This window comes from Streptomyces sp. NPDC057697 (assembly GCF_042799335.1).
GTDB lineage: Bacteria > Actinomycetota > Actinomycetes > Streptomycetales > Streptomycetaceae > Streptomyces.
The window spans coordinates 56,542-114,212 of record NZ_JBHVJA010000015.1 but is presented as its reverse complement, the minus strand read 5'-3'; the positions used below and the strand labels follow the sequence as shown (position 1 = coordinate 114,212).

The window sequence follows — 57,671 nt, the reverse complement described above, 5'->3', positions numbered from 1 at the left end:
CTGTCGGCGCCCGCCAGTACGGCGTTGCGGCTGCCCTCGGCGGTCTGGCAGTGCACCGCCACCTTGCCGCCCACCGCGTGCACCGCCGTCACCACCGAGGTCAACAGCGCGAGCGGCAGGGCGGGTTCGTCGGCGGCCCAGTCACCGATGACCTTGCACCATCCCGACGACGCGAGCGCCTCCTCCACGGCCGCCCCCACCAGCTCGTCCTCGCTCACATCGCGTCCCGAGCCGGGGAAGAACCGGCCGGGGGTGGCGAGCCACCGCCCCGCCGACGTGACACGCGGCAGCTCCGGGTCCTTCGCCACCCACGCGGGCATCCGCCGCACGGTGCCGGGGGTGCGCACCGCGAGCACCCCGGCGTCCCGGTGCTCGGCCAACTGCCGCCGCAGCAAGGACTCGTCGAACGGCGAGCCCGGCTCCAGGGCGCCCGGATGCGTGTGCACATCGACGAGACCGGGCAGCAGCCAGCCGCCGTCGACGATCGTCTCCGCGTCCCGCCCGGCCGTCCCGCCTGGCGGGGGTCCCGCGCGGAGCACTTCGCCGTCGATCCAGAACGTACGCTCCTCGCGCTCGGGGAGCACGACACCTCGCATGCACAGCATCCGCAGACCGTATGCCACCCCCAAGACCCGCCGTCGGCCGACCGGGGCACGGGGCCGTGCCGGGATGCGCCGGACCGTCGCACACATCGGCATATTGCGGAAGGTTCCGCTCCACCCCCTTGTCGGCGACCCCCGCACCATGCGATACAGGTCTGGACCATTGCTGCCGGATGGAAGGCACGACCGTGCAACGCCCCCACGCAACCGCCGCGTCGGCCTGCTCCGCCGCCCTGCTCCTCGCCGCGCTCACCGCCTGCGACTCCGCTCCGGAGGCCGATACGCACAAGCCGTCCGTGCCGGGTCATGTGACGGCGCAGGCGAGCAGCGCCACGTCCGTGCACGTGATGTGGGAGCGGTCCACCGACGACCGGGCGGTCACCGGCTACGAGATCTACCGCCAGGGGAAGCGGGTCCGGTCCGTCCCGGCGGCCAAGGTGATGATCGACGTGAGCGGGCTGACCGCCTCCACCGCCTACAGCTTCACCGTCCGCGCCCGCGACGCGGCGGGCAACCTCTCCGCGCCGAGCGCCGCCGCGGACGTCACCACGCCCGCCCCGACCCCCGCCGACCACGAGGCCCCGACCCGCCCGGTGCGGCTGCGCGGCACGGTGGACGGCAGCCGGGCGGTGAACCTCTCCTGGGGCGGCTCGACGGACGACATCGGCGTCACGTCGTACGACATCTACCAGGAGGACTCCCGGATCCACAGCGTGCCCGGCACGCAGACCACGGCACATCTGACCGGACTGCGCCCGGGAACCGTCTACACCTTCACCGTCCGCGCCCGCGACGCGGCCGACACCTCCTCGCCGGACAGCAACGCCATCGATCTCACCACCCGCTCCGCGCCGGGCGCGCCGGCGAGCACCGCCCCCACCGATCTGCGGATCCGCAACCGGGCCCAGGGCAAGGAGTACGCCATCGACCTGGACTGGAAGCAGCCCGAGACGGGCGGCGAGATCCCCGCGTACCAGCTCTTCATCGGCGGCCGGCTGACCACCACGATCGTCTGGGGCGCCACCCCGCCCGCGGGCCGGGCGAGTTACCGCCTCACCGTCAGTGATCCGCGGGGCACCCGCTACTCGATGAAGATCCGCGCCAAGCTGCCCGACGGGAAGTGGGGCGACTTCTCGGCCCAGCGGACGGTCGTCCTCGGCGACTGACGGATCCGGCGGAGCGGGGCGGGGGCGACCCGGCGCCGGGCCGTCCGTGGGCGAGGAAGGGCGCGGGGCCGGGGCGGCAGACTTTGCGTGCGATTGGTCTGTACCTATTGACGAGTTGGTCCAGACCTCTTAGGTTCCCGTGTGCTCCATGGCACCACGGAATCCCGCTCCCCCTCAGGACCGCCTCACCGGTCCCTGCCCCAAGGGAGAAATCCATGTTCGAGCACATGACCTTCAGACGGAGAACGGCGACCGCGCTCCTCGCCGTTCTCGGGCTGCTCCTCGCACTGCTTTCCCTCCAGGCCGCGCCCGCCCACGCGGCGGGCAAGCTGACGGCCACCTTCACCTCGGCCGACAACGGGTCGTGGTGGAAGGGGACCTACGTCCTGCACAACGACACCGACACCGCCGTGACCGGCTGGAGCCTCGAATTCGACCTGCCGTCCGGGGTCGCGATCGACACCTCCTACAACGGCACGGTCACCACCCAGGGCAGTCACATCACGGCGGTGAACGCCCACTACAACGGGACCGTCGCCGCACACGCCACCAGCGAGCCGTACAGCTTCTGGTTCGTCGCGACCGGGCCCATCACGGCACCGACGGGCTGCCGGATCAACGGCGACAAGTGCGACGGCTCCGCGGACGCGCCCCCGGGCGTTCCCACCGGGCTGAAGCAGACCGACGTCACCGCCCGCACCGCGTCGCTGTCCTGGACGGCGGCCACGGCCGGCGACTTCCCCGTGGCGTCGTACGACATCCTGGCGGGCGGCAAGGTGGTGGGCTCGGCCACCGCCACGACCTCCGCCACCGTCACCGGCCTGACCCCGGCCACCGCCTACTCCTTCACGGTCCGGGCCAAGGACACCCGGGGCAACACCTCCGCCGAGAGCGCCCCGCTGGCCGTCACCACCGTCGACCCGGCCACCGACACCTCCCCGCCCACCGCGCCCGGCGCACTGCACGCCACGGCGACCGACTCCTCGTCCGTCACCCTGGCCTGGACCGCCGCCACGGACAACCAGCGCGTCGCCGCGTACGACATCTACCGGGACGGGGCGCTCGCCACCACGGTCTCGGGCACCACGACCACCGCCACCATCGGCGGCCTCTCGCCCTCGACCTCCTACACCTTCACCGTCAAGGCCCGTGACGCGGCGGACAACGCCTCCCCGGCCGGGAACGCGCTCACGGTGAAGACCGACGACATCGTCGGTGCGGGCAACTACGCCAAGGTCGGCTACTTCGTCCAGTGGGGCATCTACGGCCGCCAGTACTTCGTCAAGAACCTCCACGACTCGGGTGCCGCCGACAAGCTCGACATCGTCAACTACGCCTTCGCCAACATCGACCCCAACAACCTCACCTGCCTGAACGGTGTCACCAAGGGGACCACCGCCGACCCGGAGGACCCCGAGCAGGGCACCGGCGCCGGGGACGCGGACGCCGACTACGCGCGCCCCTTCAGCGCAGCCCAGTCCGTCGACGGGGTCGCGGACGACGGCTGGGGCACCCTGCGCGGAAACTTCAACCAGCTGAAGAAGCTCAAGAAGCTGCACCCGAACCTCAAGATCGTGGTCTCGCTCGGCGGCTGGACGTACTCGAAGTACTTCTCCGACGTGGCGGCCACCGACGCCTCCCGCAAGAAGTTCGTCTCCTCCTGCATCGACATGTACATCAAGGGCAACCTCCCCGCGTACAACGGCGCGGGCGGACCCGGCACGGCCGCCGGGATCTTCGACGGCTTCGACGTCGACTGGGAGTGGCCGGGCACGGGCACCGGGCACCCCGGCAACCACTACTCGCCCGACGACAAGGACAACCTGACCCTGCTGCTCGCCGAGTTCCGCAAGCAGATGGACGCCCTCGGCGGCGGCCACCGCCTCCTCACCGCCTTCACCCCCGCCGACCCGCAGAAGATCGGCGACGGCTGGGACCTGGCCAAGGTCTTCGACTCCCTCGACGTCGCGAACGTCCAGGGCTACGACTTCCACGGCTCCGGCAGCGACAACTCCTGGGAGCCGAACCGCACCGGCCACCAGGCCAACCTCTACACGGACGACCAGGACCCCTACGACTTCCACTTCAGCGCCGACACCGCCATCAAGGCGTACACCGACGCGGGCGTCGAGCCCCGCAAGCTGACCCTCGGCATCCCGTTCTACGGCCGCGGCTGGCAGAACGTCACGGACGGCGGGGCCGCCGGTGAATGGCAGAGCGCGGGCGGCGCCGCTCCCGGCCAGTTCGCCGAGGAGGCCGGGACCCGCGGCTACGCCAACCTCATCGGCGCGTACCCGACGATGACGGTCCACCACGACGAACAGTCGGTGTCGACGTACGGCTACACCGGCAACCAGTGGTGGTCCTTCGACGACACCTGGTCCATCGGCAAGAAGACCGCCTATGTGAAGTCCAAGGGGCTGCTGGGCGTCATGGTCTGGGAGATGTCCGGGGACACCCCGCAGGGGACCCTGCTCAACGCGCTCGACACCGGGCTGAAGTAGCCGGAGCCGTACCGCCGTACCACCGGTCCGCGCGCCCGCAGGGGCCGCGCGGACCGGCCACGGGGCATCCGGGGTCAGAACCCCCTCAGCGCGCCTTCCGCCGAGACCAGGCAGCGCTCCGCGAGCGCGGCGGGCCCTTCCGGTCCCGTCGCCGGGGCGTCGCCGGCCGCCCAGGTCTCGACCGCAGCCCGCACGGCCGCGCCGGCGACCCCGGCCAGCAGCCGGATCTCCAGCGAGCCCGCCCCGTCCGGGAGTCCGGCGCGCGCCGCGAGGACCACGGCCAGGGTGGCGTCCGCGTCGTGGCACGCGTCGTTCCACACCGACTGGAGGGCCGGGCTGTCCGCCGCCATCCTCAGCAGCGAGCGCACCCACTCCAGCGACTCCGAGGCCGCCGTGTCGCCCGGCTCCGGACCCAGCGCACGCGCCGCCGCGTGCCGCAGCGCCTCAGGCACCGGCAGGGCGGCCGGGGCGTCCCGGACCGCCTCCACCCACTGCCGCGCCCCCACGGAGAGCAGCGGGGTGATGGCCTCCTCCTTGGTCGCGAAGTAGCGGTAGAAGGTGCGCGGGGCGACGCCCGCGGCGCGCGCGATGTCCTCGGCGCGCGTGGTGCGCAGACCGTGTTCCACGAAGAGCGCCGCCGCGGTACGGGCGATATCCAGTCGGGTGGCGGCCTTGCGCCGCTCCGTCAACGAGCCACCTTGCATGCGGATCAGGTTATGCCCTGGAGTCGCCGCAGTCGGAAGGCAGTTATTGCCCATGTGGCAGAATCTGCCAGAAGTGCATGTGTTGGGCTAGCAAGAGGTGGCAAGAGCGGTGCGTCGGCGGCAATTCCTTCTTCAGACGGCCGGCCTCGCCGGCGCCACGGCCGCGCTGGGGCTCACCGGCTGCTCGACGGGCAAGGACGTGAAGCTCCACCTGCTCGTGGCCAGTTACGACAAGAGCATCGGCGCTTCGCTCGGCGACCAGTGGGACGATGTCGTCGCCGCTTTCGAGAAGCAGCACGCCGGGATCGGGATCGAGCTGGAGCGGGTCTCCTACACCAAGATCGACAAGGTGCTGGCCCAGCGGGTCGAGGAGGGCCGGGCGCCCGACATCGCGCAGTCGAACGTCTTCGCGCCCTACGCCGAGGACGGCCGTCTCCACGACATGAGCCAGCTGTTCGACATCGCCACCCAGGCCGACTTCATCCGCTCCTTCACCGACGCGGGCACGGTCGACGACGCCACCTACGGCATCCCTTTCCTGGCCAGTACGCCCCGGCTCTTCTACAACAAGGAGCTCTTCCGGCGGGCCCGCGTCAGCGGCGCCCCCACCTCGTGGGACGAACTGCGGTCCGCCGCGCGGGCGCTGAAGGCGATCGGTGTGAAGACGCCCTACGGCCTCCAGCTCGGCCCCGAGGCGGCCGAGGACGAGGCCCTGTCCTGGTTCCTCGCGGCCGGCGGCGGCTACACGGGGGAGCTCGGGCAGTACGACTTCATGAAGCCGGAGAATGCCGAGGCCCTGGCCTGGCTGCGGGACGAGCTGGTCGCCGGGGGGCTGGCCGGCGCCGACCCCGCCAAGCTCGACCGGACCGACGCGTACACCCAGTTCCTGCGGGGCGAGATCGGCATGATGATCGCCCACCCCATGCTGATGGGCGCGGCCGACCAGGCCAAACTCCCTTACGCGCACGCCGCGTTCCCCAAGAAGGACGGCGGGGCCGCCCCTCCGGTGGGGATCAGCGACTGGCTGATGGCGTTCCGGCGCAACGACCACCGCAAGGAGTGCGGCGCCTTCCTCTCGTTCCTCTACAGCGGGAAGTCCGCCCTGACCTACGGCGGCAGCCAGTCCGCGCTGCCGGTGACGTACTCCGCCTCCGACGCGGCGACCGGGAAACCCGCCGAACAGCCGCTCTCGCCCTTCATCGAGCAGTTGTCGAACGCCCAGTTCGCCCCGGTCAACATGCGTTCCTGGCCCGCCGTCCGGGGCACGATCCGCACCGACATGAGCCAGGCCGTGATGAAGAACGGCGACCCCCGGTCCGTGCTCACCTCGCTCGACGAGTCGGCCGTCAAGGCGGACATGGAGGCGGCGACCTCCTGAGGACCGCACGCCTCCGCCCCGGCGCTGTGCGGTGCCGGGGCGGAGGCGTGTCGGTTCCGGTGGTGCGGGGCTCAGCCCAGCCGCTCGTACGCCGGCAGCGTCAGGAAGTCCGCGTAGTCCTGGTCCAGGGAGACCTGGAGCAGGAGGTCGTGGGCCTGCTGCCACTTGCCCGCGGCGAAGGCCGCTTCGCCGGTCTCGGCGCGGATCGCGGCCAGTTCCTCGGCCGCGACCTCGCGGGCCAGCTCCGCCGTGGCGTGCTCGCCGTTCTCGAAGACCACGTCCGCGTTGATCCACTGCCAGATCTGCGAACGGGAGATCTCCGCGGTGGCCGCGTCCTCCATCAGGTTGAAGATGGCGACGGCGCCCATGCCGCGCAGCCAGGCCTCGATGTAGCGGATGCCGACCGCGACGGCGTTGCGCAGGCCCTCGTAGGTGGGCCTGGCGTCCAGGGTGTCGATGGCGATCAGGTCACCGGCGGCCACCGAGACGTCCTCGCGCAGCCGCTCCTTCTGGTTCGGCTTCTCGCCGAGGACCGCGTCGAAGGAGGCCATGGCGATCGGGACCAGGTCCGGGTGGGCGACCCAGGAGCCGTCGAAGCCGTCGTGCGCCTCGCGGTCCTTGTCGGCCTTGACCTTCTCGAAGGCGACCTTGTTGACCTCGGCGTCGCGGCGGGAGGGGATGAAGGCCGCCATGCCGCCGATGGCGTGCGCGCCGCGCTTGTGGCAGGTCCGGACGAGGAGTTCGGTGTACGCGCGCATGAACGGGGCGGTCATCGTCACCGCGTTGCGGTCCGGCAGCACGAACTTGGCGCCGCCGTCGCGGAAGTTCTTGACGATGGAGAAGAGGTAGTCCCAGCGTCCCGCGTTCAGCCCGGAGGCGTGGTCGCGGAGTTCGTAGAGGATCTCCTCCATCTCGTACGCCGCGGTGATCGTCTCGATCAGGACGGTCGCGCGGACCGTGCCCCGGGGGATGCCGACGTAGTCCTGGGCGAAGACGAAGATGTCGTTCCAGAGGCGGGCCTCCAGGTGCGACTCCGTCTTCGGGAGGTAGAAGTACGGGCCCTTGCCGAGATCGATGAGGCGCTGGGCGTTGTGGAAGAAGTAGAGGCCGAAGTCGACCAGCGCGCCGGGCACCGGGGTGCCGTCGAGCTGGAGGTGGCGCTCGTTCAGATGCCAGCCGCGCGGGCGGGTGACGACCGTGGCGAGCTGGTCGGCGGGCTTCAGGGCGTACGACTTGCCGGACGCCGGGTCGGTGAAGTCGATGGAGCGGGTGTACGCGTCGATCAGGTTGAGCTGGCCGAGGACGACGTTCTCCCAGGTGGGGGCGGAGGCGTCCTCGAAGTCGGCGAGCCAGACCCTGGCGCCCGAGTTCAGGGCGTTGATGGTCATCTTGCGGTCGGTCGGACCGGTGATCTCCACCCGGCGGTCGTTCAGCGCGGCCGGGGCCGGGGCGACCTTCCAGGAGTCGTCCGCGCGGATCGCCGCCGTCTCGGGCAGGAAGTCCAGCGTGGACGTACGGGCGATCTCGGCCCGGCGCTCGCCGCGGCGGGCGAGCAGCTCGTCGCGGCGGGGCGTGAACCGCCGGTGCAGCTCGGCCACGAACGCGAGGGCCGCGTCGGTCAGGACCTCCTCCTGCCGGGGCAGGGGCTCGGCATCGACGATGGCCAGCGGGGACGGCGCTGGTGCGGACATGAGCTGTCACTCCTTCAGCGGGCGGTGCGGGCGGCGTCTCACGGCCGCCGGGTCGCCTGAAATGGCACGGCGTGCCAGGGCTCCGGGATACGGGCGTGGAAGCCGTCCGAGGTGCAGAGGGCTTCTGACCAGTGGATAGTAGTTTCCTCATGGTGGAAGTTCAATGGTTTGTTGATGTCGAGATTCTCCGGGTCGACAGAAATGGGGCCGTGCCGGCGCGGCGTGCCGGCACGGTCACCCGAGGTGCTTCAGGTCCTCCACCGTGTCGATGTCGTACGCCTGAGCCACATCGGAACACTCGACGAGCGTGATCGCATCGCGGTGCGCCCGCAGATAGCCGCGGGCCCCCTGGTCGCCCACCGCCCCCGCCGCGATCTCCGCCCACAGACCGGCCCCGAACAGCACCGGGTGGCCGCGCTCCCCGCCGTACGCGGCGGCCGCGATCCCCGACCGGGAGCGGTACGCCGAACGCACCCGGGCCACCGCGTCCGCGCCGATGCCCGGCTGGTCGACCAGCAGGACGAGCGCCGCGTCCGCCCCGGTACCGGCCAGCGCCGCGAGCCCCGCGCGCAGCGAGGAGCCCATGCCCTCCGTCCACCCGGGGTTGACGGTCACCTCGCAGCCGCCGAGATCGGCGCGGGCCCGGACCTCGTCCGCGGCGGCGCCCAGGACGACGTGGACCGGATCGCAGCCGCCGTCCCGCAGGACCCGTACCGCGTGCTCGACCAGGGGCCGGCCGTGGTGTCCGAGCAGGGCCTTGGGGCGTCCGCCGAGCCGCCGTCCGCCGCCCGCGGCGAGCAGGAGTCCGGCGATCCGGGGGGCTGGTGTCATGGGAGTCATGCGGTCTGGATACCCCAACAGCCCCCGGCGGCGCACCCTTCGCGCATGCAAGCGCGGGCGGGCGCCGGCGGACGCCACGTCCACCGGACGACATGCGGATCACCCGTACGGGACCCCTCGAATTCCGTCCGCGGAGTGGCGCTCGGTACCTGTCATGGCGTTAACTTGCGCGCACGCCCGGATACTTGACCACGCTGTGGGGACCGGTCGGAACACTGGCACATGGATGTGCGAGGGGGAGTGCTTTGTTGCGAAGCGTGGGGCAGACGCGGGTGACCGGCAGCGGTGAGGATCCGCGGGTGACCGAACTGCGTACGGCGGTCTCCCGGCTCCGCCGTGAGCTGGCGGGGCATCCCGGCGAATTCCCGGACCGGGCAATCGCCGAGGACGAACTGGCCGCGCTGGACGCGATGGCGGTCGGTGGTGTGCCCGAGATTCCCCGGCTGCGCCGTTCGCTGCTGCTGATCGCCGGGGCCATCGGCTCGGTGAGCGCCCTGGCCTCCGCGCTCAGGGACGTACGGGTCGCCGTCGACCTCTTCGGTGAGCCGCCGCGCGGCTGACCGGCCGTGCGGCCGGGGCGTGCGGCGAAAGCCCCGTCCGCCCGGCGGAGCCCGGCAGGCGGGACTCTCTGTACACGCGCCGGATCAGCGGCGGATGAGCCTGCGGGCCGTCGCCGCCGCGACCGCCGAGGTGCGGGAGTCCACGCCCAGCTTGGCGTAGATGTGCACCAGATGGGACTTGACCGTCGCCTGGCTGAGGAAGAGCCGCTTGCTGATCTGCAGGTTCGACAGCCCCTCGCCCACCAGTTGCAGGACCTCCAGCTCGCGCTTGGTCAGCGCCTGGGCGGGCGTCCGCATGCGGTCCATCAGCCGGTGGGCCACGGCCGGGGCGAGCGCCGAGCGGCCCGCCGCGGCGGTGCGCACCGCCGCCGCCAGCTCCTCCGGCGGGGCGTCCTTGAGCAGATATCCGGCGGCGCCCGCCTCGACCGCCGCCAGGATGTCGGCGTCCGAGTCGTAGGTCGTGAGGATCAGCACGCGGGGCGCGTCCGGCCGGGCCGTGATCGCCGCGGTGGCCTGCGACCCGTGCATCCCCGCGCCGAACTGGAGGTCCATGAGGACCACGTCGAAGCCGCCCGCCGCGGCGAGTTCGACGGCCCGCTCGGCGGTGGCCGCCTCGGCGACCACCCGGAAGCCGGGCTCGGAGTCGAGGACGGCGCGCAGCCCGGCCCGTACCACCGGGTGGTCGTCGGCGAGCAGCAGCCTGATGGGAGCGGTGGGGGCGGTCATGCGGCGTCCTGTCCTGTCCGGCCGTCGGGGATCGGGAGCGGAAGGGTCAGCGCGACGGCGGTGCCCTGCCCGGGGGCCGACTCGACGCTGAGCGTGCCGCCCAGCGAACGGGCCCGCGCCCGCATCGCCGGCAGTCCGAAGCCCCCGCTGTCGCGGTCCGAGGCGAGCGGGCCGGGGCCCGGGACGAAGCCCCGGCCGTCGTCCACGACGTCCAGCGACACCGAGGTGTCCATGAAGCTGAGGGTGATCTCCGCGCGCCGGGCCCCGGCGTGCCGCACCGTGTTGGCCAGCGCCGACTGGGCGGTGCGCAGCAGCGCCACCTCGTACGGGGTGGGCAGCTCCACCGGTGTGCCGCTCACCGCGCACTGCACCGTGAGCCCGGGGCCGGTCGTGCGGGACGAGAGGCGTTCCAGCGCGGCCGCGAGGGAGCCGTTCTCCAGGTCGGGCGGCGACAGGGCGCGGACGAAGCGGCGGGCCTCGGCGAGATTGTCCTGGGCGGCCTCGCGGGCCCGGCGCACATGTGCGGTGGCGGGGTCGCCGGCGGGCAGGGTCCGTTCGGCGGCGCGCAGCAGCAGCTGGATGCTGGACAGGCCCTGGGCGAGGGTGTCGTGGATCTCCCGGGCCAGTCGCTCGCGTTCGGCGAGGGTGCCCGCGGTGCGTTCCGCCTCGGCCAGCTCCGCCCGGGTCGACATCAGCTCCTCGATGAGCTCGCGGCGCCGCTCGCTCTCCCGGAACAGCGCCTCGTATCCCAGGACCGTCGCGACCGCGACCGCCGCCCCGAGCAGCGGCCCGATGAAGGTGCCCGGATTGACGGCCTGGCCGTGCAGCACGAAACCGGCGATGGCGGCGAGAGCGGTGGCGGCGACGGCCGGCAGGGCCCAGCGCGTGGGCAGCAGATGGAGCTGGAGGAAGTAGAGCGGGAAGGCCACCCAGAGACTGTCCGGGGACAGGGCGAGCAGCGCCAGCCACACGGCCCCCAGCGCGGTCAGCCAGAGCGCGGCCGGGCGGGTGCGCGGCCGCACGGCGGGGGCGAGCGCGCCCGCCGCGTACAGGGCGGCCATCAGACCGGCGACCACCACGACGGCGGTCGCGTGCGGCGCGCCGTCGCCGACGGCCCGGACCGCCGTGAGGGCGAGCAGCCCGGTCAGCAGCGCGTGCAGACAGAGCCGCAGCGCGGTGGTGACCGGGGGGTGGGCGCGGGGATCCATGATTCGTCCAGCGTAGACGCGGGGCCCCGGAGGCCGGTCAATCGAAAGGTTGATGTCGGGCCCCACCGCCGAGCGATGTCTCCCGGCGCCCGCACGGCGAGGCTGGGGCCATGTTCGTCGCATGGAGAGATCTCCGGTTCGCCAAGGGCCGGTTCGCGCTCATGGGCACGGTCGTGGTGCTGATCACGCTGCTCGTGGGCCTGTTGTCCGGACTCACCGCCGGTCTGGCCCGGGAGAACACCTCGGCCGTCACCGGGCTGGACGCCGACCACCTGGCGTTCGCCGCCCCGCCCGACGGCCGCTCGGTGTCCTTCACCGACTCGTCCGTCGAGGAGGAGGCCTGGCGGAGCTGGGCGCGGCGGCCCGGGGTGAGCGGTGCGGAGCCGCTCGGCATCCGGACGCTCGAAGCCGAGGCCGTCCGGGGCGGGCGCACCGCCGCGGTCTCCGCGTTCGGGGTGGAACCGGACGGGGGCCTGGCGCCCGCCGATGGCGCGCGGGTCGGACCGGGCAGGGCGGTGCTCTCCGAGCAGGCCGCCGAGGAGCTGGCCGCCGGCGCCGGCGACCGGCTGAGGATCGGTGGCACCGAGGTCACCGTCGCGGCCGTCGCGGGGAACGCCTCCTACAGCCACACGCCCGTCGTGTGGACCTCGCTCGACGACTGGCAGCGGTTCGGGGGCGCGGGCGGGGACCGGGTCCGGCACGCCACGGTGATCGCCCTGACCACCACCGCCGGGGCCGATCTCGCCGCGGGCGACCGGGCGGCCGGGACCAGCACGCTCTCCCTCGACGGCTCCCTCACCGCCATCGGCTCCTACCAGGCCGAGAACGGCTCGCTCCAGCTGATGCGCGGTTTCCTCTTCGCCATCTCCGCCCTGGTCATCGGCGCCTTCTTCACCGTCTGGACGATCCAGCGCAGCGGCGACGTCGCCGTGCTGAAGGCACTGGGCGCCTCCACCCGCTATCTGCTGCGCGACGCGCTCGGGCAGGCCGTCGTGATGCTCGCCGCCGGTACGGGCCTGGGCACCGCGCTCGCCTCCGGGATCGGCGCCCTGATCAGCGGCGGGGCCGTGCCCTTCGTCCTCGACGCGGCGACCGTCCTGGTCCCCGCCGCCGTCATGATCGTCCTCGGTGCCCTCGGGGCGGCCCTGTCCATCCGGCGGATCACCGCCGTCGACCCGCTCACCGCACTCGGGAGTGCCCGATGACCCTCACCCTCGCCGATGTCACCCTCACCTACCCCGACGGCGACGGCCGCCTCACCGCCCTGGACCGGATCTCGCTGGACGTGCCCGCGGGGACCCTCACCGCGGTCGTGGGACCGTCCGGTTCCGGCAAGTCCAGCCTGCTCGCGGTGGCCGCGACGCTGGTCACCCCGGACGAGGGCCGGGTGGTCGTCGCCGGTACGCGGACCGAGGGCCTGAACCGCGCGGACCAGGCGAAGCTGCGCCGGGAGCGCATCGGCATCGTCTTCCAGCAGCCCAGTCTGCTGCCCTCGCTGACGGCGGCCGAGCAGCTCCAGGTGATGGCCCATCTCTCCGGCGGTGCGGTACGCGCGTCCCGCGGCCGGGCGCTGGAGCTCCTGGACGCGGTGGGCCTGGCGGACCGGGCCGGACACAGGCCGCACCAGCTGTCGGGCGGGCAGCGGCAGCGGATCAACATCGCGCGGGCCCTGATGAACGACCCGGCGGTGCTGCTGGTCGACGAGCCGACCAGCGCCCTCGACCACGAGCGGGGCGCGGCGGTGCTGGATCTGCTGATCGCGCTGACCCGGTCGAGGTCGACGGCGACGGTGCTGGTCACGCACGACCGGACCCATCTGGACCGGGCGGACCGCACGGTCCGGATGGACGACGGCCGTCTGACGGTGCCCGAACCGGTCTGAGGCGGGGGAGAGCGGGACGGGGAAGGCGGGAGGGGGCGGACGGCCGGTGCCGTCCGCCCCCTCCCGGTGCCGTCTCAGCCGGTGGAGCCGCTGCTCGCCAGCGCGTCGGAGAGCTCCTTCGCGGCCTGCTGGAGGATCGGTACGATCCGCTCCGTCGCGGCGTCCGTCACCCGGCCCGCCGGACCGGAGATCGAGATCGCGGCCGAGGTGGGGGAGTCCGGGACGGAGACCGCCAGGCAGCGGACCCCGATCTCCTGCTCGTTGTCGTCGACCGCGTAGCCGAGCCGGCGGACCTGTTCCAGCGCGTCGAGGAAGCCGTCGGGGGTGGTGATCGTCTTCTCGGTGGCGGCGGGCATCCCGGTACGGGCGAGCAGGGCGCGCACCTCGTCCGGCGGCGTGTGCGCCAGCAGCGCCTTGCCGACACCCGTGGAGTGCGGGAGCACCCGGCGGCCCACCTCGGTGAACATCCGCATCGAGTGCTTGGACGGCACCTGCGCCACGTACACGATCTCGTCGCCGTCGAGCAGCGCCATGTTCGCGGTCTCGCCGGTCTCCTCGACCAGACGGGCCAGATAGGGGCGGGCCCAGGTGCCCAGGAGCCGGGAGGCGGACTCGCCGAGCCGGATCAGCCGGGGGCCCAGCGCGTAGCGCCGGTTGGGCTGCTGGCGGACGTACCCGCAGAGCACCAGGGTGCGCATCAGGCGGTGGATGGTCGGCAGCGGGAGCCCGCTGCTCGCGGAGAGTTCGCTCAGTCCGACCTCGCCCCCCGCGTCCGCCATCCGCTCCAGCAGATCGAAGGCGCGCTCAAGGGACTGCACACCACCGCTGGAGGCGGCGGGCTTGGAGTCGGATGTGCTGGCGTGGGACGGCGGCACGTCAACGGTCCTTTCGAGGCGGAAGAGCGGGTGCCCCGCCCGGCGAGGCACCCCGCAGCCTACCGGGCGGTTCCCGATCGGCCCACTGCTCCGGGTGCGGCGTCCTGGCCGGTCAGAGCCCGTTTGTCCGGGTGTCGGCCTGGGGCGGGGCGGTTACGCGGGGCGGTACTGGTCCCATGTTACGTTCCGCTCTCCGAAATGTGACTTTTACTTTGTGGAATTCTCCAGTTGTGGGTGCGGGGCGGCCGACGGGCCGCGCGGCGAGGGGGCGGGGTCTTGACGGCCCGGGATCCCGAGTGAAGACTCCTTCAACAGTTCGTTGAATTCCTCAGCGTGCGAAGGTCCGAAGTGAGGAGCACGGGTGTCCGGTGCGGACGTGAAGCTGGTACTGCGCTCGACGCGTGTCGTCACCCCGGACGGGACGCGCCCCGCAGCGGTCGCCGTCGCCGACGGGAGCATCGACGCCGTCCTGCCGTACGACACCGGGGTGCCGCCCGGCGCCCGGCTGGAGGACTTCGGCGACGACGTCCTGCTGCCCGGACTCGTCGATACGCATGTCCATGTGAACGACCCGGGCCGCACCGAGTGGGAGGGCTTCTTCACCGCCACCCGCGCGGCGGCGGCGGGCGGCATCACCACCCTGCTCGACATGCCCCTCAACTCCCTCCCGCCGACCACCACCGTCGGCCATCTGCGCACCAAGCAGCGGGTGGCCGCCCCCAAGGCACACATCGACACCGGCTTCTGGGGCGGCGCGATCCCGTCCAACGTCAAGGACCTGCGACCGCTGCACGAGGCGGGGGTCTTCGGCTTCAAGTGCTTCCTGTCGCCCTCCGGCGTCGACGAGTTCCCGGAGCTCGACCAGGAGCAGCTGGCCCGGTCCATGGCGGAGATCGCCGGTTTCGGCGGTCTGCTGATCGTGCACGCCGAGGACCCGCGCCATCTGGCCGCCGCCCCGCAGCGCAGCGGGCCCGCCTACGCCGACTTCCTCGCCTCCCGGCCGCGCGACGCCGAGAACACCGCGATCGAGGGCCTGATCGCGCATGCCCGACGGCTCGACGCCCGCGTCCACGTGCTGCACCTGTCCTCCAGCGACGCACTGCCGATGATCGCCGCAGCCCGGCGCGACGGCGTGCGGATCACCGTCGAGTCCTGCCCGCACTTCCTCACCCTGACCGCCGAGGAGGTCCCGGACGGCGCCACGGAGTTCAAGTGCTGCCCGCCGATCCGTGAGGCCGCCAACCAGGACGCGCTCTGGGAGGGGCTGGCCGACGGCACGATCGACTGCATCGTCTCCGACCACTCCCCGTGCACCACCGAACTGAAGACCCCGGACTTCGCCTCCGCCTGGGGCGGCATCTCCTCCCTCCAGCTGGGACTGCCCGCCATCTGGACCGAGGCCCGCAGGCGCGGCCACTCGCTCGACGACGTCGCCCGCTGGATGTCGGCCGCCCCCGCCCGGCTGGCCGGGCTGAGCCGCAAGGGAGCCATCGAGGCCGGACGCGACGCGGACTTCGCGGTCCTCGCCCCCGACGAGACGTTCACCGTCGACCCCGCCGAGCTCTTCCACCGCAACCAGGTCACCGCGTACGCCGGCCGGACCCTGCACGGCGTCGTGAGGTCGACCTGGCTGCGCGGCGAACGCATCGCGGCCGACGGCGCCGTCGCCGGACCCACCGGACGGCTCCTCGAAAGGAACCACTGACCATGACCGAGCGCTTCACCGGTGACGCGAACCCTTACGGCGGTGGCGATCCGTACGCCGACTACCGCACCGCGGACTTCCCCTTCACCGCGCTCGTCGACCTCGCCGACCGCCGGCTCGGCGCGGGGGTGATCGCCGCCAACGACGAGTTCTTCGCCGAGCGCGAGAATCTGCTGCGGCCGGAGCCCGCCGAGTTCGACCCCGAGCGCTTCGGCCACAAGGGCAAGATCATGGACGGCTGGGAGACCCGGCGCCGGCGCGGCACGGGCGCGGACGATCCGCACCCGGCGGACGAGGACCACGACTGGGCGCTGGTACGGCTCGGCGCCCCCGGAATCGTGCACGGAATCGTCGTCGACACCGCCCACTTCCGCGGCAACCACCCGCAGGCGGTCTCCGTCGAGGCGGCCTGCGTGCCCGGCTCCCCCTCGCCCGGGGAACTCCTCGCCCCCGGGACCGAGTGGACGACCCTCGTCCCCCGCACGGCGGTCGGCGGGCACGCCGCCAACGGCTTCACGGTCGAGAACGGGCGGCGCTTCACCCATCTGCGGGTCAACCAGCACCCCGACGGCGGGATAGCCCGCCTCCGGGTGTACGGCGAGGTCGTTCCCGACCCCGGATGGCTGGCCGCCCTCGGCACCTTCGACCTGGTCGCCCTGGAGAACGGCGGCACGGTGGAGGACGCGTCCGACCGCTTCTACTCCCCGGCCACCCACACCATCCTGCCCGGCCGCTCCCGGAAGATGGACGACGGCTGGGAGACCCGGCGCCGGCGCGACAAGGGCAACGACTGGATCCGCTACCGGCTCGTCGAGCAGGCGGAGATCCGCGCCGTCGGGATCGACACCGCCTGCCTCAAGGGCAACTCGGCGGGCTGGGCGAGCCTCGCTGCCCGCGACGGCCGGAGCGGCGAGTGGACCGAGGTGCTGCCCCGGACCCGGTTGCAGCCCGACACCGACCACCGCTTCGTCCTGCCGGAGCCGGTCCGGGCCACGCACATCCGGATCGACATCTTCCCGGACGGGGGGATCTCCCGGCTCCGGCTCTTCGGCTCACCGACGGAGGAGGGCGCCGCCCGGCTGGCGGCCCGCCACCGCGAGCTGGGCGGCTGAGAACCCGGACCGCACGCGCCCGCACGCCGGCCCCGGCCCGCACGCCGGCCCCGGCCCGGACGTCTCGTCCGGGCCGGGGCCGACGTCATCGGGGTGTGCCCGATGAATCCGCATCCAGGGGCATATGGGACCCTGATCGCATGATCTTCATCGCCGTCAAGTTCACCGTACGCAGCGAAGAGCGCGACAACTGGCTCCCGGCCGTCGAACCCTTCACCCTCGCCACCCGGCAGGAGCCGGGCAACGTCTTCTTCGAGTGGTCGTACAGCGTCGAGAACCCGGACCAGTTCGTCCTGCTGGAGGCCTTCGCCTCCCCCGAGGCCGGTGCGGCCCACGTGAAGTCCGAGCACTTCGCCTCGGCCATGGACCTGATGGCGGACCTCGTCGCCGAGACCCCGGAGATCATCAACGTCGAGGTACCGGGCGAGGGCTGGTCCCGGATGGCGGAGGTCACCCCGCGCTCGCGGTGACCCGCACTCCGCCGGGGCCGGGCGGAGGCGGGCGGGGCCGGTCCGGTCAGGCCGCGTGGCCGCCGTCCACCGTCACCTCCGTACCGGTGATGAACGCCGCCTCGGCACCGGCCAGGTAGGCGATCAGCGAGGCCACTTCGTCCGCCGTGCCGAACCGGTCCAGGGCGGTCGCCGAGCGCTGACCGGCGGCGAACGGGCCGTCGGCCGGGTTGAGGTCCGTGTCGACCGGTCCTGGCTGCACCAGGTTGACCGTGATGCCGCGCGGCCCGAGTTCCCGGGCGAGCGGCTTGGTGAGACCGGCCAGCGCGGACTTGCTCATCGCGTAGAGCGTGGAACCGGTACCGCCCGTGTACCGGCTCAGGGCCGTACCGACACAGACGATCCGGCCACCGTCCTCCAGCACCTCCGCCGCCGCCCGGCAGGCCAGGAACACCGCCCGCACATTGACCGCGAGCACCCGGTCCACCTCCGCGGGGGTGAGGGCGCCGATGGGCCCGAGCACCCCGATGCCCGCGTTGTTGACGAGGATGTCCAGCCGGCCGAGCGCGTCCGCGGCGCCGCTCACGGCCGCCGGTGCCGCCTCGGGGTCGGCGGCGTCCACGCGCAGGGCGATCCCGCGCCGTCCGTAGGAGCGGATCTCCTCGACGACCGCCTTCGCGGCCGCCTCGTCCCGGACATACGTCAGGGCGACATCGACACCCTCCCGGGCGAGCCGCAGCGCGGTCGCGGCGCCGATGCCACGGCTGCCTCCGGTCACGAGCGCGGTCCGGACCTCGGCGGCGGTGATGCTGGTCATCATTGATTCCTTGCAGGTCGCAGGTGGTGTGTCCGTCGTTGTTCGACACGGACAAGGAAAGTCCTTCCGCCCCGCCGGTACCGGCGGGAATCGGACGTGGACGGGGTGCTTGGCGTGGGGTGGCGCCTGGTGCGGTGCGCGTTCCCGCGGGTGGGCCTCCGGGTTTCTCCGCGTCGTTCCGACGGCGGAGGGCCGGGGGAACCGGTCGGGCGTCCCGCCCCACCGCGCCCACGCCCGCCCTGCCGCGCCCGGCCGACCGGCCTGCCTGCCGCGCCCACCGCGCCCACGCCTGCCCTGCCGCGCCCGGCCGACCGGCCTGCTCTGCCGCGCCCGGCCCACCGGCCCGCCTGCCGCGCCCGGGGCCTACCGGCCTGCTCCGCGCGCCCGGCCCATCGGCCTGCCCTGCCGCGCCCGGGGCCTACCGGCCTGCTCCGCGCGCCCGGCTCACCGGCCTGCCCTGCCGCGCCCGGCTCACCGGCCTGCCTGCCGCGCCCGGGGCCCACCGGCCTGCCTGCCGCGCCCGGGGCCCACCGGCCTGCTCCGGCGCGCCCGGCTCACCGGCCCGCCCTGCCGCGCCCGGCCCACCGGCTCGACCGTGGCCCGGCGGACACCGGCCCCGCCCCCGTCCGAAAGTCTCGTGTTCCGCGACTTTGGTCGCTCGACGCGTACCGGCGCCCCCGTCCGCCCGTCTGACCTGGGTAGTTTTGGGGCATGACGCGTACGGAGTACCGCTGGCTGCTGCCCTCGGCGATGGCCGACCCCGAGCTGCCCGGCGACCGGCGCGGCCGCTCCCGGCGCACGGTGCGGGACTGGGTCGTCGACCTGACCGCCTTCCTCTGCGCGGCCGGGATCGGCATGCTCGCGGCCGCCGCGATCGAAGCCGACCGCTCCACCCCCGAAGGCGTCCTGGTCGCCGACATCGTGATCGGCACGCTGGCCTGCTGCGCCCTGTGGGCGCGGCGGCGGTGGCCGGTCGGCGTCGCGGTGGCCCTGGTCCTGGTCGCCGCGGTCGAGCCGGTCTCGGCGGGGGCCATGCTCGTCGCGCTGTTCGGCGTCGCCGTGCACCGGCCGTTCCGGCCCGTGGCGGCGGTCGGGGCGCTCGCCCTGGCCACGGCCCCCGTCCAGCCGTATCTGCGCCCCGACCCGGACACCTCGTTCACCGGCGCCACGATCATGGGAGTGCTGCTGCCGCTCCTGGTGATCAGCTGGGGCATGGTCGTACGGTCCAGACGCCAGCTCGTCGTCACCCTGCGCGAGCGCGCCCGCCGGGCCGAGACCGAGGCGGCGCTCCGCGCCGAACAGGCGCAGCGGCTGGCCCGTGAGGCCATCGCCCGCGAGATGCACGATGTCCTCGCCCACCGGCTGACCCTGCTCAGCGTCCACGCCGGGGCCCTCGAATTCCGCCCCGACGCCCCGACCGCCGAGGTGGCACGGGCCGCCGGGGTCATCCGGGACAGCGCCCACGAGGCGCTCCAGGACCTCCGCGAGATCATCGGCGTCCTGCGCAGCCCCGGCGAGAGCGACGGCGACCGGCCGCAGCCCACCCTCGCCAGCCTGGACGCCCTGATCGCCGAATCCCGGCTGGCCGGGATGAAGGTCACCCTCGACAACCACGTCGGCGACCCCGCCACCGCCCCCGCCGCCACCGGCCGCACCGTCTACCGCATCGCCCAGGAGGGCCTGACCAACGCCCGCAAGCACGCGCCCGGCGCCGAGGTCACCGTCACGGTCACCGGCGCCCCGGGCCAGGGGCTCACCGTCGAGGTGTGCAATCCGGCGCCCACCCGGCCCTTCGAGCAGGTCCCCGGCTCCGGCCAGGGGCTCATCGGCCTCACCGAACGCGCCACCCTGGCCGGGGGCAGCCTCGACCACGGACCGCGACCGGACGGCGGCTTCCGGATCCGGGCCACGCTGCCGTGGCCCGCCTGACCGCCGAGGCGGCACCGGATGTACCCGGTGGTCCCGGGTACATTCGGCGCGCCCGGCTGACTACGGTGGTCGCCATGACCACCTCCACCCCGATGGACCCCGTGGCACCGCCCGTCCGGCTGCTCATCGTCGACGACGACCCGCTCGTACGGGCGGGCCTCGTCCTCATGCTCGGCGGCGCCGACGACATCGACATCGTGGGGGAGGCGGCGGACGGTACGGAGGTCGCCGGTCTCGTCGACCGGCTGCGCCCCGACGTGGTGCTGATGGACATCCGGATGCCGGACATGGACGGGCTGACCGCGACCGAGGCACTGCGCGCCCGTCCCGACGCCCCGGAGGTCATCGTCCTGACGACCTTCCACGCCGACGAACAGGTGGTGCGGGCCATCCGCGCCGGGGCGGCCGGATTCGTCCTGAAGGACACCCCGCCGGCGCGGATCGTCGACTCGGTGCGGCGGGTGGCGGCCGGGGACCCGGTGCTGTCCCCCGCGGTGACCCGCCGGCTCATGGACCGCGCCGCCGGGACCGGTCCGCGCGGCGGCCACGATGAGCGGACGGACCGGGCCGACCGGGCGCGGCAGCGGATCGCGGCGCTCGCCGAGCGGGAACGCGAGGTCGCGATCGCCGTGGCCCACGGCCGTTCCAACGCCGAGATCGCCGCGACGCTCTACCTCAGCGTGGCGACCGTGAAGACCCAGGTCTCCCGCATCCTGGCCAGGTTCGGCTTCAACAACCGTGTCCAGATCGCGCTGTTGGTGCACGACGCGGGCCTGCTCGACGACGACCGCGGGGAACCGTCGGCATAGGGTGAACCGTTCTGTCCGAAACGACCGGGCCGAACGGGCGGTCCGACCGGGAGGGACGAACCCATGTCCGATGTCAGTGGTCATGCCGAAGTCGATGCCGATCTGCGCGGGTCGGCGGAGTTCACCGCGAATCCGTACCCGTACTACGAGAAGCTCCGTGCGGCGGGTCCGGTGCACACCGTCCGCACCGACGAGTTCGACCGCGTCTGGCTCGTGGTGGGGTACGAGGAGGCCCGCACGGTCCTCGCCGACCCCCGGTTCGCCAAGGACTGGCGGGGACTGCCGGGTGCGCCCGCCGAGAGCGACCCCATCTTCCTCAACCTGCTGGAGCTGGACGCACCCCATCACACCCGGCTGCGCAGGCTCGTCGCCCGTGAGTTCACCGCCCGCCGGGTCGAGGCGCTGCGCCCGCGCATCCAGCAGATCACCGACGGGCTCCTCGACGCGATGGTGCCCGCCGGGCGGGCCGATCTCGTCGACGCGCTCGCCTTCCCGCTGCCGATGACCGTCATCTGCGAACTGATCGGCGTCCCGGACCTGGACCGCGACGCCTTCCGCCTGCTGTCGAACGGCGTGGTCACCCCCGCCTCGCCGGAGGCGGAGAACGAGGCGGTGCGCGCCATGAACGAGTACCTCCGCCGGCTCATCGACGACAAGCGCCGTTCGCCCGGCGACGACCTGATGAGCGCCCTGGTCAGGACCCGCGACGAGGACGGCGACCGCCTCTCCCAGGACGAACTGGTGGGCATGGCCTTCCTGTTGCTGGTCGCAGGCCACGAGACCACGGTCAACCTGATCGCCAACGGGGTACGGGCGCTGCTCGCCCACCCCGAGCAACTGGCGGCCCTCCTGGCCGATCCGGAACTGATCGGCGGCGCGGTCGAGGAGATGCTGCGCTACGACGGACCGGTGGAGAACGCCACGCTCCGCTTCCCGCGCGAGCCGGTCCGGATCGGGCGGCGGGTCGTCCCGGCCGGGGTGCCGGTCCTGGTGTCCCTGGCGGGCGCCGACCGGGACGGGGGCCGCTATCCGGAACCGGACACCTTCGACATCCGCCGCGAGGCCCAGGGCCATCTGGCCTTCGGACACGGCGTCCACTTCTGCGTGGGAGCGCCGCTGGCCCGGCTGGAGGGACGGATCGCGATCCGTACCCTGCTGGAGCGGTGCCCCGCTCTCGCGCCGGACCCGGAGGCCGGGAAGCCGGACTGGATCCCCGGGATGCTGCTGCGCGGGATGCGCGGACTGCCCGTCCGCTGGTGAGACAAGGAGCTCTGTGATGACCGGACTTGACCTTCGGATGGCGCGGAAGGTGCTCGACAGCCAGCCGTTCAGCGAACTGGTGGGGGCGCGGATCACCGCCTTCGGGGACGGCGCGGCCACCCTCGAAGTCGACATCCGCCAGGAACTCCAGCAGCAGAACGGCTTTCTGCACGGCGGGGTCCTGGCCTACGCGGCCGACAACGCGATCACCTTCGCCGCCGGTACGACCCTTGGCCCGGCCGTACTGACCGGCGGCTTCTCCATCCAGTACGTCCGCCCGGCCACCGGTCGCACCCTCGTCGCCCACGCCGAGGTCGCGCACACCGGCCGCCGCCAGGCGGTGGTCCGCTGCGAGCTGTTCGCCGCGGGGGAGGAGGGGGAGCGGACGCTCTGCGCGGTCGCGCAGGGGACCGTGCTGTCGGCCGCCCAGCCATCCGCCTGAGCCGGGCGGCCGGCCGGGCAGTCGGACGCGAAAGGCGGCTCAGGCCGAGGGTGCCGGGGGTGCCGTCCTGGCGGTGGTCTCCGGTCCCGCCGTCCGCCTGGCGCCGGGCGGGCGGGTGCGTGGCCGGCCCCGGGCCCGGCTGTGGAAGGCGGCTCAGGCTGGGGGTGCTGTCCCGGCGGTGGTCTCCGGTCCCGCCTGGCGCCGGACGGGCGGGCGGGCGTGTGGCCGGCCCCGGGCCCGGCCGTGGGAGGCGGCTCAGGCCGGCGCCGCCGCCCCGTCGGTGATCTCCGCGATCGCCACGGGGCGCCGCTCCCGGCGCGACACCTCGCACGCCTCCGCGATCAGCAGCGCGCGCCATGCCTCCCGGCCGTCGCAGGGATTGGGCCCCTCGCCCCGCACCACCCGTACGAACGCGTCCAGTTCGGCCTCGTACGCCGGGGCGAACCGCTCCAGGAAGCCGGGCCAGGGGCCGGTGGGCGCCGGGGGCCCCTGGGGCTCGGCCGAGGTGACCGGCGTACGGGCGTCCAGACCGACGGTGATCTGGTCGAGGTCGCCCGCCAGCTCCATCCGCACGTCGTAGCCCGCGCCGTTGCAGCGGCTGGCCGCGGCCGTGGCCAGGGTGCCGTCGTCGAGGGTCAGCAGGACCGCGGCCGTGTCCACGTCGCCCGCCGCCCGGAACATCCCGGGCCCGGCATCCGATCCGGCGGCGTACACCTCCGTCACCTCGCGGCCCGTCACCCACCGCAGCATGTCGAAGTCATGGACCAGGCAGTCCCGGTACAGCCCCCCGGAGAGCGGCAGATAGGCGGCGGGCGGCGGGGCGGGGTCCATGGTCATCGCCCGCACCGAGTGCAGCCTGCCCAGCGCACCGGCCCGCACGGCGGCGCGGGCCGCCCGGTACCCCGCGTCGAACCTGCGCATGAAGCCCAGCTGGAGCACGCTCCCGGCCCGCTCGACCTCGCACAGCGCGGCCAGGGTGCCCGGCAGGTCCAGGGCGATCGGCTTCTCGCAGAACGCCGGGAGCCCCGCCCGCGCGGCCCGGCCGATCAGCTCCGCGTGCGCCGAGGTGGCCGAGGCGATCACCACGGCGTCCACCCCCGCGCCGAACACCTCGGCGGCGCCCGGGACGGCCGTCGCGCCGGTGCGCCGCGCCGCCTCGGCGGCCCGCGCCCCGTCGGTGTCCGTCACCACCAGGGCGTCCACCTCGGGATGGCGGGCCAGCACGCCCGCGTGGAAGGAACCGATCCGGCCGGTGCCGATGAGTCCGATGCGCATGGACCCAACGTGCCGTCCGCCGACTGCGCTGTCAACCATATGTCCGGACAAGCTGCGGCTTGTTCGTAGGTCCTGCTGTCCGGACAACAGGACGACCGGACTACCGGCCGTCCGATGCGAGGGTTACCCTCCACGCGTGCCCAAACCCACCACCGACCCCGCCGCACTCGAACTCGGCGTGGACCGCACCAGCCCGATCCCGCTCTACTTCCAGCTCGCCCAGCAGCTGGAGGCCGCCGTCGAGCAGGGCCGACTCGCCCCCGGCAGTCTCCTCGGCAACGAGATCGAGCTCGCGGCCCGGCTCGGTCTGTCCCGGCCCACGGTCCGCCAGGCCATCCAGTCGCTGGTCGACAAGGGGCTGATGGTCCGCCGCCGGGGCGTCGGCACCCAGGTCGTGCACAGCACCGTCCGCCGCCCGCTCGAACTGAGCAGCCTCTACGACGACCTGGAGAGCACGGGCGGGCAGCCCACCACCCGCGTCCTGCGCAACACCGTCGAGCCGGCCGGGCCGGAGGCGGCCGACGCGCTCGGACTCGCCGAGGGCACCGACGTCCACCTCGTCGAGCGGCTGCGGTACGCGCACGGCGAGCCGCTGGCCCTCCTGCGCAACCACCTGCCGGCCGGGATCGTCGACCTGGACACCGAACGGCTGGAGGCCACCGGCCTGTACCGGATGCTGCGCGGCGCCGGGATCACCCTGCACAGCGCCCGCCAGACCGTCGGCGCCCGGCTCGCGGCCGACGGCGAGGCGGCCCGGCTCGACGAGGCGGCGGGGGCCGCCGTGCTGACCATGACACGCACCACCTTCGACGACACCGGACGGGCGGTCGAGTTCGGCTCCCACCTCTACCGGGCCTCGCGCTACACCTTCGATTTCCAGCTGCTCGTACGGTGACGACGGCCGCACGGCCCGTTGACGTCGCGTACGGCCACCGCTAGAACTCCTCCAGCCGCACTCGGGCGGCCGGGAGAGAGGGCGGACCCACCATGCGCACCTGCCGCGAGGCAGCACCTCCGATCACCGCCGTCACCGACGACGACCGGCCGCGGCCGCGGAGACGCACCATGCGCGGCAGCCGGTGAACGCCCCGCGCCCCCCGCGCCGACACACGCGTCCCGCCCCTGCCGGGCGGTGGCGCCGACCGCTCGGGGATACTTGGCCAGCCGGGCCGGGTGCACATCACCCCCGGCCCCTCCCAGCAGTACAGCGAGCAGCACAAGAAGGGCACGGCGTCGTGGCAAGGGTTCGGACAGGGGTACGTGCGATGGGCATCGTGCTTGCGGCGGTGCTCGGGGTGTCCCTCGTGGGATGCAGCAGCACCGGTGGCAAGCGGGCGGAGGAGCGCGCGGCCCGCGCCGCCGCCGAGGGCCGGGCCGCGGTGGACACACCCCGCTGGACCTTCGCCATGGTCACCCACTCGGGCGACGGCGACACCTTCTGGGACATCGTCCAGCGCGGTGCCGAGCAGGCGGCCGTCAAGGACAACATCAAGTTCCTGTACTCGCACAACGACGAGGCGCAGCAGCAGGCCCAGCTGGTGCAGGCCGCCATCGACCAGAAGGTCGACGGGCTGATCGTCACCCTCGCCAAGCCGGACGCGATGAAGGACGTCGTGACCAAGGCCGTCAAGGCCGGTATCCCGGTGATCACGGTGAACTCCGGCTCCGCCGAGTCCAAGCAGTTCGGCGCGCTGACCCACATCGGCCAGGACGAGTCCATCGCGGGCGAGGCGGTCGGTGACGAGCTCAACGCACGGGGCCGCAAGAAGGCCCTGTGCATCCTGCACGAACAGGGCAACGTCGGCCACGAGCAGCGCTGCGCCGGAGCGAAGAAGACCTTCGACGGGCAGTTGCAGAACCTCTACGTCGAGGGCACCAACATGCCCGACGTCCAGGCGTCCATCGAGGCGAAGCTCCAGGCGGACAAGAGCATCGACGCGGTCGTCACCCTCGGGGCGCCGTTCGCGGACGCCGCCGTCAAGGCGAAGAAGACCGCGGGCAGCAAGGCCGAGATCGACACCTTCGACCTGAACGCCAAGGTCGCCACGGCCCTCCAGGACAAGACCCTCGGCTTCGCGGTCGACCAGCAGCCGTACCTCCAGGGGTACGAGGCGGTCGACCTGCTCTGGCTCTACCGCTACAACGGCAATGTGCTCGGCGGCGGCCGCCCGGTCCTCACCGGCCCGCAGATCATCACCGCGAAGGACGCCGCCGCGCTGGCCGAGTACACCAAGCGGGGGACCCGATGAGCGGCACCGCCGCACCGTCGGCCCCGGCCGACGAGAGGCTGCTGCGCACCTCACCGCTGCGCAGGCTGCTCGGCCGGCCCGAGCTGGGCTCGGTGGTCGGTGCCGCGGCCGTCTTCATCTTCTTCTCGATCGTCGCCGACAGCTTCCTGCGCGCCTCCAGCCTCGGCACGGTGCTGTACGCGGCCTCGACGATCGGGATCATGGCGGCGCCGGTGGCCCTGCTGATGATCGGCGGCGAGTTCGACCTCTCCGCCGGTGTGCTGGTCACCAGCTCCGCGCTGATCTCGTCGATGTTCAGCTATCAGATGACGGCCAACGTCTGGGTCGGCGTCTTCGTGTCGTTGCTGGTCACCCTGGCCTTCGGGGCGTTCAACGGCTTCATGCTGACCCGTACCAAACTGCCGAGCTTCATCATCACGCTCGGTACGTTCCTGATGCTGACCGGCCTCAATCTGGGCTTCACCAAGCTGATCAGCGGGACCGTGTCCACGAAGTCCATCGGCGACATGGAAGGCTTCGACTCGGCCCGCAGCGTCTTCGCCTCGCAGTGGACGATCGGCGGCGTCGAGTTCAAGGTCACCATCCTGTGGTGGGCCGTGCTCGTCGCGATCGCCACCTGGATCCTGCTCCGTACCCGCTTCGGCAACTGGATCTTCGCGGTCGGCGGCGAGGCGGACGCGGCCCGCGCGGTCGGCGTCCCGGTGATCCGCACCAAGATCGGGCTCTACCTCGGGGTCGCCTTCGCCGCCTGGGTCTCCGGCCAGCACCTGCTGTTCTCGTACGACGTGGTGCAGTCCGGCGAGGGCGTCGGCAACGAACTGATCTACATCATCGCGGCCGTCATCGGCGGCTGCCTGATCACCGGCGGCTACGGCTCCGCGATCGGCTCCGCGGTCGGTGCCTTCATCTTCGGCATGACCAGCAAGGGCATCGTGTACGCGGAGTGGAACCCGGACTGGTTCAAGTTCTTCCTCGGAGCCATGCTGCTCCTGGCCACCCTGCTCAACGCATGGGTACGCAAGCGCGCGGAGGCGACGAAATGACGGCCCCCCAGACCCCGGCGGACCCCGAGGCGACCGGCCGGGCGCTCGTCGAGCTCGATCACGTCAGCAAGTTCTACGGGAACATCAAGGCCCTCACGGACGTCTCGCTGGAGGTCCACGCGGGGGAGATCACCTGTGTGCTCGGGGACAACGGCGCGGGAAAGTCCACCCTGATCAAGATCATCGCGGGGCTGCACCGGCACGACGCCGGGACCTTCCTCGTCGACGGCGAGGAGACCACCCTGGTCAACCCGCGCGACGCCCTGGACCGCGGCATCGCCACGGTCTACCAGGACCTGGCCGTCGTCCCGCTGATGCCGGTCTGGCGCAACTTCTTCCTCGGCTCCGAGCCGACCACCGGCGTCGGTCCCCTCAAGCGCCTGGACGCGCGGCGGATGCGCGAGACGACCCGCTCCGAGCTGCTGCGCATGGGGATCGACCTGCGCGACGTCGACCAGCCGATCGGTACCCTCTCCGGCGGCGAGCGCCAGTGCGTCGCCATCGCGCGGGCCGTCCACTTCGGCGCCAAGGTCCTCGTCCTGGACGAGCCCACCGCCGCGCTCGGCGTCAAGCAGTCCGGGGTCGTGCTCAAGTACGTCGCGGCCGCCCGCGACGCCGGTCTCGGCGTGGTCCTCATCACGCACAACCCGCACCACGCGTATCTGGTCGGTGACCGTTTCGTGCTGCTGAAGCGGGGCGCCATGTCCGGCAGCCACACCAAGGGGAGCATCACGCTGGACGAGCTGACCCGCCAGATGGCGGGCGGCAGCGAGCTGGAGGAGCTCAGCCACGAGCTGGAGCGGGCTCCCGCGCCGCCCCTCCCCGGCAGCCACCCGGGCACCGGCGAACCCGGGTAGGACCCGGCCCGGAGCGGACCCGCGGGCACCGGTCCGCCAGCCCCGGTGCCCCGGCAGTGGCAGAATCGAGCCCGACGGGCGCAGTCCGCCGCCGGGAGCACCGCCCCCGGCTCCCCCAGACCCCGCAGGGACGATGAGCACGTACCGCGACTTCACACACCGCGGCTCCGCCCGCGCCACCGTCCTGCGGACGGTCGGCACCCGGGAGCGGCGCTCGCACCTCACGGCACCGCGGGTTCCCACCGTCGGCATCGACATCGGCGGTACTAAGGTGATGGCGGGCGTCGTCGACGCCGACGGCAACATCCTGGAGCAACTGCGCACCGAGACGCCGGACAAGTCCAAGAGCCCCAAGGTCGTCGAGGACACCATCGTCGAGCTGGTCCTCGACCTCTCCGACCGGCACGATGTGCACGCCGTCGGCATCGGGGCGGCCGGCTGGGTCGACGCGGACCGCTCCAAGGTGCTCTTCGCCCCGCACCTCGCCTGGCGCGACGAACCGCTGCGCGACGCCCTCGCCTCCCGGCTCGTGGTCCCCGTCATGGTCGACAACGACGCCAACACCGCCGCGTGGGCGGAGTGGCGCTTCGGCGCGGGCCGCGGCGAGGACCATCTCGTCATGATCACGCTCGGCACCGGCATCGGCGGCGCGATCCTGGAGGACGGGCAGGTCAAGCGCGGCAAGTACGGGGTCGCCGGTGAGTTCGGCCACATGCAGGTGGTGCCCGGCGGGCACCGCTGCCCCTGCGGGAACCGCGGCTGCTGGGAGCAGTACAGCTCCGGCAACGCGCTCGTCCGGGAGGCCAGGGAGCTGGCCGCCGCCGACTCCCCGGTGGCGCACGGCATCATCGAGCGGGTCAAGGGCAACATCCCCGACATCACCGGGCCGCTCATCACCGAACTGGCCCGCGAGGGCGACGCGATGTGCGTCGAGCTCCTCCAGGACATCGGCCAGTGGCTCGGCGTGGGCATCGCCAATCTGGCGGCCGCGCTCGACCCCTCCTGCTTCGTCATCGGGGGCGGTGTCAGCGCCGCCGACGACCTGCTCATCGGCCCCGCCAGGGATGCCTTCAAACGCCATCTCACCGGCCGCGGCTACCGCCCCGAGGCCCGGATCGCCAAGGCGCAGCTCGGCCCGGAGGCGGGTATGGTCGGCGCCGCGGACCTGGCCCGGCTGGTGGCCCGCAGATTCCGCCGCGCCAACCGACGCCGCGTCGAGCGGTACGAGCGGTACGCCCAGATCTACGACCAGGCCGCGAGCACCATCCGTAATACCCGCTCCACCCGTACCTCCTAGGGATCCCCAGACACATGACCGCAGCCGAACACCCCGTCCTGCCGCGTCAGTCCTCGCCGTCCGACGAGGGGCCGCCGCCGCAGGACCGCCGCCGGACGATCCGCCGCCGGCTGATCACGGCGACCATCATCGTGCTGCTCATCGGCATCCCGGCCGGCTATCTGCTGATCTCCGCCGGGCAGAGCCGCCGCTCCGGCCAGAACAAGGAGGCCGAGGCCTCGGCGCAGGGGCTCAGGGAGGGCTGGCCGTCCCGGATGCAGCGCCGGATCTTCGAACTGCCGATGCCCGGCAACTCCCTGGACGTGCAGTACTACGAGACCAACAACTGGAAGGCCAGCCGGCTGTACGTGGAGTTCCGCACCACGTCCGCCGGGCTGGACCGCTTCCTGGGCCGGATGGGCAGCGGGCGCTCCGACCTGGAGACCGGCAGGGTGACCATCGGCGCCCGCGACCGGAAGATCTCGGGCTGGACGTTCGGTTCCGGGGCCGACTGGGCGGGCACCCGGCACACCAACAAGAACCCCCGCCCCACCCAGGACATCACGGTGAACATGACCGACCCGATGAACCCGGTCGTCTACGTCGTCTCCGCCGCGACCCCCTGATCCGGTCCGCGGTCCGCCGCCACCGCAGCCGGGCGGGCGCCGGGCCGCGGTGGTGACGGTGCGTCAGGGGCGGTCGGTCAGATAGCCGCCCATGGCGGTGAAGTACTCCGTGGCGGGCATCTCCCGGCCGCTCTCGGTCCGTACCCGGGTGATGGCCAGTCCGTGGTTGCGGCCGGTGCGGGCGTCGGCCCCGGCGACGATCACCACGCCCTCGCCCTCGCGGTAGAAGATCCGGCCGGGCGTACCGCCGTAGCGGTTCTGGGACACCACCGCGGCCAGCACCTCCAGGCGCTTGCCCTTGTGGAAGGTGAAGGCGCTGGGGTACGGCTCCGACTGGGCGCGGACCAGTCGTTCGAGGTCCTCGGCCGGCCAGTTCCAGTCGATGCGGATGTCCTCGGTGGACCGCTTGTGGAAGAAGCTGGCCTGCGAGCGGTCCTGCGGGGTGAACTCCGTCTGCCCGGCGGCGATGAGGTCGAGTGCGCCGATGGTGACCGGGGCGATGAGGTCCACGGTCTTGTGGAAGAGGTCGGTGGCGGTGTCCGCCGGACCGACCGGCACGGACTCCTGGCGGACGATGTCCCCGGCGTCGAGCTCGTCGTCCATCATGTGCGCGGTGACGCCCACTTCGGACTCGCCGTTGATCAGGGCCCAGATCAGCGGCGAGAACCCGGCGTACTTCGGCAGCAGCGAATCGTGCACGTTCAGCGTGCCGTGGCGCGGGAGGCCGAAGATCCGCGGCGGGATCCAGGTCCGCCAGTTGTTGGCCACGATGATGTCCGGGTCGGCCTCCTTGAGGCGCTCGAACAGCTCCTCGTCGTCCGGGCGGTTGCGGATCAGCACCGGGACGCCGTGCTCCTCGGCGAGGTCGGCGACGGAGTCGCTCCAGATCTTCTCGTACGCGTGCTCGCTCTTGGGGTGCGTCACGACCAGTACCACGTGGTGCTCGGAGTCCAGGAGGGCTTGCAGGGTGCGGTGCCCCCAGGTCTGGTAACCGAACATGACGACCCGCATGGGGTTCCTCCTCAGAGCAGGGATAGACCGACCGTAAGTAAAGCAAGGCTTACCTTAGTTTGCAATGGGGCGAATTGGGGCTCCGATTGACGGCCCATCAGCCCCGGATGCCGGTCCTCCTATCGACAAGTCCGCATGATTAGCTTAGGCTCACCTAAGTTTAAGACGGGTGGGTCTTGTCGGCGTGCCCGCCTTTCTTCTCTTTCCTACGCCTGACAGGCGGATTTCCCGCACGATGGGAGTGACATGTCACAGGTTCTTCCTGGCGACGCACCACTGGTCCACGACCTGATTGGTATCGGCTTCGGCCCCTCCAATGTGGCCATGGCGATTGCGCTGAGCGAGCACAACTCAGGCGTCGGCAGGCAGAAGCCGGTCACCGCTCACTTCTTCGAACAACAGGCGAGCTTCGGCTGGCACCGCGGCATGCTGATCGACGACGCCACCATGCAGGTGTCCTTCCTCAAGGACCTGGTGACGCTCCGGAACCCGGCCAGCGAGTTCAGCTTCCTCTGCTACCTGCAGAGCAAGGACCGGCTGATCGACTTCATCAACCACAAGAACCTGTTCCCGCTGCGGGTCGAGTTCCACGACTACTTCGAGTGGGCCGCGGCCAAGGTCGACGACATGGTCTCCTACGGCCACGAGGTCGTCGCCGTCACCCCCTTCGTCCACGACGGCACCGTGGAGTACCTGGACGTCACCGTCCGGTCGGGGGAGGGCCTGGAGGTCCACCGGGCCCGCAACCTCGTCATCGGCACCGGGCTGCGCCCCGTCATGCCGGCCGGGGTGGAGCGCGGTGAGCGGGTCTGGCACAACTCCGACCTGCTGCGCAAGGTCGAGGGGCTGGAGGGCGCGTCGCCCTCGCGGTTCGTCGTCGTGGGCGCCGGACAGAGCGCCGCGGAGAACGTCGCCTATCTGCACCGCCGTTTCCCCGAGGCCGAGGTCTGTGCGGTCTTCTCCCGCTACGGCTACAGCCCCGCCGACGACAGCAGCTTCGCCAACCGGATCTTCGACCCCGGGGCGGTCGACGACTTCTTCACCGCGCCCGAGAGCGTCAAGAGCCGGCTGATGGCCTACCACGGCAACACCAACTACTCCGTGGTGGACATCGATCTGATCGACGACCTCTACCGGCAGATGTACCAGGAGAAGGTCCTCGGCACCGAGCGGCTGCGCTTCCTCAACGTGTCCCGGGTCAACGGCGTCGAGGAGACGCCCGACGGCGTCCGGGCCACCGTGAAGTCCCTCGTCACGGGCGAGGAGACGCTGCTGGACGCCGATGTCGTGGTGTTCGCCACCGGCTACAGCCCGGCCGACCCGCTCGGGCTCCTCGGCGAGGTCGCCGACCGCTGCCTGCGCGACGACGAGGGCCGGGTCCGCGTCGAGCGCGACTACCGCGTCTCGACCGACCCCGAACTGCGCTGCGGCATCTATCTGCAGGGCGGCACGGAGCACACGCACGGCATCACCACGTCCCTGCTGTCCAACACCGCGATACGGGTCGGCGAGATCCTGGACTCCCTGCTCGACCGGGGCGTCAAGTCCGCCCCCGACGAGGCCCGGCCGGTCGCCGACGGCACCGGGGCAAAGGGATAACGAACGTCGACATGCGCACGACTGCAGTGGAGCGCCCCGCGCCCGGGGGCACGACAGGGGCCCGCGGACGGCGGGCCGGGGGGCTGGCCGTGCTGGTGGCGGTCCTCGTGATCGCGGCGGCCGTGTCGCTGGCCGTCGGCGCCCGCGCGCTGACCCCCGCCGAGGTCTGGCACGGACTGTTCGCGGCGCCCGAGTCCGACCGGCGGCTCACCGAGATCCGGCTGATCGTGCAGACCGTGCGGGTGCCCCGGACGGTGCTCGCCGTCGTGGCGGGCATCGCGCTGGGGGTCGCCGGTTCACTGATCCAGGGCTACACCCGCAACCCGATCGCCGACGCGGGCCTGCTGGGGGTGAACTCCGGCGCCTCGTTCGCCGTTGTGTCGGTGATCGCCGTGTTCGGCCTGAGCAACCCGTTCCAGTACGTCTGGTTCGCCTTCGTGGGGGCGGGGGCCGCCGGTGTCGTCGTCTTCGGTCTGGCGAGCATCGGCCGGGGGGCGGGCAATCCGCTGACGCTCGCCCTGGCGGGGCAGGGGATCACGGTGTTCCTGGCGGCGATGACCACGGCGGTGGCACTCTCCGACCAGAAGTCGCTGAACGCCCTGCGGTTCTGGAACGCGGGGTCCGTGGCCGGTGTCGGATTCGATGTCATCGGGCCGGTGAGCCTGTTCGTCGCGGCCGGTCTGCTGGCGGCGCTGATCACCCTGCCCGCGCTCAATCTGCTCAACCTGGGCGACGACGTGGCGCGCGGCCTCGGCGTGAACATCGCGCTGAGCCGGACGATCGGCATCTGCGCCATCACCCTGCTGGCGGGCGCGGCCACGGCCGCCTGCGGCCCCATCGCGTTCCTCGGGCTCATGGTGGCCCATGTGGCCCGGTATCTGACCGGCCCGGACTACCGCTGGCTGGTGCCGTACGCGGGACTGCTGGGCGCCGTCGTCCTGCTGGTCTGCGACATCGTGGGACGTCTGGTGGTGCGGCCGGGCGAGTTGGACGCGGGGGTCGTGGTCGCCCTTCTCGGCGCCCCGTTCTTCGCGATTCTGGTGTGGCGAGGAAAGTTCAGGAACGCGTGAACGGGACAGAAGTGAACCCATCGGTGGCGCCGGGCGTACGGCTCGGCGGCGTGTCGTTCGTATGGCGACCCTGGCCCGTCCTGGTCACGCTGCTGCTGCTGGCGGCGACCTTCCTGGTGTTCTGCCTCTCCATCGGCGTCGGGGACTTCCCCATCGGGCTGCCCCGGGTGATCGCCACGATCTTCGGCCGGGGCGAACAGGTCGACGAGTTCGTGGTCATGGACCTGCGGATGCCGCGCGCCCTCGCGGGCCTCGTCGTGGGGGTCGCGCTGGGGATGTCCGGGGCCATCACCCAGTCCGTGGCCCGCAATCCGCTCGCCAGCCCGGACATCCTGGGCATCACCGGGGGAGCCGGCGCGGTCGCGGTCTTCCTGGTGACGGTGTCGGGCGGGACCGCCGCGGCGGTCGTCGGCTCCGTGGGCCTGCCCGCGGCGGCGCTCGCGGGCGGCCTCGGCACGGGGCTGCTGGTGTACTTCCTGGCCTGGCGACGCGGGATCGACGGCTTCCGGCTCATCCTGATCGGCATCTCGGTGAGCGCGGTGATGGAGGCGATCACGACCTGGCTGCTGGTCTCGGCCGACATCAGGGACGTGGCCAGGGCCCAGGCGTGGCTGGTCGGTTCGCTGGCGGACCGGTCGTGGGACCAGGTCGGGACGGCGTTCTGGTGCACGCTCGTCCTCCTGGTCGTCATGGCCGCCGCCGCCTTCCAGTTCAAGCCGATGCACCTCGGCGACGAGGTCGCCGCCGGTCTGGGCGTCCGGTACACGAGGGTGCGCGCGGTCCTGCTGCTGTGCTCGGTGCTGCTGGCCGCGGTGGCCGTGAGCGCGGCGGGGCCCGTACCGTTCGTCGCCCTGGTGGCGCCGCAGGTGGCGATGCGGCTGGCGAGGTTCCCGACGCCGCCGATGGTGGCCTCCGGCCTGGTGGGCGCGGTGCTGCTGATCGGCTCGGACCTGGTCGCGCGCACGGCGCTGCCGGTCACCCTGCCGGTCGGGGTGGTCACCGCCGCGATCGGCGGACCGTTCCTCGTCTATCTGCTGGTACGCGCGAACCTGAGGTAGACGGTGAATCAGCAAGGCGAATCAAGACAAGGGGTGCCTGTGGCCACTCAGTTCATCACCGAGGCGGAGACCGGAAGCGGGGCCGGGACCGGGGCCGAGGAGGTCCCGAGGCTGGCGGCCCGGGGCGTCACGGTCGGGTACGGCGGCCGGACGGTCATCGACGGGCTCGACGTGACGATCCCGCCGGGCGTGATCACCACGATCATCGGCCCCAACGGCTGTGGGAAGTCCACCCTGTTGCGCACCCTGACCCGGCTGCTCAAACCGGACCACGGGACGGTCGTGCTGGACGGCGAGGACATCGGCCGGCTCAGGACCCGGGACGTGGCGAAGAAGCTCGGTCTGCTGCCGCAGACGCCGGTGGCGCCGGACGGGCTGACCGTGGCCGACCTGGTCGCCCGGGGACGCCATCCGCACCAGAGCTGGCTGCGGCAGTGGTCCTCCGACGACGCCGGTGTGGTGGAGCGCGCGCTGGCCATGACCGGGGTGGCCGAACTGGCCGACCGTCCGGTCGACTCGCTCTCCGGCGGACAGCGCCAGCGCGTCTGGATCTCCATGACCCTGGCCCAGGGCACCGATCTGCTGCTGCTGGACGAGCCGACCACCTATCTGGACCTGGCGCACGCGATCGATGTGCTCGATCTGGTGGACGATCTGCACGAGTCGGGGCGCACCGTGGTCATGGTGCTGCACGACCTCAATCTGGCCACCCGCTACAGCGACCACCTGATCGTGATGCGGGCGGGATCCGTCCTGGCGCAGGGCCATCCGCGCGAGGTGATCACCGCCGAACTGCTGCGGGAGGCGTTCGGACTGAACGCCATGGTGATCGACGACCCGGTCGGCGACCGGCCGCTCATCGTGCCGATCGGCCGTACGCACGTCCGGAGCGATGCGTAGCCCGCCCCACGGGATCGGCCGCCGCGGGGCCCAACTGGCGCGCGGCGGAGGAATATTTGCAGGTTAGGCTAGGCTGGCCTGACTTGTGCAGGATAAGGTTTGGCTGCCCTTACAAAAGGTGCAGTGGACAGTGTGAGAGCAAGGGATTTTCGGATGCTTACCCCTCGAACGACGCTCGTGAAGCCCTGGCGGCGGGTGGCGGCGATCCTGACCGCCGCGACCCTCGGCGTCGGTCTCCTCGCGGGATGCGGTTCCGACACGTCGGACACGAAGAACGACGATGCCCCGGCCGCCGCCTCCGGCGCGTTCCCGGTCACCGTCGAGCACGCGTTCGGATCCACGAAGATCACCAAGGCTCCCCGCCGCGTCGTCTCGGTGGGCTACACGGACGACCAGGCCATCCTGGCGCTCGGCATCAAGCCGGTCGGCATGGTCGACCAGTACCCCAACCCGGCGGGCAAGTCCCCCGACATCAACACCCAGTGGCCCTGGGTGAAGGACAAGTGGGGCGACACCCGCCCCGAGGTCATCATGAACAACGGTGACTCGGGCCCCAATTACGAGAAGATCGCCTCCCTGCGGCCGGACCTGATCATCGCGGTCTACTCCGAGATCGACCAGGCCGCCTACGACAAGCTCTCCAAGATCGCCCCGACCGTGGGCCGCACCAAGGGCGAGAAGGAGCCCTTCAGCGCGCCCTGGCAGGACAACGCGGTGCACATCGCGAAGGCGCTCGGCAAGGAGAAGGAGGGCACCCAGCTGGTCCAGGGCATCCAGGACAAGCTCGACGCGGCGAAGAAGGCGCACCCCGAGTTCGCGAACCAGACCGCCGTGGCGCTGTCCTGGTACAAGGACTCCGTCGGGCCGTTCACCTCGACCGACGTGCGCGGACGGCTGGTGACGGGCACCGGCTTCAAGTACCAGACCAAGATCGACGAGATCGCGGACGGCAAGTTCTTCACGACGCTCTCCCCCGAGCGCATCGACCTGATCGACGTCGACCGTATCTTCGTCATCAACGACAAGGCGGACACGGAGGCGCTGAAGAAGTTCAAGCTGTTCGCCAACCTGCCCGCCGTCAAGAACGGCAAGGTCTCGTACCTGCTGGACAGCGAGGGACCGGCGGTCGGCGCCGCCATGTCCCAGGGCACCCTGCTCTCCTTGCCGTACGCGATCGACGAGCTCGTCAAGTCGGTCGACTAGACATGCCGATCGGACGGCCCCGTCCCCGGAGAGATTTGGTCTTCGTGTGAGCACCACCGACACCCGCGTCGCCCCGGCAACCCTGCGTACGGCGACGGGAGGTGAGGCCACCCGGTGGGTCGCGGCGCACTGCCGCCGGGTCCCGTGGCTGACCTCCGCCACTCTCTTCACGACGGTGGCCGGGGCGGCGCTCCAGGTACTGCCCGTGCTCCTGCTGAGCCGGGTGGTCGACGGGGTGACCGGGGGCGAATCGCGCTCCGTGCTCGTCACGATCGGGGCCCTGATGGTGGGCGCCGCGCTGCTCGGCGCGGTGGCCACCGCGGTGTCGACGTACCTGATCGGGCGGCTCGGGGCCGATCTGCTCGCCCGGCTGCGGGAGGGCGCCGTCCGCGCGGTGCTGGGGATGCCCAGCGCCCGCATCGAGCAGGTCGGCCGGGGCGACGTGCTCTCCCGGGTCGGTGACGACGTGGCCGTCCTGTCCAAGGGCATCAGGGCCGCCATCCCCACGGTGTTCTCCGCGGGCGTGCTGGTCGTCATCGCCACGGCGGGCATGTTCGGACTGGACTGGCGGCTCGGCCTGGCCGGCGCCGGCGCGCTGCCCGCGTACGCGCTGGCCCTGCGGTGGTACCTGCCCCGGTCCGCACCGCTCTACCAGAAGCAGCGCAGGGCCCAGGCCGACCGCGCGCAGGCCCTGATCAGCGGACTGAACGGGATCGACACCGTCCGGGCCTACCGCCTGGAGGGCGCCGTCCGCGAGAAGGTCACCAGCGAGTCGTGGCGGGTGCGGGATCTGGGCGTCGAGGTGTTCCGGTTCTTCGGACGCTTCGTCGGCAGGGAGAACCGCGCCGAGTTCATCGGACTGGCCCTGATCGTCGTGGTGGGGTACGTCCTGCTGGAGGCCGATGCCGCCAGCCTGGGCGAGGTGTCGGCGGCCCCGCTGATGTTCCACCGGCTGTTCACCCCGCTGGGCGCCATCATGTTCACCTTCGACGAGGCGCAGAAGTCGGGCGCCAGCCTGACCCGGCTGGTCGGAGTGCTGGGGGAGCCCGCAGAGGACCGGCTGGTGGGCGACGTGACCGTCGCCCCGGCGGACGCCGGGCCCTATCCGGTGACGGTGGAGGGGCTGACCTTCAGCTACCCCGACACCGAGGACCCCGTCCTGCGGGAGGTGAACCTGTCCATTCCGGCCGGTGGTTCGCTCGCCCTGGTGGGAGCCACGGGCGCGGGCAAGTCGACCCTGGCCGCGCTGATCGCCGGGATCGGGACCCCGCAGGCCGGATCGGTGCGCATCGGCTCGCAGGACCTCGCCGGTCTGGACGAGGCCGGGGCGCGGGCCCTGGTGAGCATCCTGACGCAGGAGACCCATGTCTTCTCGGGGCCGCTCGCCGAGGACCTGCGGCTCGCCGCCCCCGGGGCGAGCGATGCCGAACTGCTGGACGCGTTGCGCACGGTCGGCGCCGGGGAGTGGGTCGAGCTGCTGCCCGAGGGGCTGGCCACGGTGGTCGGCGAGGGCGGCGAGCGCCTGGACGTCACCAAGGTCGCCCAGATCGCCCTGGCCCGCCTGGTGCTCGGACGCTCGCCGGTGGTGGTGCTCGACGAGTCGACCGCGGAGGCGGGCAGCGAGGGAGCCGCCGAGCTGGAACGGGCCGTGCTGGCCGCCTGTGCGGGCCGGACCACGCTGTTCGTGGCGCACCGGCTGACCCAGGCGATGGCGGCGGACCGGATCGCCGTGCTGTCGGCGGGGCGTGTGGTGGAGGAGGGCACGCACACGGAGCTGGTCGCTCTGGGTGGCCAGTACGCGCGTCTGTGGCGTGCCTGGCGAGAGGGTAGTTAGGCGAGCCCGAGTGCATTCGGGCCGACGTGCGTACTGTGGAAGGATGCTGAGTCTTCGATGAGGGAACCGAGCGCGCCGCGCGTACTGCTTTCCCCCGCCCGTCTGGCCGATGTGCGTCGGCGCACCGGAGGCTACGGTGACCGGACCATCACCGGAGCGTGTGCCATCGGGCTGTCGTACTGGGCCACCGGCCACGGTCCCGACGGCCTCGACCTCACCCCCGCCACCCTCTTCGCCGACCTCCTCGGCTGGGTCGACAACGGCGGTGCCGTGACGGCCGGTTGGGACGTCGGCGCGGACGGCCGGAGCATCACCGTCCCCGACGGCGTCGTCCAGGCCGACGCACAGCTCGCCCTGGACGACCTGACCGACTTCCCCGACCGCCCCATCGGCACCATCGGCCCCTGCGACCTCGCGGCGAGGATCGAAGCCCTGGCCGGATGGAACGACAACCGCGCCGACCGGGTCCGCCCGACCCTCATGGAGATGTTCCACGCACAGGCGCGCGCCAGGCCGGACGCCGTCGCCGTCATCGATGAGCACCGTTCGCTGACGTACCGTCAAGCAGCCGCCTACTCCAGCCAGCTGGCCCACCATCTGATCGCGCGCGGCCTCACCGCCGAGCAGGTCGTCGGCATCTCGCTCGGCCGCGGCGCGGAGATGGTCATCGGTCTCCTCGCCGTGCTCCAGGCGAAGGGCGCGTTCGTACCGCTCGATCCGCAGTGGCCCGCCGCGCGCCGCGCCGTCGTCGTCGAGGACGCCCGGGTCGTGCTCCAGCTCAACGACTCCGGCGAGCACGCCGCGGGCGAACCGGACGCCGTGGCCGTCGACCTCGGCGACTGGGCGTTCGGCGGTTTTCCCGCCGAGCCGCCGGAGGCCGTCGTCCCCGGCTCCGCCCTGGCCTACGTGATCTTCACCTCCGGCTCGACCGGACGGCCCAAGGGCGCCATGATCCGTCACGAGGCGATCAGCGAACGCCTGTTGTGGCAGTCCGACGAGATCCTCGGCTTCGGCCACGACGACGCCTCGCTGTTCAAGGCACCGCTCTCCTTCGACATCTCCATCAACGAGATCTTCCTGCCGCTGGTGACCGGCGGACGGTTGGTGATCCTGCGGCCCGGCGGCGAACGCGACCCGCACCACCTGCTGGGCGTGATCGCCGAACACCGCGTCACCTTCACCTATCTGGTCTCGTCCATGCTGGACGTACTGCTGGAGATCGCGGGCGACTCCGGCCGCCTGGACAGCCTGCGGCACGTGTGGTGCGGCGGCGAGGTGCTGACCCCGGAGCTGTACGAGCGGTTCCGCAGCCGGCTCGGCATCCCCCTCTACCACGGCTACGGCCCGGCCGAGACGACCATCGGCGTCTCCCACGTCGTCTACCGCGGCGAGGCCGAGCGCCTGTCGACGTCGATCGGCCGCGCCAACCCCAACACCCAGCTGTACGTCCTGGACGACGAGCTGCGCCCGGTCCCGGTCGGGGTCGGCGGCGAACTGTACGCGGGCGGCCTCCTGCTGGGGCGCGGCTACGTCAACGCGCCCGGCCTGACGGCCTCCCGGTTCGTCGCGAACCCCTTCGCCGACGACGGGTCCCGGCTGTACCGGACCGGCGACCTGGCACGGTACGCCCCCGACGGGTCGCTGGACTTCCTGGGCCGCGCCGACAACCAGATCAAGATCCGCGGTATGCGGCTGGAGATCGAGGACGTCGAGGTCGGCCTCGCGGAGCACCCCGCGGTACGGCACAGCTGCGTCGTCGCGAGGAAGAACTCGGCGGGCGGCACCTACCTGGTGGGTTACGTGATCCCGGCCACCGGCCACGAGGGGCTGCGGGCCGACGAGGTCAAGGAGTGGGCCACCCGGAACATGGTGGAGTACATGGTGCCCGCCCATCTCGTCGTGATGGAGGAGTTCCCGCTCACCGCGAACGGCAAGCTCGACCGGGGCGCCCTGCCGGAACCCGTGATCGGCACGGGCTCGGTGACGGAGCCCGCCACCGAGGACGAGCGGGTGGTGTGCGCGGCCGTCGCGTCGGTGCTGCGACTGGAGAAGGCGGGGGTCGACCAGGACTTCTTCCAGCTCGGCGGGGACAGCATCCTGGCGATCTCCCTGCTGAGCGCGTTGCGCGACGCCGGTCTCCACGTCACCGCACGGCAGATCTTCACCCACAGCGTGCTCGGGGCACTGGCCGCGGTGGCGAGCCGCGAGGACCTCTCCGCCGTGGACCACGGCGACGTCCCGACCGGTTCCGTCGTGGGGTCCCCCATCGTGCAGTGGCTCGGCCGGACCACGGACGCGATCGACGGCTTCGTGCAGTCGGTCGTGCTGAACACCCCGGCGGAGCTGACCGCCGACGCGCTCGACGAGATCCTCGCCGCGCTGGCCGGGCGGCACGACATGCTGCGCGCCAGGCTGGTGCGCGGGGAGCGCTGGAGCTTCGACATCCCCGAGGGCGGCGGCGCCGTGGCCTGGCAGGAGAGCGGGCTGCCGCTGACGGAGTGCGTGCGGCTCGCCACCGACGGGCTCGACCCGGACAACGGTGTGATGCTGCGCGCGGTCTGGCGCCGCGAGGCGCGGCAACTGGTCCTGGTCGCCCACCACGTCGTCGTCGACGGAGTGTCCTGGCGGATCGTGATGGACGACCTGGCGACGGCCTGGCGCCGGTACGCCGCGGGGGCGCCCGTCGAACTTCCCCCCGTGGGCACCTCGTTCCGACGCTGGACGCAGCTGCTGGAGCGCGCGGCGTTCGAAGCGGACCGCCCGTACTTCGAGACCCCGCTGCCCGCCCCCGACGCACCGATCGGCAGACGCGCGCTGACCGAGGACGACACCGTGGCCCGGGAACGGACCCGGACCGTCTCGGTCGGCCCCGAGGAGACCGCCGCACTGCTGGGCGAGATCCCCGCGAGGTTCCACGCCGGTGTCAACGACGTCCTGCTCACCGCGCTCGCCGTCACCCTCGCCCGGTGGCGCCGCGACCTGGGGCAGGACCAGACGTTCGCCCGCATCGAGCTGGAAGGACACGGCCGCGAAGGGCGCTACGTCGCGGACGCGGCGGGCTTCGAGCCGGAACTCTCCCGGACCGTGGGCTGGTTCACCACCCTGTTCCCGGTGACCGTGGACCCCGGCACGGCGGCCGACCTCACCGCGCCCGGGTACCTCGCCGCCGCCCTCAAGGCGGTCAAGGAGGACCTCGCGGCGGTACCCGGCAACGGCATCCCGTACGGCGTCCTGCGCTATCTGTCCGACACCGGGTCGACCACCCCCGCACCGCAGGTCCTCTTCAACTACCTGGGCCGCTTCGACGCGGGCGCCGCCGGGGACTGGCAGCTCGCGGGCACCACGGGCCAGCTGGGCGAGAAGCGCGACCCGCGGATGCGGATGCCGCGCGCCCTGGAGTTCAACGCGATCGCCGAACCCGACGCGAACGGCGCGTACGAGCTGGTCACCACCGTCTCCTGGCCCGAGGGACTGTTCACCGAACAGGACCTGACCACCCTCTGCCAGTACTTCCGGGAGGCCCTGACCGCCCTGGCCGGGCTCGACGCGGGCGGCCACTCGCCCAGCGACTTCCCCCTGGTGCGGCTCACCCAGGCCGACGTCGACGAGCTGGACGGCCCGGCGCTGCGGGACATCCTGCCGCTGACCCCCTTGCAGGAGGGCCTGTACTTCCACTCGGTCTTCGACGACGACGCGACCGGCAGCTACGTCGAACAGCAACTGCTCACGCTGGAAGGCGACGTCGACGCCGACCGGCTCGCGGCGGCGGCCACCCGGCTGCTCGCCCTCTACCCCAACCTGGCCGCCCGGTTCACGGCCCTCGCCGACGGCCGGGTCGTCTCCGTCGTCGAGAGCGGAGTCCGGGCGCCCTTCACCACGCTGGACCGCCCCGGCCTCACCGACGACGAGATCCGCGACCTCGCCGAGCGGGACCGCCGCGCGGGCTTCGACCTGGCCACCGGACCGCTGATGCGCTGCACACTGGTCCGGGCCGGCTCCGGCCGCACCGTGCTGGTGCAGACCGTGCACCACATCGTCGCCGACGGCTGGTCGGTGCCGCCGATGCTCCGCACCCTGCTGGCCGAGTACCACGCGCCGGGGACCGTGTACCCGCTCGGCGGCTACCGGGACTACGTGAGCTGGCTCGCCGCACGCGACCAGGACGAGAGCGACCGGGTGTGGCGGGCCGAACTCGACGGACTGCCCGGCCCCTCGCTGGTCGCCGAGGGGCACACCCCCTCCGATCGGTTCGCCGACGCCGCCGTCGAACCCGCCGACGACATCGACGCCGCCGCCCGGTCGGCCGGTGTGCCGCTCAGCGTGGCCGTGCACAGCGCCTGGGCCCTGACGCTGGGCGGCCTGCTGCACGGCAGGGACGTCGTGTTCGGCTCCACGGTGTCCGGACGCGACGCCGAGGTCCCCGGCATCGGGGACATGGTGGGCCTGTTCATCAACACGATCCCGGTGCGCGCCCGCTGGACCCCCACCACCACGGCGCGCGAGCTGCTCACCGCCGTGAAGGAGCACCAGAGCAGGGTCCTGCCGCACCAGCACGTCTCACTCGCCAGGATCGGCCGCCAGGCCGGCACCGGCTCCCCGTTCGACACCCTGGTGGTGTTCGACGTCGCCACCGACGTGTCCGCGCTGCGCCGGGCGGGCGACGAACTGGTCATCACCGGCATCGTCAACGAGGGCGCCCCGCACTACCCGCTGACACTGGTGGTGGAGCGGGCCACGGACGGGCGGGCGCGCTTCAACCTGATCCACGACGGCGAACTGCTGCGCACGCGGAGCGCCGAGGCGATCCTGAGCACATTCACCCGGACCCTCACCGCTCTGCTCGAACGGCCCGACACCCCGGTCGACGACCTGGCCCCCGCGACCGGCAGCGCCCCGGAACAGATCCCCCCGGCCACCCTGGGCGAGCTGTTCGACGCCGCCGCGACCCGCGACCCGGCGGCCACCGCCGTCACCCAGTGCGCCCTCGACGGCAGCACCCGGTCGCTGACCTACGGTGAACTGACGGCCGCCCGCGACGCGTTGGCATCGGTGCTGCGCGCCGCCGGCACCGGACCGGGCACCCGTGTCGCCGTCGCCGTCCCGCGCTCCCTGGAGCAGGTCGTCGCCCTGGTCGCGACCGTCACCGCGGGCGGCGCCTATGTGCCGCTGGACCAGGCGTACCCGGACGAGCGGCTGGAGTACGTACTCGCCGACGCCGCACCCCAGGTCGTGCTCGTCGACCGCGAACAACGGGACCGCTTCACCCGCCTGCTGGCCCGAGCCGGTGTGGCGGCGCGCGTCCTCGTCCAGGGCGACGAACCCGTTCCGCCCGCCACCGCCGCCGGTCCCGCGGCCGGATGGCACGACCCCGCGTACGTGATCTACACCTCCGGCTCGACGGGCCGGCCCAAGGGGGTCGTCGTCCCGCACTCCAGCGTGGTGACGCTCCTCGCCAACACCCGGCCCGGCATGGACTTCGGCCCGCACGACGTCTGGGTGCAGTTCCACTCCTTCTCCTTCGACTTCGCGGTCTGGGAGCTGTGGGGCGCCCTGGTGCACGGCGGCGAACTGCTCGTGCCGGAGTACGGACTCACCCGTTCCCCGGTCGACTTCCACCGGCTGGTCCGCGAGCGCGGTGTGACCGTGCTCAACCAGACCCCCTCCGCGTTCCACCGGTTCATCGAGGCCGACCGGGCCTGCGGCGAACCGCTCACCGCGCTGCGCCGGATCGTCTTCGGCGGCGAACCGCTGGACCTCGGGCGGCTGCGCGGCTGGGTCGAGCGGCACGGCACCCGGTCGCCCGAGCTGGTCAACATGTACGGCATCACCGAGACCACCGTCCACGTCACCCACCGGGTGCTGACCGACGCGGACTTCGGCTCCGGCGAGGACGCCAGCCCGATCGGCGGTCCGATCCCCGGCCTGGTCACCCATCTGCTCGACGACCGGCTCCGGCCGGTGCCGCCGGGCCGGGTCGGCGCCATCTACGTCGCCGGGGACCAGCTCGCGCTCGGCTACCTGGGACGGCCGGGGCTCACCGCGGGCCGGTTCGTGGCGAACCCGTTCACGGCCGACGGCTCCCGGATGTACCACACGGGCGACCTCGCCCGCCGCACGCTCGACGGCGAGCTGGAGTTCACCGGCCGCGCCGACGACCAGGTGCAGCTCAAGGGGTTCCGCATCGAGCTCGGCGAGGTGGAGTCCGCGGTACGGGAGCTCGACGGCGTCGTGGACGCGGCCGTCACCGTCGCGGACAGCGGCGACCATCTGGTCGCCCATGTCGTGGGCCGGGTGCCCGGCGACCTCACCGCACTGCTGTCCGCCAAGCTGCCCGCGCACATGGTGCCCGGCCGGGTGCTGACCGTCGATGCCCTGCCGCTGACGGTCAACGGGAAGCTGGACCGCAGGGCCCTCACCGAGAGCGCCGCACAGGACGACACCCCGGCGGCCGCGGGCGGATCCGCCCTCGCCGCACTGACCGGCATCTTCGCCGAGGCGCTGCCCGGCGTCGCCGTGGACGCCGACACCGACTTCTTCGGCGCCGGGGGCGACAGCATCGTCGCCATCACCGTGATCAACCGGGCCAGGGCGCACGGTCTGCCGATCGCCCCCCGGGACGTCTTCCTGCTGAAGACCCCCCGCGCGCTCGCCGGGCACCTGGACGCGCGCGCCCCGCAGCCCTCGGCGGCCGCGCCGGCCCGCCCCGCGGACGGTCCGCTGCCCGTCACCCCGGTCATCCTGCGCCAGCGGGAACTGGGCGGATCGCTCGACGGGTTCGCCCAGGCCAGGGCCGTGGCGGTGCCCGAGGGCATCGCCCTCGCCGACGTACGGCGGGCCGCCGGGACCGTGGTGGCCGCCCATCCGGCCCTCCGGCTGCGGCTGAGCGTCGAGCACGGTGTGTGGTCCCTGAGCACCGGCCCCGCCCGCGAGACCGACGTCGTCCCGACCGACGCCCCCGACGCGACGGCCGCGGCGAACGAGGCCGCCGGACGGCTCGACCCCGGCTCCGGGGACGTCATCGCGTTCTCCTGGCTGGAGTCCGCGCGGACCCTGGTGGTCACCGTGCACCACCTCGCCGTCGACGCGGTCTCCTGGCTGGTCCTCCTCGACGACCTGGCCACCGCCCTGGACGGCGCGGACCTGGCACCGCCGACCACGTCCTACGGCGAGTACGCCGAGGCACTGGCCGTGCGGTCCGCCGGACCGGCCGACGACCTCGGACACTGGATCAGCACGCTCGCGGCCCCCGCCCTGCTGCCCGAGGTCCGGGAGCCGCGCGAGACCACGGTGGTGCTCGCCCCCGCCGCGAGCGACCTGGTGACGCGCAGCGCCCCCGCCGCGCTCGGCGTGGGCCTCACCGAGCTGCTGTGCGGCGCCCTGCGCACCGCGCTGACCCGGATCCAGCCCACGCCCACCGACCTCGCGGTCGAACTGGAGCGGCACGGCCGCGTCCCGGCCCTGGAGCACCACGACTACTCCCGTACCGTCGGCTGGTTCACCGCCATCGCACCGGTGCGGCTCACCGCGCACACCGACCCCGTCGCCGCGGCGCGCGAGGTCGCCGCACGCCAGCCGGACGAGCAGGGGCACGTCGGCTACGGCCTGGTCAGATACCTCAACCCGCAGACGGCCCCGCTGCTGGCGGCCCGCCCGCAGGTGCTCTTCAACTACCTGGGCCGGGGCGGCGAGTCCCAGGCACTGCCCATCACCGCCGACGACCAGGGCAGCCCGTACGCCGTCGAGGTCAACGCCTGGACCGACGAGGCCACCGGCAGCCTGCACGCGGCCTTCACCCTCGCCCGGGGCATACCCGACGCGATCACCGGGCACTGGCTCGACGCGCTGGAGCACCTCGCGGACGCCGCCGCCACGGCCGAACGCACCGCACCGGTCACCCCCCTCCAGCGGGGCCTGTACTTCCAGGCCCAGATGGCGGGCACGGCCGGACACTACGTCGCACAGAGCTGGTTCACCTTCGACCGGCGCCTGGACACCGACGCGCTGGCCGAGGCGATGGCGTGCGTGATCGCGCGTCACCCCGTGGTGGGCGCCGGCTTCACCACCGACGACGACGGCAACCCGGTCCAGGTCCTCGGGGCGGGCCGCCGGGTCGGCGTCCGCACGATCGAGCCGACCACCGACGCCGAGGTCGAGGAGGTGCGCGCCCGGGACCGCGCGTCGGGATTCGACCCCGGCGAGCCGCCGCTGGTCCGGCTGACCGTGATGCGGCTGCCCGACGGCCGGGACGGCCTGCTGCTCAGCTACCACCTGCTGCTCTGGGACGGCTGGTCCCGCGAGATCGTGCTGCGCGACCTGTTCGAGGCGTACGAGGAGCTCCTGGCGGGCCGGACGCCGGACACGACCCCGGCCGTGCCGGGCTTCGAGGAGTACGCGCGGGCACTCGACGCCCGGGACCCCGAGGTGTCGAGCCGCTTCTGGGCGGAGCACCTGGCCGGTCTCCCGGGCCCGACACTGCTCGCCGGACCGGCCCCGGCCCTCCCGGACGAGCTGCCGCGCGCCCTCGTCCGCACCCTCTCCGCCGACCTCTCGCAGCTGCTGCGGGACGCGGCCAAGAAGCACGGCGTCACCCTGAACACGCTGCTGACCGGCGCCTTCGGCCTGCTTCTCGGCGCCCGCACCGGCCGCGGCGACGCCGTGTTCGGCGTGACCGTCTCGGGCCGGGAGGGCGAGGGCCACTCCGGCATCGTCGGCGTACTGCTCAACACCGTGCCCATGTGGACCCGGGCCCGGCCCGACGACACGGTCGGCGCGTATCTGTCGGCCGTGCAGGCGGCCCGGGTCGAGGCCATGGAGCACGAACACCTGGGGCTCGGCGAGATCCAGCGGGCCGGCGGCCACGACACCCTCTTCGACAACCTCTTCGTGCTCCAGAACTTCCTGGACCTGGACGCGTTCGCCGAGATGAACGCCCGCCACGGCATCACCTCGGTGCGCGCCGACGACTCCACGCACTACCCGTTCACCTGGGTCGTCACCCCCGGCGAGCGGCTCACGGTCAAGCTGGAGCACCGCGACGGCGACCCCGAGGGCGCCGACCGGCTCCTGGGCGAGTACCTGCGCGTGCTGGAGGACCTCGCCCGGTCGACGGGCCGGGTGGGCACGCTGCCCGGCCTGGCCCCGCGACCCGTGCCCGCCGCGCGCACCGACATCGGCACGGACACCGTCGTCGACCGCTTCGACCGGGCGGCCGACCGTGATCCCGACCGGGTCGCGCTCGTCGCCCACGGCTCGGCCATGACCTTCGCCACGCTCCGCGACCGCAGCCGCGAACTGGCCGGGGTGCTCGCCCGCCGGGGCATCGGACCCGAGACGACCGTGGGCCTGGCGATCCCGCGCTCCCTCGACTCGATCGTGGCGCTCTTCGCCGTGCTGCGCGTCGGCGCCGCGTACGTACCGCTGGAGCTGGACCACCCGGACGAGCGGATCGCGACCATCGTCGCGGACGCCCGGCCCGAGGTGATCCTCACCGTGAGCGCCGTCTCCCCCCGGCTCGGCGGCGAGCTGATCGAGCTGGACCGCCCGCTGCCGGAGGCCGAGCCGTACGTGACGTTCGCGCCGGACGACCCGGACCGGCTGCGCCACCCCGCCTACACGATCTACACCTCCGGCTCGACCGGGAAGCCCAAGGGCGTGGTGACCGAGTACGCCGGGCTCACCAACATGCTGATCAACCATCAGCGGCGGATCTTCGAACCGGTCCTCGCCGAGCACGGCCACCGCATCTTCCGGATCGCGCACACCGTGTCGTTCGCCTTCGACATGTCGTGGGAGGAGCTGCTCTGGCTCGCCGACGGCCACGAGGTGCACATCTGCGACGAGGAGCTGCGGCGCGACGCCCCGCGTCTGGTCGAGTACTGCCGTGAGCACGGGATCGACGTCGTCAACGTGACCCCGACCTACGCCCAGCAGCTGGTGGCCGAGGGACTGCTGGACGCCCCGGAACGGCGGCCCGCGCTGGTGCTGCTGGGCGGCGAGGCCGTCACCCCGACGCTCTGGCAGCGGCTCGCCGCGACCGAGGGCACGGTCGGCTACAACCTCTACGGGCCCACCGAGTACACCATCAACACCCTCGGGGTCGGCACCTTCGAGTGCCAGGACCCGGTGGTGGGCGTGGCGATCGACAACACGGAGGTCTACGTACTGGACCCGTGGCTGCGGCCGCTGCCCGACGGGGTCCCCGGCGAGCTGTACGTCTCGGGCATCGGCATCGCGCGCGGCTACCTCGGCCAGAGCGCCCAGACCGCCCACCGCTTCGTCGCCTGCCCCTTCGGCGGGCCGGGCGAGCGCATGTACCGCACCGGCGACCTGGTGGTCCGCAGGCCCGACGGCAACCTGACCTACCTGGGCCGCACCGACCAGCAGGTCAAGATCCGTGGCCACCGGGTGGAACTCGGCGAGGTCGAGGCCGTGTTCGCGGCCCATCCGGCGGTCCGGTTCGCCGCCGCCGTCGCCCAGCCCGACCCGCAGGTCGACGGGGCCTACCGGCTGGCCGCCTATCTCGTGCTGGAGGGCGCCGACCTGGCGCGGGTCGCCGCCGAGGTGGGCGCCGGGCTGCCGGACTTCCTGCGCCCGACGCACTTCGCCCAGGTCGACAGCGTTCCGCTGACCGTGAACGGGAAGGCCGACACCAAGGCGCTGCCGGAGGCCAGACCGCTCGGCGCGCTGACCACCGGTCAGGAGCGAGGACCGCGGACCCCCACCGAGACCGCGGTGTGCGAGTTCTTCGCCGAGGCGCTCGACCTGGACGACGACGAGGTGAGCGCGGTGAGCGACTTCGCGTCCCTCGGCGGGCACTCCATGCTGGCGGTGCGGCTGACCGGGCTGCTCCGCCGCGAGTACGGTCCTGTGATCACGATCCGTGATCTGTTCACCCTGCGAACCCCGGAAGCGATTGCCCGCCACCTCGATGAAGAATCCTGACACGCAGCGGACCCGCCAGGGGTCCGACATCCTGCGCACCGCGCTGCGCCGCAACGTCGGCGCCATGGCCCGGGGCACCGTCCTCATGGGCCTGTACCAGGCGGGGGAGACCGCCTTCCCCATCGCGCTCGGCCTGATCGTCGAGAACACCTTGCAGCACCGGAGCCCGGCCTCGCTCGGTCTGTCGATCGGCGCGCTGGCCGTGATCATCACGACGGTCTCGCTGTCGTGGCGGTTCGGGATGCGTGTCCTGCAGAAGGCCAACACGACCGAGGCGCACCGCTGGCGGGTCCGGGTGGCCGGCTGCGGGCTCCAGCCGGTGGCCAGGGACGTCGACCTGAAGTCCGGCGAGGTGCTGACCATCGCCACCGAGGACGCCGACCAGACCGCCGACATCGTCGAGGTGGTGCCGCTGCTGATCAGCTCCCTGGTCGCGGTGGTGGTCGCGGCGGTCGCGCTGGGGCTGGCCGACGTCCGGCTCGGGCTGCTGGTGATCGTGGGGACGGTCGCGATCCTGTCGGTCCTGGCCGTGATGTCCCGGCGGATCGGCGCCGGCACCCGGGAACAGCAGGCCCGGGTGGCGCGGGCCGGCGCCAAGGTCGCCGACCTGATCATCGGCCTGCGCCCGCTGCACGGATTCGGCGGCAACCACGCGGCGTTCGGGTCCTACCGGAAGGTCAGCGCGGACGCGAGGCGCCAGGCGATCACCGTCGCCCGGGTCAACGGCGCGTACGCGGGCACCGCGCTGGCCCTCAACGCGGTCCTCGCCGCCGCCGTCTCCCTGACCGCGGGCTGGCTGGCGTTCGAGGGCCGGATCACCATCGGGGAACTGGTCATGGCCGTGGGCCTCGCGCAGTTCATCATCGAACCGCTCAAGATGTTCTCGGAGATGCCCAAGTACGTGATGATGGCGCGCGCCTCGGCCGAGCGGATGGCCCTGGTGCTGACCGCTCCGCCGGTGACCGCCCCCGGGTCGCTCCGTCCGGAGGGCGACCGCGGCCTCGCGGTCGACGGGGTGCGGTACGGGTCGCTGCGCGGGCTGACGTTCGAGGTGGCCGCGGGCGAGTTCGTGGCGATCGCGGTCTACCAGCCGCGCGCGGCGGCCGACCTCGCGTCGGTCCTCGCGGTGAACGTCGCGCCCGACGCGTACGAGGGAGTGGTGCGGATCGGCGGGCGGCCGGTCGCGGACCTGTCGATCGAGGCGGTCCGCGAGCACATGCTGGTGAATCCGTACGACGGGGAGATCTTCGCGGGCACGCTCCGCACCAACATGGACCCGTCCGGCACCAGCCGGATGATCCCCGAGGCCGTCGAGGCGTCCATGCTGACGGATGTCGTCGCCCTCCACCGCGACGGGCTCGACCACGTGGTCCGGGACCGGGGGGCGAACCTCTCCGGCGGACAGCGGCAGCGGCTCTCCCTGGCCCGCGCCCTGGCCGCGGACAGCCCCGTACTGGTCCTGCACAACCCGACGACGGCCGTCGACGCGGTCACCGAGCAGCTCGTCGCCCGCAATGTGGCCAAGCTGCGCCGCGGCCGCACCACGGTCGTGATCACCAGCAGCCCGGCCCTGCTGGACGCCGCCGACCGGGTGCTGGTGCTGGACGACGGCGTCGTCACCGCCGAGGACACGCACCGCAATCTCCTGGCCGGGGACGCCGACTACTGCCTGGCCGTGGCCCGTTGAGGCGCCGGGGACGGGCCGTGGTCCGTCCCCGGTCCTCCCTCAGGCGAGGGCCCAGGCCACATCCCTGAGGAGGGCGTGCCGCCAGCCCGCCCGGTCGTGGTCCGAGGCCGAGCGGGAGACCCGCACCGCCGCGCCGGCCCGTTCGGTCAGGACCTCGGCCAGTTCGCAGTGCGGCAGCATCCGCGTCTCGTGCTCGCCGACGTCGAACGCGCACCGCAGTCCGGACAGGTCGGGGCTCCGGCGCAGCCGGTCGGCGAGGATGCCGCCGACCGGGCCGCCCAGCGGGTCCGCCAGCTCCATGGCCCCGGGCGTCCACCAGAGGGACGCCGACTGGACGGCGATCCGCGAGACCAGCTCCGGGAACTCCAGCGCCGCGTACAGCGCGCTCAGCCCGCCCAGGCTCTGCCCGGCGACCACCAGCCGGTCAGGGTCGGCCGGTACGCCCGAATCCGCGACCAGCGGCAGGAGTTCGTCCCGGACCGCCTCCCAGAGCTCGGGCCTGCACCCGAACTCGGCCTGTCGGTCCTTGGCGGGCAGGAACACGAGGGTGACGGGAGGCAGCTCGCCGGCCGCGACCGCCGAGTCGAACGCGGTCATGGCCGGGTGAAGGTACAGCCAGTCGTCCCCGTCCAGCAGCAGCACCACCGGCCCGCCGCCGCCCGCCGGGTGCACCCGCACGGTGCGCCGCCCACCGAGCCGTTCGCTGCTCCAGCGGAGCCGGGTGCGGGGCAGCGGCAGGACGTCGTCGGCGCCGACGACCGGCCAGTGCGGCTGGTCCGGGGCGTCGGGGGTCGCGGCGATGGACCGGTCGGCCCCGGCGCCGGCCGGGTTGTACGGATCCGCGTGCGCCGCCCCGTCCGCGACGATCCGGTAGGTCACCCGCAGCCGCGCGGGCATCCGCACCTCGGCGTACCAGCAGTCCGTACCGGCCCACCGGCGCAGGGGGACCGGCGGCGACCAGCTCTCGAAGTCGAGGCAGGACTCGGAGCCGCGCCACAGGAACAGGGTCCGCCAGCCGCCGTCGTCCGCGGGCACCGCGACGGGCGTCCGGGCGGCCGCCCAGAACGCGTCGGTGCCGGGGCGGCCCGGCAGTCCGAACGCGGCGAAGGGATGCTCCTCGTGGGCCGCGGGACCGGGTTCCGTCATGGCCGGTCCGTGCGGCGCCCGGCCGTGGTCCGCAGGGGTGTTCCCGGGGGCGCGCTCGTACTGCCCCCGGGACGTGCCGGTGTGATCACCAGGCGCATGGACGTCTCCTTGTGAGAGGGAGGGGGAGGAGTTAGGCTCATCCTGCATTAGGTGAGCCTAACCTAAGGTTGCTGGCCTCTTCCTTCTGCTCCACCTCTCGATCCGACGTACGGTCACGACGCGGCCCGCATCGGCCCGTCGGGCCCGAGGAGACACCGACACATGAGCACCAATCCGTTCGACGACCCCGAAGGCCGCTTCCTGGTCCTGGTGAACGACGAGGGACAGCACTCGCTCTGGCCGTCCTTCGCCGAGGTCCCCGGGGGCTGGACGACCGCCTTCGCGGAGAACACCCGGGAGGCGTGCCTGGAGTACATCGAGACCAACTGGACCGATCTGCGGCCCCGTTCCCTCGTGGCGTCCACCGACTGAACCACATAGGGAACGTCTTGATCACGGCATCGCCGCAGCCCGCCCCGCCGCCGCCCGCGCTCCCCGCGCCGTCGTACTCCATACGCTCGGCCCGTGCGGAGGACGCCGCCGAACTCGCCGCGCTGTCCCGGCCGTTCGTGCGCTCGGGCGCGCTGCGGGAGCGGCCCGTCCCGCTCTACGCCGCCCAGGCGGCCGACTTCCTCGTGGCGCGGTTCCCCGGCGGTCCCGTCGAGGGCTCCGTCGGCCTGCGGGTGTACCCGGCCGCCCCCGGCGAGGGGCGTGGATCCGTGGGTGTGCTGTACAACTTCTGCGTGGCCGGGCACCGGCAGGGGAGCGGGGTGGGAGCGGGGCTCCTGCGTGCCGCGCTGGCCATGGCGCACGCCCGGTCGCTCGGTGCGCTGTTCGCGGCGACGACCGGCGGCGGTGACCTGTTCCTGCGCTACGGCTTCGCGCCCGTGGCCGCGCGCCGGGCGCCCTCGGCCTGGGTGCGGTCCCTGGACCCCCGGCGCGATGCCCGCATCCTCGGCAGGACCCTGTGACGGCCGGCGCGCCCGCGGCGCCGGCCGCCGCCGTCACCGGGTGACGGCGACCGGATCGCTGTCGGCGACCACCGTGGTGCCGGGGCCGGTCTCGCCGAGGACGCCGCGCAGCACCGCGTGCGGAACGCGGCCGTCCAGCACATGGGCCCGGGGCACCCCGCCGCGGACCGCCCTCAGACAGCCCTCCATCTTCGGCCGCATCCCGCTCGCCAGCCCCGGCAGCAGTCCGTCCAGCGCGTCGGCGGTCAACCGCCCTATCACCTCGGTGCTGTGCGGCCAGTCCGCGTACAGCCCCGCCACATCGGTGAGCACCACCAGGCGCTCGGCGCCGAGGGCCACCGCCAGGGCCGAGGCCGCCAGATCGGCGTTGACGTTGTAGATCTGCCCGTCCTCGCCACGCGCCACGGGGGAGATCACCGGGATGTGCCCCTGATCCAGGAGCGTGTGCACCATCGCGGGGTTCACGTCCACGACGTCGCCGACGAGCCCGATGTCCACCGGCCGTCCGTCCACCCACGCGGGCCGCCGCACCGCGGTCAGGGTGTGCGCGTCCTCGCCGGTCATCCCCACGGCGAAGGGGCCGTGTTCGTTGATGTGACCGACCAGCTCCCGCTGGACCCGGCCGCTGAGCACCATGCGCACCACGTCCATGGTCTCCGGAGTGGTCACGCGCAGCCCCGCCTCGAAGCGGGACTCCAGGCCGAGGAGGCCGAGCATCGCGCTGATCTGCGGCCCGCCCCCGTGGACGACGACCGGGCGCAGCCCCTCGCGCCGGAGTTCCACGACGTCTTCGGCGAACGCCCGCTTCAGGTCCGTGTCCACCATGGCGTTCCCGCCGAACTTGACGACGACCGCGCCGCCTCGCACCCTGTTCACTCGCTTAGCTTAGCCTAACCTAATTTGTTGCGATTCCTTATGGATGAGGGGAGTTGCCGCACCCCTTCCGACCGGGCCCACCGGTCTCCGCCCGGCAGGGCCGATCGGCCCTAGCGGGGCCGCACCCGCGATGGGTTCACTGCGAGGCAGCACGCCGCGGGCGCGCGCGGGAGGGAAACATGGTGATCGCAGTCGTCGGGCACAGGGACCTCGGCAACAGGACCCTGGAGCTGGTGGAGGCCGAACTGAGAGCGCGGCTGGACCGCTTGGCGGAGAGCGCCGCCGCACTGGTACGGGTCGGCGCGGGGCTGCCGGTGGTGTTCGGGAGGGCGGCCCGGGAGGCCGGGCGGAAGCTGACGGTGCTGCTGCCGGCGCAGGGCGCGGTCCCCGCCGTGCTGCCCGCGCGCGACCGGTCGGCCGCGGGCGAACTGCTCGTCCTGGCCGAACACGTGAGGCTGCTGGCCTTCGACCCGGCCGACCGCGACGCGTGCGTGGGCGCCGACGAACGGCTGGTGGAGACCTGCCGGACCGTGCTCGCCGTGTGGGACGGCTCGCCCTCGGACGGCCGGGACGCCACCGCGCACCTGGTCGCCTTCGCGCGGGCCCGGGGAATCCGGGTCGAGGTCGTCTGGCCGGACGGTTCCGTGCGGGGCCGGGAATGAGGCGGCCGGGCAGTGGCACGGGGTCGGTGGGAGCCGGGCCCGGTGAGCGGGCCCGCGCCGGGGCGCCCGGGGCGGACGGCGGAGAGGAACGGGCCGGGGCCGTACGCGGGTTCGCGTGGCTGCTGGTCGTCACCGCCGCGCTCGGGCTGCTCGGTTCGTCCGTCATCACGATCGACAAGTTCGCACTGCTCGCCGACCCCGGCTTCGTGCCCGCCTGCTCGCTGAGCCCCGTGGTGTCCTGCACGAGCGTGATGCGCAGCGAGCAGGCGTCGGCGTTCGGCTTCCCCAACCCGCTGATCGGACTGGTCGCCTTCGCGGTGGTGCTGGGGGCCGGGGCGGGCCTGCTCGCGGGCGCGCGCTACCGGCGCTGGTACTGGCGCGGGCTGAACCTCGGCATGCTGTTCGGCGTCGGCTTCTGCATGTGGCTGATGACCCAGGCCCTGTTCGAGATCGGTGCGCTCTGTCTGTGGTGCGTGCTGGTGTGGGTGGTCACCATCGTCATGTTCTGGCACACCACCGTGCACAACCTGCGCCACGGCGTCCTGCCCGCACCGCGCGCCCTGGTCGCGGCGGTGCTGGAGTTCCCCCTCGTGGTGCCGGTGACCTGGTGCCTGGCCATCGTCATGCTGATAGCAGTCCGGTTCTGGTCGTACTGGCGGACGTTCCTGTGACCGCGACCAGGCCGGTGGCGTCGTGACGGATCTGCCCGGCCGGTACGCCGGCGGCGGCCAGCCGCGCCGAGACGGCCTGGGCCGGCCCCGCCGTACCGGCCTCGGGGGACAGGGCCACGAAGGCGTGCTGCCGGGCCGCGGCGCCCGGCTGCGGGGGCAGGATGCCGTTCAGGGCCCGCAGCCCGGGACCCGCGAAGCGGGCGCCTTCCGTGTCGGCCGCGATGACGGTCAGCCAGGGACGCCCGCGCCGGAACGCCTCCAGGTACGCCGCGTCGTACATCTCCTCGGTGGACTCCAGCAGCAGCCGCACCCGGTGGGTACGCGACCGGTCGGCGTCGATCCGCTGGAGCAGCGCCTTCATCGGGGCCCAGCCCGTGCCGGAGGCGATCAGCAGGAGGTCCGGGGACCCGGGGTGGTCCGGCAGGGCCAGCGCGCCGCGCGGGGCGCTGAGCCGGACCGCGCCGCCCTCCCGCGTACCGTGCACCAGCGCGTCGCTCACGCCGTCGGCGCCATGGGCCCGTACGTGGAACTCCAGCTCGCCGTCCGGATGCGGGGCGCGGGCCAGGTAGTAGGGCCGCCAGGCCTGTTCCAGCAGCGGCGACTCCAGGGACGCGTACTGCCCGGCCTCGAAGGCGTAGGGCTGATGGGGCCGTACCCGCAGCACCGCGAGACCGGGCGCGCGCAGTTCGTGCGAGGTCACCGTCGCCTCCCAGCTGGGCGGTTCGGCGATGGCCTCGTCAGCGCCCCGGACCATCGCCGAGACGGCCAGCCGCAGCATCCGCAGCCAGGCCTGCTCCATCGGACGGGTCCACCGCACGCCCCCGCGCACCCGCAACGCCTCGATCAGCGCCGCCTCGAAGGCCTCGAAGTGCGCGGGCCGCACCCCGAGCTTGCGGTGGTCGCGGCCCAACTGCGCGAAGACGCCGATCATTTCGTCCGTGCGGTGCAGATTGCCGATCAGATGGCGGAAGATCTGGGCCAGATGGGCCCGCTGGAACGCCATCGACTCGGGGAACAGCGACCGCAGATACGGGTGCCGCTCGAACAGGATCCGGTACAGCTCGGCGATCAGCTCCTCCAACGGGTCGACCAGGAACAGCGAATCGCTGATCAGCAGTTGGTCGGCGGTGCCGTCGTAGGGCTGCGGGGCCTCGGCGCTCCACTCTCCGGCACGGCTGCCGGAGGGGGCCAGCATGCGTCGCCGCAGCCGCATCGCGTCATGCCGTGCGAGCAGCGCGTGGTAGTCCTCGCTCGGGGTGTTCATGGGCCGGTTGCTCCTCGGTGCAGCGCAGTGGGGTGGCCGGGAAGGGAGATGTCCGTGGCGCCCGGTCGATCTCGGCGGCGTCAGTATGGCACCGCGCCCCACCCGCTGACCGGCCCCTGGCCACAGGGCCTTTCGGCCCTGTTCAGATGCCGTTCACCGTGCTGTGGCACCCCGGCGGGGGCGGCTCCGCGCACCCGCACATACTGATCCCGGCCCTCTCCCCGAAACGATCGAGCACGATGTGAACGAGTCCGTGAACACCCCACCGAGCACGACCCCGTCGAGCACGGCCACGCCGCCGTCCGCGGCCCCCGTACGCGTCTTCATCCTCGACGACCACGAGGTCGTCCGGCGCGGCGTACGCGATCTGCTGGAGGCCGAGGACGACATCGAGGTCGTCGGCGAGGCGTCCGACGCCCGGGAGGCACTGGCCCGCGTACCGGCCTGCGCGCCGCAGGTCGCCGTGCTGGACGTACGCCTCGGCGACGACCGGGGCGGTGACCACGCCGGTATCGAGGTGTGCCGGGAGCTGCGCGCCCTGATGCCCGAGCTCGCCTGCCTGATGCTGACGTCGTTCGACGACGACGAGGCGCTCTTCGACGCCATCATGGCGGGCGCGGCGGGATATGTGCTCAAGCAGATCAACGGAGCCGATCTGATCACCGCCGTACGCCGGGTCGCCTCGGGCACCTCGATGCTCGATCCGCGGACGACCGCCCGGGTGATGGCGCGGCTGCGGGGCACCGAGGACCCG

General features: G+C 72.7%; 45 protein-coding genes (2 of these 45 only partly in view). 32 read left to right on the top strand and 13 right to left on the bottom strand.

The features are described from left to right. Positions 1-605, bottom strand: partial view of an amidohydrolase family protein gene (locus ACFVFH_RS30760; RefSeq protein ID WP_383774618.1) — the 5' portion only. The gene continues 457 nt to the left of window position 1, outside the view; the window shows 605 of its 1,062 coding nt (coding positions 1-605); it begins with the start codon at positions 603-605; its stop codon lies beyond the left edge, outside the window. A 170-nt stretch (positions 606-775) separates the two neighbouring features. Here ACFVFH_RS30760 and ACFVFH_RS30755 point away from each other — a divergent pair, with 170 nt between their 5' ends. Together ACFVFH_RS30755 and ACFVFH_RS30750 are read left to right on the top strand one after the other, a co-directional pair. After that, on the top strand, positions 776-1,768 hold the full coding sequence (locus ACFVFH_RS30755) for a fibronectin type III domain-containing protein (protein ID WP_383774615.1): 993 nt from the start codon (positions 776-778) through the stop codon (positions 1,766-1,768). A gap of 215 nt (positions 1,769-1,983) precedes the next feature. Then, a complete protein-coding gene (locus tag ACFVFH_RS30750) occupies positions 1,984-4,272 on the top strand; it encodes a glycosyl hydrolase family 18 protein (protein WP_383774613.1) in 2,289 nt (762 codons plus the stop codon). Between the two features lie 74 nt (positions 4,273-4,346). On the opposite strand, the gene ACFVFH_RS30745 is transcribed toward ACFVFH_RS30750, so the two are convergent. Continuing rightward, on the bottom strand, positions 4,347-4,976 hold the full coding sequence (locus ACFVFH_RS30745) for a TetR/AcrR family transcriptional regulator (protein ID WP_383774611.1): 630 nt from the start codon (positions 4,974-4,976) through the stop codon (positions 4,347-4,349). Between the two features lie 109 nt (positions 4,977-5,085). Between ACFVFH_RS30745 and ACFVFH_RS30740 the strand changes: the two genes are divergently transcribed. Beyond that, positions 5,086-6,354: an extracellular solute-binding protein gene (locus ACFVFH_RS30740; protein WP_383774609.1), complete on the top strand. Its 1,269-nt coding sequence runs from the start codon at positions 5,086-5,088 to the stop codon at positions 6,352-6,354. A gap of 71 nt (positions 6,355-6,425) precedes the next feature. On the opposite strand, the gene aceB is transcribed toward ACFVFH_RS30740, so the two are convergent. Then, a complete protein-coding gene (gene aceB, locus ACFVFH_RS30735) occupies positions 6,426-8,045 on the bottom strand; it encodes a malate synthase A (RefSeq protein ID WP_383774607.1) in 1,620 nt (539 codons plus the stop codon). A gap of 234 nt (positions 8,046-8,279) precedes the next feature. Next, positions 8,280-8,876 (bottom strand): NTP transferase domain-containing protein, encoded by a 597-nt coding sequence (locus tag ACFVFH_RS30730; protein ID WP_383774604.1) that lies wholly within the window; start codon positions 8,874-8,876, stop codon positions 8,280-8,282. Positions 8,877-9,142: 266 nt separating this feature from the next. Between ACFVFH_RS30730 and ACFVFH_RS30725 the strand changes: the two genes are divergently transcribed. Continuing rightward, complete coding sequence (locus ACFVFH_RS30725; protein WP_383774601.1) at positions 9,143-9,445, top strand: DUF5955 family protein; 303 nt, start codon at positions 9,143-9,145, stop codon at positions 9,443-9,445. A gap of 84 nt (positions 9,446-9,529) precedes the next feature. Here the strand turns inward: ACFVFH_RS30725 and ACFVFH_RS30720 are convergent, their stop codons facing one another. Beyond that, positions 9,530-10,171, bottom strand: coding sequence for a response regulator (locus ACFVFH_RS30720; protein ID WP_383774598.1), 642 nt, complete (start codon positions 10,169-10,171; stop codon positions 9,530-9,532). Further along, on the bottom strand, positions 10,168-11,379 hold the full coding sequence (locus ACFVFH_RS30715; protein ID WP_383774595.1) for a sensor histidine kinase: 1,212 nt from the start codon (positions 11,377-11,379) through the stop codon (positions 10,168-10,170). The genes ACFVFH_RS30720 and ACFVFH_RS30715 overlap by 4 nt, the downstream gene beginning before the upstream one ends. A gap of 110 nt (positions 11,380-11,489) precedes the next feature. Here ACFVFH_RS30715 and ACFVFH_RS30710 point away from each other — a divergent pair, with 110 nt between their 5' ends. Both ACFVFH_RS30710 and ACFVFH_RS30705 read left to right on the top strand, forming a co-directional pair. Then, on the top strand, positions 11,490-12,584 hold the full coding sequence (locus ACFVFH_RS30710; protein ID WP_383774592.1) for an ABC transporter permease: 1,095 nt from the start codon (positions 11,490-11,492) through the stop codon (positions 12,582-12,584). Further along, the gene (locus tag ACFVFH_RS30705) at positions 12,581-13,261 is read left to right on the top strand and encodes an ABC transporter ATP-binding protein (RefSeq protein ID WP_383774590.1); all 681 of its coding nucleotides are present in this window, start codon (positions 12,581-12,583) and stop codon (positions 13,259-13,261) included. Before ACFVFH_RS30710 ends, ACFVFH_RS30705 begins: the two co-directional genes overlap by 4 nt. 74 nt (positions 13,262-13,335) lie before the next feature. On the opposite strand, the gene ACFVFH_RS30700 is transcribed toward ACFVFH_RS30705, so the two are convergent. Then, positions 13,336-14,136 (bottom strand): IclR family transcriptional regulator, encoded by an 801-nt coding sequence (locus tag ACFVFH_RS30700; RefSeq protein WP_383774587.1) that lies wholly within the window; start codon positions 14,134-14,136, stop codon positions 13,336-13,338. Between the two features lie 361 nt (positions 14,137-14,497). On the opposite strand from ACFVFH_RS30700, the gene allB reads away from it, so the two are divergent. The 3 genes from allB to ACFVFH_RS30685 all read left to right on the top strand — a co-directional run bounded on the left by allB (position 14,498) and on the right by ACFVFH_RS30685 (position 17,423). Then, positions 14,498-15,841 carry an allantoinase AllB gene (gene allB / locus ACFVFH_RS30695; RefSeq protein ID WP_383774585.1) on the top strand — a complete coding sequence of 448 codons (1,344 nt, stop codon included), beginning with the start codon at positions 14,498-14,500 and terminating at the stop codon, positions 15,839-15,841. Then, positions 15,838-16,953: an allantoicase gene (alc, locus tag ACFVFH_RS30690; RefSeq protein ID WP_383774820.1), complete on the top strand. Its 1,116-nt coding sequence runs from the start codon at positions 15,838-15,840 to the stop codon at positions 16,951-16,953. The genes allB and alc overlap by 4 nt, the downstream gene beginning before the upstream one ends. Before the next feature lie 140 nt (positions 16,954-17,093). Continuing rightward, positions 17,094-17,423 (top strand): putative quinol monooxygenase, encoded by a 330-nt coding sequence (locus tag ACFVFH_RS30685; RefSeq protein ID WP_093541877.1) that lies wholly within the window; start codon positions 17,094-17,096, stop codon positions 17,421-17,423. A 46-nt stretch (positions 17,424-17,469) separates the two neighbouring features. On the opposite strand, the gene ACFVFH_RS30680 is transcribed toward ACFVFH_RS30685, so the two are convergent. Then, positions 17,470-18,219 (bottom strand): SDR family NAD(P)-dependent oxidoreductase, encoded by a 750-nt coding sequence (locus ACFVFH_RS30680; protein ID WP_383774583.1) that lies wholly within the window; start codon positions 18,217-18,219, stop codon positions 17,470-17,472. Positions 18,220-18,930: 711 nt separating this feature from the next. Between ACFVFH_RS30680 and ACFVFH_RS30675 the strand changes: the two genes are divergently transcribed. From ACFVFH_RS30675 to ACFVFH_RS30660, 4 genes are all read left to right on the top strand, one after another. Further along, positions 18,931-20,148: a sensor histidine kinase gene (locus ACFVFH_RS30675; protein ID WP_383774580.1), complete on the top strand. Its 1,218-nt coding sequence runs from the start codon at positions 18,931-18,933 to the stop codon at positions 20,146-20,148. Positions 20,149-20,222: 74 nt separating this feature from the next. Then, a complete protein-coding gene (locus ACFVFH_RS30670; protein WP_383774577.1) occupies positions 20,223-20,957 on the top strand; it encodes a response regulator in 735 nt (244 codons plus the stop codon). A gap of 63 nt (positions 20,958-21,020) precedes the next feature. Next, a complete protein-coding gene (locus ACFVFH_RS30665; protein ID WP_383774574.1) occupies positions 21,021-22,217 on the top strand; it encodes a cytochrome P450 in 1,197 nt (398 codons plus the stop codon). Between the two features lie 16 nt (positions 22,218-22,233). Beyond that, a complete protein-coding gene (locus tag ACFVFH_RS30660; RefSeq protein ID WP_383774572.1) occupies positions 22,234-22,659 on the top strand; it encodes a PaaI family thioesterase in 426 nt (141 codons plus the stop codon). Positions 22,660-22,914: 255 nt separating this feature from the next. Here ACFVFH_RS30660 and ACFVFH_RS30655 read toward each other — a convergent pair whose 3' ends face one another. Continuing rightward, complete coding sequence (locus ACFVFH_RS30655) at positions 22,915-23,934, bottom strand: Gfo/Idh/MocA family oxidoreductase (RefSeq protein WP_383774570.1); 1,020 nt, start codon at positions 23,932-23,934, stop codon at positions 22,915-22,917. 136 nt (positions 23,935-24,070) lie between these two features. Between ACFVFH_RS30655 and ACFVFH_RS30650 the strand changes: the two genes are divergently transcribed. From ACFVFH_RS30650 to ACFVFH_RS30625, 6 genes are all read left to right on the top strand, one after another. Continuing rightward, positions 24,071-24,829, top strand: coding sequence for a GntR family transcriptional regulator (locus ACFVFH_RS30650; RefSeq protein WP_383774567.1), 759 nt, complete (start codon positions 24,071-24,073; stop codon positions 24,827-24,829). 370 nt (positions 24,830-25,199) lie between these two features. Beyond that, positions 25,200-26,183: a sugar ABC transporter substrate-binding protein gene (locus ACFVFH_RS30645; RefSeq protein ID WP_383774565.1), complete on the top strand. Its 984-nt coding sequence runs from the start codon at positions 25,200-25,202 to the stop codon at positions 26,181-26,183. Next, the gene (locus ACFVFH_RS30640) at positions 26,180-27,226 is read left to right on the top strand and encodes an ABC transporter permease (protein WP_383774563.1); all 1,047 of its coding nucleotides are present in this window, start codon (positions 26,180-26,182) and stop codon (positions 27,224-27,226) included. The genes ACFVFH_RS30645 and ACFVFH_RS30640 overlap by 4 nt, the downstream gene beginning before the upstream one ends. Beyond that, complete coding sequence (locus tag ACFVFH_RS30635; RefSeq protein ID WP_383774560.1) at positions 27,223-28,083, top strand: ATP-binding cassette domain-containing protein; 861 nt, start codon at positions 27,223-27,225, stop codon at positions 28,081-28,083. The genes ACFVFH_RS30640 and ACFVFH_RS30635 overlap by 4 nt, the downstream gene beginning before the upstream one ends. Positions 28,084-28,216: 133 nt before the next feature. After that, positions 28,217-29,380, top strand: coding sequence for an ROK family glucokinase (locus ACFVFH_RS30630; RefSeq protein ID WP_383774557.1), 1,164 nt, complete (start codon positions 28,217-28,219; stop codon positions 29,378-29,380). 14 nt (positions 29,381-29,394) lie between these two features. Further along, the gene (locus ACFVFH_RS30625; protein WP_383774554.1) at positions 29,395-29,985 is read left to right on the top strand and encodes a hypothetical protein; all 591 of its coding nucleotides are present in this window, start codon (positions 29,395-29,397) and stop codon (positions 29,983-29,985) included. A gap of 63 nt (positions 29,986-30,048) precedes the next feature. Here ACFVFH_RS30625 and ACFVFH_RS30620 read toward each other — a convergent pair whose 3' ends face one another. After that, positions 30,049-30,996 carry a methionyl-tRNA formyltransferase gene (locus ACFVFH_RS30620; RefSeq protein ID WP_383774552.1) on the bottom strand — a complete coding sequence of 316 codons (948 nt, stop codon included), beginning with the start codon at positions 30,994-30,996 and terminating at the stop codon, positions 30,049-30,051. A gap of 246 nt (positions 30,997-31,242) precedes the next feature. Here ACFVFH_RS30620 and ACFVFH_RS30615 point away from each other — a divergent pair, with 246 nt between their 5' ends. The 8 genes from ACFVFH_RS30615 (at position 31,243) to ACFVFH_RS30580 (ending at position 51,288) form a co-directional block, all read left to right on the top strand. Continuing rightward, the gene (locus ACFVFH_RS30615; RefSeq protein WP_383774550.1) at positions 31,243-32,595 is read left to right on the top strand and encodes a lysine N(6)-hydroxylase/L-ornithine N(5)-oxygenase family protein; all 1,353 of its coding nucleotides are present in this window, start codon (positions 31,243-31,245) and stop codon (positions 32,593-32,595) included. 11 nt (positions 32,596-32,606) lie between these two features. Continuing rightward, positions 32,607-33,665, top strand: a complete 1,059-nt coding sequence (locus ACFVFH_RS30610; protein WP_383774547.1) for a FecCD family ABC transporter permease — start codon at positions 32,607-32,609, stop codon at positions 33,663-33,665. Next, positions 33,662-34,723 carry a FecCD family ABC transporter permease gene (locus ACFVFH_RS30605; RefSeq protein WP_383774545.1) on the top strand — a complete coding sequence of 354 codons (1,062 nt, stop codon included), beginning with the start codon at positions 33,662-33,664 and terminating at the stop codon, positions 34,721-34,723. The genes ACFVFH_RS30610 and ACFVFH_RS30605 overlap by 4 nt, the downstream gene beginning before the upstream one ends. Positions 34,724-34,762: 39 nt before the next feature. Next, the gene (locus ACFVFH_RS30600) at positions 34,763-35,623 is read left to right on the top strand and encodes an ABC transporter ATP-binding protein (protein ID WP_383774543.1); all 861 of its coding nucleotides are present in this window, start codon (positions 34,763-34,765) and stop codon (positions 35,621-35,623) included. A 153-nt stretch (positions 35,624-35,776) separates the two neighbouring features. Then, complete coding sequence (locus tag ACFVFH_RS30595) at positions 35,777-36,826, top strand: iron-siderophore ABC transporter substrate-binding protein (RefSeq protein ID WP_383774541.1); 1,050 nt, start codon at positions 35,777-35,779, stop codon at positions 36,824-36,826. 46 nt (positions 36,827-36,872) lie between these two features. Beyond that, on the top strand, positions 36,873-38,660 hold the full coding sequence (locus ACFVFH_RS30590) for an ABC transporter ATP-binding protein (RefSeq protein ID WP_383774539.1): 1,788 nt from the start codon (positions 36,873-36,875) through the stop codon (positions 38,658-38,660). A gap of 57 nt (positions 38,661-38,717) precedes the next feature. After that, on the top strand, positions 38,718-49,601 hold the full coding sequence (locus tag ACFVFH_RS30585; protein WP_383774537.1) for an amino acid adenylation domain-containing protein: 10,884 nt from the start codon (positions 38,718-38,720) through the stop codon (positions 49,599-49,601). Continuing rightward, a complete protein-coding gene (locus ACFVFH_RS30580) occupies positions 49,588-51,288 on the top strand; it encodes an ABC transporter ATP-binding protein (protein WP_383774535.1) in 1,701 nt (566 codons plus the stop codon). The genes ACFVFH_RS30585 and ACFVFH_RS30580 overlap by 14 nt, the downstream gene beginning before the upstream one ends. A gap of 39 nt (positions 51,289-51,327) precedes the next feature. Here the strand turns inward: ACFVFH_RS30580 and ACFVFH_RS30575 are convergent, their stop codons facing one another. Further along, positions 51,328-52,434 carry an alpha/beta hydrolase-fold protein gene (locus tag ACFVFH_RS30575; RefSeq protein WP_383774533.1) on the bottom strand — a complete coding sequence of 369 codons (1,107 nt, stop codon included), beginning with the start codon at positions 52,432-52,434 and terminating at the stop codon, positions 51,328-51,330. A gap of 261 nt (positions 52,435-52,695) precedes the next feature. On the opposite strand from ACFVFH_RS30575, the gene ACFVFH_RS30570 reads away from it, so the two are divergent. Both ACFVFH_RS30570 and ACFVFH_RS30565 read left to right on the top strand, forming a co-directional pair. After that, the gene (locus tag ACFVFH_RS30570) at positions 52,696-52,905 is read left to right on the top strand and encodes an MbtH family protein (protein ID WP_383774531.1); all 210 of its coding nucleotides are present in this window, start codon (positions 52,696-52,698) and stop codon (positions 52,903-52,905) included. Between the two features lie 17 nt (positions 52,906-52,922). Next, on the top strand, positions 52,923-53,444 hold the full coding sequence (locus ACFVFH_RS30565; protein WP_383774529.1) for a GNAT family N-acetyltransferase: 522 nt from the start codon (positions 52,923-52,925) through the stop codon (positions 53,442-53,444). A 33-nt stretch (positions 53,445-53,477) separates the two neighbouring features. On the opposite strand, the gene argB is transcribed toward ACFVFH_RS30565, so the two are convergent. Further along, entirely contained in the window at positions 53,478-54,320 is an 843-nt protein-coding gene (argB, locus tag ACFVFH_RS30560; protein ID WP_383774527.1) for an acetylglutamate kinase, read from the bottom strand. Between the two features lie 182 nt (positions 54,321-54,502). On the opposite strand from argB, the gene ACFVFH_RS30555 reads away from it, so the two are divergent. Both ACFVFH_RS30555 and ACFVFH_RS30550 read left to right on the top strand, forming a co-directional pair. Next, complete coding sequence (locus ACFVFH_RS30555; RefSeq protein ID WP_383774817.1) at positions 54,503-54,982, top strand: hypothetical protein; 480 nt, start codon at positions 54,503-54,505, stop codon at positions 54,980-54,982. Beyond that, entirely contained in the window at positions 54,979-55,653 is a 675-nt protein-coding gene (locus ACFVFH_RS30550; protein WP_383774525.1) for a vitamin K epoxide reductase family protein, read from the top strand. Before ACFVFH_RS30555 ends, ACFVFH_RS30550 begins: the two co-directional genes overlap by 4 nt. Here ACFVFH_RS30550 and ACFVFH_RS30545 read toward each other — a convergent pair. Next, complete coding sequence (locus tag ACFVFH_RS30545) at positions 55,604-56,917, bottom strand: globin domain-containing protein (RefSeq protein ID WP_383774523.1); 1,314 nt, start codon at positions 56,915-56,917, stop codon at positions 55,604-55,606. The two genes, ACFVFH_RS30550 and ACFVFH_RS30545, sit on opposite strands and share 50 nt — an antisense overlap. 253 nt (positions 56,918-57,170) lie before the next feature. On the opposite strand from ACFVFH_RS30545, the gene ACFVFH_RS30540 reads away from it, so the two are divergent. Beyond that, a protein-coding gene (locus ACFVFH_RS30540; protein WP_383774521.1) for a response regulator crosses the window boundary here: on the top strand, positions 57,171-57,671 show its 5' portion. Its footprint extends 249 nt past the window's final position; 501 of the gene's 750 nt are visible here — the first part of the coding sequence; its start codon is at positions 57,171-57,173; its stop codon lies off the right edge, out of view.

Coding starts and splice junctions, on each gene's coding strand:
- ACFVFH_RS30755 (WP_383774615.1), top strand. CDS start 776: ATGGAAGGCACGACCGTGCAACGCCCCCACGCAACCGCCGCGTCGGCC.
- ACFVFH_RS30750 (WP_383774613.1), top strand. CDS start 1,984: ATGTTCGAGCACATGACCTTCAGACGGAGAACGGCGACCGCGCTCCTC.
- ACFVFH_RS30745 (WP_383774611.1), bottom strand. CDS start 4,976: ATGCAAGGTGGCTCGTTGACGGAGCGGCGCAAGGCCGCCACCCGACTG.
- aceB (WP_383774607.1), bottom strand. CDS start 8,045: ATGTCCGCACCAGCGCCGTCCCCGCTGGCCATCGTCGATGCCGAGCCC.
- ACFVFH_RS30730 (WP_383774604.1), bottom strand. CDS start 8,876: ATGACACCAGCCCCCCGGATCGCCGGACTCCTGCTCGCCGCGGGCGGC.
- ACFVFH_RS30720 (WP_383774598.1), bottom strand. CDS start 10,171: ATGACCGCCCCCACCGCTCCCATCAGGCTGCTGCTCGCCGACGACCAC.
- ACFVFH_RS30715 (WP_383774595.1), bottom strand. CDS start 11,379: ATGGATCCCCGCGCCCACCCCCCGGTCACCACCGCGCTGCGGCTCTGT.
- ACFVFH_RS30710 (WP_383774592.1), top strand. CDS start 11,490: ATGTTCGTCGCATGGAGAGATCTCCGGTTCGCCAAGGGCCGGTTCGCG.
- ACFVFH_RS30705 (WP_383774590.1), top strand. CDS start 12,581: ATGACCCTCACCCTCGCCGATGTCACCCTCACCTACCCCGACGGCGAC.
- ACFVFH_RS30685 (WP_093541877.1), top strand. CDS start 17,094: ATGATCTTCATCGCCGTCAAGTTCACCGTACGCAGCGAAGAGCGCGAC.
- ACFVFH_RS30680 (WP_383774583.1), bottom strand. CDS start 18,219: ATGACCAGCATCACCGCCGCCGAGGTCCGGACCGCGCTCGTGACCGGA.
- ACFVFH_RS30675 (WP_383774580.1), top strand. CDS start 18,931: ATGACGCGTACGGAGTACCGCTGGCTGCTGCCCTCGGCGATGGCCGAC.
- ACFVFH_RS30670 (WP_383774577.1), top strand. CDS start 20,223: ATGACCACCTCCACCCCGATGGACCCCGTGGCACCGCCCGTCCGGCTG.
- ACFVFH_RS30665 (WP_383774574.1), top strand. CDS start 21,021: ATGTCCGATGTCAGTGGTCATGCCGAAGTCGATGCCGATCTGCGCGGG.
- ACFVFH_RS30660 (WP_383774572.1), top strand. CDS start 22,234: ATGACCGGACTTGACCTTCGGATGGCGCGGAAGGTGCTCGACAGCCAG.
- ACFVFH_RS30655 (WP_383774570.1), bottom strand. CDS start 23,934: ATGCGCATCGGACTCATCGGCACCGGCCGGATCGGTTCCTTCCACGCG.
- ACFVFH_RS30645 (WP_383774565.1), top strand. CDS start 25,200: ATGGGCATCGTGCTTGCGGCGGTGCTCGGGGTGTCCCTCGTGGGATGC.
- ACFVFH_RS30640 (WP_383774563.1), top strand. CDS start 26,180: ATGAGCGGCACCGCCGCACCGTCGGCCCCGGCCGACGAGAGGCTGCTG.
- ACFVFH_RS30635 (WP_383774560.1), top strand. CDS start 27,223: ATGACGGCCCCCCAGACCCCGGCGGACCCCGAGGCGACCGGCCGGGCG.
- ACFVFH_RS30630 (WP_383774557.1), top strand. CDS start 28,217: ATGAGCACGTACCGCGACTTCACACACCGCGGCTCCGCCCGCGCCACC.
- ACFVFH_RS30625 (WP_383774554.1), top strand. CDS start 29,395: ATGACCGCAGCCGAACACCCCGTCCTGCCGCGTCAGTCCTCGCCGTCC.
- ACFVFH_RS30620 (WP_383774552.1), bottom strand. CDS start 30,996: ATGCGGGTCGTCATGTTCGGTTACCAGACCTGGGGGCACCGCACCCTG.
- ACFVFH_RS30615 (WP_383774550.1), top strand. CDS start 31,243: ATGTCACAGGTTCTTCCTGGCGACGCACCACTGGTCCACGACCTGATT.
- ACFVFH_RS30610 (WP_383774547.1), top strand. CDS start 32,607: ATGCGCACGACTGCAGTGGAGCGCCCCGCGCCCGGGGGCACGACAGGG.
- ACFVFH_RS30595 (WP_383774541.1), top strand. CDS start 35,777: ATGCTTACCCCTCGAACGACGCTCGTGAAGCCCTGGCGGCGGGTGGCG.
- ACFVFH_RS30585 (WP_383774537.1), top strand. CDS start 38,718: ATGAGGGAACCGAGCGCGCCGCGCGTACTGCTTTCCCCCGCCCGTCTG.
- ACFVFH_RS30580 (WP_383774535.1), top strand. CDS start 49,588: ATGAAGAATCCTGACACGCAGCGGACCCGCCAGGGGTCCGACATCCTG.
- ACFVFH_RS30575 (WP_383774533.1), bottom strand. CDS start 52,434: ATGACGGAACCCGGTCCCGCGGCCCACGAGGAGCATCCCTTCGCCGCG.
- ACFVFH_RS30570 (WP_383774531.1), top strand. CDS start 52,696: ATGAGCACCAATCCGTTCGACGACCCCGAAGGCCGCTTCCTGGTCCTG.
- ACFVFH_RS30550 (WP_383774525.1), top strand. CDS start 54,979: ATGAGGCGGCCGGGCAGTGGCACGGGGTCGGTGGGAGCCGGGCCCGGT.
- ACFVFH_RS30545 (WP_383774523.1), bottom strand. CDS start 56,917: ATGAACACCCCGAGCGAGGACTACCACGCGCTGCTCGCACGGCATGAC.